Here is a 55,787-nt window from a genome sequence, read left to right on the forward strand (position 1 = left end):
CTTTGGCCCCCGTTACCACCGCCGTCCCGGTATACCCGGGGGAAAACCATTCCAACCCCCCATTTTTATTGGCGGGGGTGGCGTACAACGCCACGCCCGCACCTCTGGGGGAGGAACCTCACTTTGTCCGGAGCACGTACGTCCCGGCACCGGCTCGCCGCCGCCGTCACCGTCGCACTCGCCGTCACCGTCGGCACGCTCTCGGCCGTCCCGGCGGCCATGGCCACGACCGCGGCCACCACCGGCACCGGCGTCGGCACCACCGCCGAGGCGGCGCCCGGTACGACGACGGAGCAGAACGCCCTCACCATGCCGGCCGGCACCACGGTCAACGGCACCGGCCCCACCGGGTTCCTGACGTCCCACATGGAAGGCACGACGCGCGTCTTCACCTGGACGCGGCACGAGGACGGCGTCCAGACCCGGCTGCCCGGGGTGCGGTACGGGGTGAATCCCGGCACGGACATCGTCGTGCGCATCGACGGCACCACGTACACGTACGTCGACATGTCCACGGGCACCGAGCTGGTGGCGTTCGACACCAGCACGTTCGGCGGGACCTACTCGCCGCTCGCTTTCACGGGCACCACGCTGATCACGTCCACCTACGTGAACTCCCGTCGTGAACTGCACATGTTCAGCAAGGGCGAACAGGGGCAGCTCGTCGATCGCAAGCTGACCGGGGTGCCCGAGGGCGCCGCATACGCGCAGTTCGAGACCGGGACGCCGGGCACATTCCTCGTCCAGTACGTCATCCGCGTGGACCGCGTGGACCGTTACCGGGTGGCACTCGTGGACGTGGCGACGGCGACGGTCGTCGAGACGTACGACACCATCGAGAGAGACGCCTCGGCTGTGTCACCGACCCATATGGCCTGGATCGAGTGGCCCAGTTATGCGAAGGCGACCCTCGCCGTCGCCCGGCGGGGCAGCACGGAGATCGAGCGGGTGCCGCTGGGCGAGGCGTACAACACGACCGTGAAGCTGATGGGCGACTGGGTCGTGTACGGCGCGCTCGGCGGCGGAGCGTCCCCCCTCTCCACCCCCTTCTACAAGCTGACCGCGCGCTCGCTGAAGACCGGCGAGACGGTCGACCTGCTTGACCACTCGTCCTACGTCACGCAGTCCGCCGACGGCTCCCTGATGGTCACGGGCGGTACGGTCGCGCAGGGCGAGGGCATCTACCGGATCACCCCGGACGAGACGGGCAAGCCCGCCGCGTCCCTCCGGGTGACCACCGGCGTTCCCACGGTCCTCACCCTCAAGACAGAGACCGCGCCGCCGAGCGGCGTGGTCGACTTCGACCGCAACGGCGGCTCGCTGAAGGCGTCGTGGACGTTCAGCCGCCACAACGCGAAGGTGCGCCTGATCATTCGGCACACCGAGACCGGCAAGCAGTGGGACTCCCTGCCGCAGGCGCCGCGCACGGCGGACAAGCCGTTCGACTTCACGTGGGACGGCACGTTCAACGGCGACGGGGCCGGTCTCCCCGCGCACAACGGCGACTACACCTGGACGATGACGGCGAAGCCCGCCAACGGCATCGGCCCGGACGTCGTCCGGACGGGCGGCTTCACGGTGACCCGCGCGGTGCGGCCGCACGACTTCAACGACAACGGCACCCCGGACCTGCTCATCCGCAGCCGCCAGGGTCTCCTGAACTCGTTCGACGGCAAGCACGTCCTGAACACCGTCGAAACCAACGTCTTCCAGCCCTCCGCCCTCGGCTCCGGCTGGACCGCGTACGACCAAATCCTCACCCCGGGCAACGCCTCCGGCACCCCGTACCCCGACCTCCTCTCCCGCGACAAGACGGGCGTCCTCTGGCTCCACGAGGGCACCGGCAAGGGCTTCTCGCCCCGCAAGCGGATCGGCGGCGGCTGGCAGATCTACGACAAGCTGACCGCGGGCAGCGACGTCAACGGCGACAACCGCCCCGACCTCCTCGCCACCGACAAGACCGGCGTCATGTGGCTCTACAAGGGCACGGGGTCGACCGGCACCCCGTACGCCACCCGCGTGAAGCTCGGCGCGGGCTGGAACATCTACGACCAGATCACCGCCACCGGCAACATCGCGGGGGCCGCCGCAGGCGACTTCGTCGCCCGCGACAAGGCCGGCGTCCTCTGGATGTACCTCGGCAAGGGCAACGGCACGTTCGACACCCGCATCCGCGTCGGCGGCGGCTGGAGCAGGTACGAGGCCCTCGTCGCCGCCGGCGACACCGACAACGACGGCAGGAACGACCTCGTCGCCTACGACAGCGACGGCAACACGGCCACGTCCCTCATCCTGTACCGGGGCACGGGCAACTGGAAGACCCCCTTCAAGGCGGGCTACTCGCTGTACAACTACTCCCTGTACAACATGGACCCGTCGGGCATCGGCCTCGGCTCGTACGGCCAGACCGTCCACTGACGGACCGGCCCCACGGCGACGACTCCCCGGATGCGACGGCGACGTAGCATCCGGGGCGTGACCTCCGAGAACCGTGCCACCGTCCCCGCACCCGCGCCCACTCACACCCACGTTCTCTTCGACGTGGACGGCACCCTCATGGACGCCGTCGCCAACCAGCGCCGCATGTGGCACGAGTGGGCCGCGCGGTACGGCCTCGACGGCGACGACGTGTACGCCGTCGCGCTCAGGACCCGCCCCGTCGAGACCTTCGCGGCCGTCGCCCCGGACCAGGACCCGGCCGCCTGCCTCGCCCTCCTCCACGAACTGGAGGACGAGGACGTCCGCACGGGCACGTACGCGGCCTACGAGGGAGCAGCCGAGCTCCTCGCCGCCCTCCCGCCCGACCGATGGGCCCTGGTCACCTCGAACTACGAGCACCGCGTGCGCGGCCGCTTCGAACGAACCGGCCTCCCCCTCCCCCCACTGATCGTGGACGCCGCCTCGGTGACCGAGGGCAAGCCGTCCCCCGTCCCGTACCTCCTCGCGGCGGAGAAGCTGGGCGTGGACCCCGCCGACTGCCTCGTCATCGAGGACGCGCCGTCCGGGGTCCGCTCCGGTCTGGCCGCCGGCATGACGGTCTGGTCGGTCAACAGCCCGGCCCCCGTCGCGGGCGCCCACCGTCACTTCGGGACGCTGAAGGAGGCGGCGGGGGAGATCCTGGCGGAGGCCGCCGGGGAGGCCGCCGGGGAGGCCGCCGGGGAGGCCGCCGGGGAGGCCGCCGGGGAGGCCGCTGGGGAGGCACTGGCGGTAGGGGACCGGGTCTAGGTCCTTGGGGTGGGCGTTTCTCACGGGCCTCTGGTGGGACCGCCCTCTTTCCGAGAGTCGCGCCTTCCACCACCGCGTCAAGGGCGCCTTCGGCGTCGCTGCGCGATGGGCTGCGCCCACCCTTGACCCGGCGGCTCCAGACGCGAAAGACCTCTCGGAGGGCGGTCCGGGGGCCGGGGTCGCGGGGGCCCCGGGCAGTGTCCGGGGCCGGCGTGCGCCCGCCTGCCGGTGGGTGGGGGCTCGGTTTGTGGTCGGGGCGGGTGGGCCCCTCTTGCGGTCCGCCCGGGGTACGCGGTCGTTGAACGGGGCAGCGGGGCCGGGCCAAGCGGCGACCCGCCGCGCCGGCCCACCTTCAGGCCCCGCTGGTCATTCAACGTCGTCCACAGCGACTCGACAGCGCAACTAACCCCGCACAACTCCCGCCAATGGACATCAAGCACGCCCGAGATAACCCTAAAGAGGGCATATCACCCCCCTCCCGCCAGACTTACTGCGGGAAACCCCCGCCCCCGGCCCTGCCTCTACCCCTGCCCTGCCCTCACCGCCGCCTCCACCCCCACTCCCCTCCCACTCCCACTCCCACCCACCGGAAGTGACCAGCGGAAGTGACCAGCAGGAGTGACCGCCGGGAGTGACCAGCGGAAGCGACCACCGGGAATGACCAGCGGGGCCTGAAGGTGGGCTGGGGCGGCGGGTCGCCGCTTGGCGCCGCCGGACCACCCCATCCAACAACCGCGCACCACCAACAAACGGGAACGACCCCACCCGCCCCGACCGCAAACCAAGCCCCCACCCACCCCGCCACACCCACAAACTCACGCCCCACCGATGCCCGGCCTCGCTTCACCCCACCCACCGGGGCGACGGCCGCCGAGCCGACCCGGGCCACCCCCGGGCCGGGAAGCGTGGCCACGCCCCCCGGCCGCCCTCCGAGTGTGAAAAGGCGGCCTCCGCCGCCGGGTCAAGGGTGGGCGCAGCCCATCGGCGAAGCCGACTCGCCCTTGACGCGGTGGTGGAGGCCGCCACACTCGGAAAGAGGGCGGCCGAGCCAGAAGCCCTCAGGAAACCCCCACCCCCGAAACCTCACCACCCGACGGCCGAACGCCGAACGCCAAGCACCGAACCCCGGCCACCGGCCACCGGCCACCGGCCCCCGACCCCCGACCCCCGACCGACAACTACCGGCCACCAGCCACCCCCTACCAGCCACCCCCCACTCCCACCCCCAACCCTTCAACCACAGTCAGGCAACAAGGACTTGGCGTCCGTTCAGATTGCAATCACCCTCGGCTAGGGTGTGGCCCATGCAGGGGGAACTTGAGAACGGCTCTAGTTTTGACCGTCTGAAGGGCAGCGGGGCCATGCCGTTGGAGCCGGGGGATCCCCGGCGCATCGGGGCGTTCAGGCTGCTCGGCGTGCTGGGCTCCGGGGGGATGGGGCGGGTCTATCTGGGCGCCGTGCCCGGGAAGTTCGCGGCTGTGAAGCGAGTACTTCCCGTGCTCGCCGAGGACGTCGACTTCCTGAGTCACTTCGGGCACGAGCTCGACAACCTCGCCCGGCTGCCCGCGGGGGCGAACACCAAGCTCCTCGCCAGCGACCGCACGGCCAAACCGCCGTGGTTCGCGACCGAGTTCATTCCCGGCATCACGCTCAACGAGGCGATCCGCCTCCACGGCGGCCCGCTGACCGGCGACGCCCTGTGGCGTCTCCTCAGGGACGCGGCGGCCGGGCTGCGGGTGGTGCACGGCGCCGACATGGTGCACCGCGACCTCAAGCCGTCCAACGTCATGCTGACCGGCGGCGGCCTTTCCCTCATCGACTTCGGCGTGGCCCGCGCCGCCGACCAGAGCCGGCTGACGAAGACCGGCATGGTGATCGGGACGCCCGCCTACATGGCACCCGAGCAGGCCGTCGCGGACCGCCAACTGAGCGGCGCGGCGGACGTCTTCGCGCTCGGCAGCCTCCTCCTGTACGCGGCCAACGGCCGCCCTCCGTTCGGCGACGGTTCCGGCCCCGACCTCCTCTACCGGGTCGTCCACGCCGAGCCCGACTTCGGGTGCCTCACCGAGACCGAGCCCGAGCTGGCGGAGCTCGTACAGAAGTGTCTGGCCAAGGACCCCGCGGACCGGCCGACCGCCGACGACCTGGTCCGTCTCACCGAGGAGCGGGCGGCCGGCGCCGCTTGGCCCGCCGCCGTCGCCGAACGGATCGGCGAGCGCGCGGCCTTCGCGTCCGAGGCGCCCACCGCCGAGCACCTCGCGGAGCTGGAGCGGGCCGAGCCCGCCGAGGACGTCGCGACCGCCTCGCTCACCCCGCAGGGCGGCAAGGAGCCCGCGACGGCCTCCCCCGACCCGCTGGCCGTGACGGGCGGACAGGCCGCCCGCGGCGACCAGCGGAAGCGCCGCAACCGCTTCGTCATGCTCGCCGTGCCCGTCGTCGTCGCGACCGGCACCACCCTCACCGTCGCCCTCGGCCCGTACGAGATCGGCCGCCTGGGCGCCGGCCCCAGCACCTCCCCGTCCCCCTCCGTAACCGTCTCCCAGCCGGCGGCCGTACCGCCGTCGAGCGCGCCCGGTTCACCGTCCTCGAAGGCCCCGGTCTCGAAGCCGCCGACGTCCACCCCGCCCGGCGCTCCCGTCCCGCCACCGGCCGACGGCGGCGCGGCGGGCGGCGCGGCGGGCGGGGGCGCGGTCGGCGGCGGCGCGGGCGGCACGGGGACGTTGCCCGGCGGCTCGGGTTCCGGGTCCGGCTCTGGTTCGGGTTCCGGCTCGGGGTCCGGATCGGGCTCCGGCTCCGGTTCCGGTTCCGGCGGTGCGACGACCAACCAGCCCGTTCCCCCGCCGACGCAGACGACCACGAAGCCCGCGCCGCCGCCCCCGCCGTCCACCGGCAGCCCGGCGCCCTCGGGGACGTACTCGCTGGAGAACGCGAACACCGGCAACTGCCTGGCGGAGTACAACGCGGGCTTCGGCGACGTCATCACCACGGCCGAATGCGGCTCCAAGGGCAACGGCGGCACGACCTTCTATTACGCCTGGACCTACTCCTCCGGCGCGAACGGCACCTTCCGGCTCGTCAACAGGCACTCCGGCCGCTGCCTCCAGCCCGGCGGCGGCCCCGCCCTCACCACCGCCGCCTGCAACGGCGCGAGCGCCCAGTCCTGGAAGGTCGCCTCCAGCACCTCGTCCGGACGGACCTTCAAGAACATGAGCAGCGGGCAGTGCCTGACGGCGGGCAACTTCGCCATGACCTACGTCTGCGGCTTCGGCAGCACCCAGCAGCTCTGGCGGAACATCTCAGCCCTCTGAGTCCGGCGGGCCGAAGACGGGGACGACGATCTCCCCGTCCGGCCCCTCCGGGCGGAAGGCGACCTCCAGGTCCATGCCGATCCGGAGGTCGCCGTGGGGGACGTCGACGACCTGGGTCATCATGCGGGGGCCTTCGGGGAGGTCGACGACGGCGGCGACGTAGGGGACGCGGTCGCCGAACGGCGGGAGGTCGTTGCGGTGGACGACGGACCAGGTGTAGAGGGTGGCGCGGCCGCTCGCCCGCTCCCAGTGGACGTCGTCGCTCCAGCAGTGGGGGCAGAACTCGCGCGGGTAGTGGTGGGCGCGGGTGCAGGCCGTGCAGCGGCGGAGGAGGAGCCGGCCTTCGGCGGCGGCGTCCCAGTAGGGGCGGGTGAAGGCGTCGATGTCGGGGGTGGCCGTCATCAGAAGAGTCCGATCGCGGAGTCGAGTGACCAGGTCTGCCAGGACATGGCGAAGAGCGCGACGAGGGAGATGAGCGCCATCATCGCGTTCTGCCCCTGCTCGGCCCAGTCGTGGATCATCAGGACGAGATAGAGAAGGTTGAGGAGAAGGCCGCCGACGAGGGCGACCGGCGTGAGGAACCCGGCGACCAGGCCGAGCCCGAGGGCCAGTTCGGCGTAGACCACGACGTACGCCATGAGCTTGGGGCGGGGGGCGACGACGGTGTCGAAGCCCTTCTTGACCTGCGGCCACCGGTGTTTGCCGGCGACGTCGGCCGCCCAGGCGATGCCGGTTCCGCGTTCGAACCAGCCCTTCCTGTCCTTGTGGCGCCAGCTCTCCAGCCACCACAGGCCGAGGCCGATGCGGAGGACGGCGAGCCACTCGGCGCCGGTGAGCCAGACGGTCTGCATACGCGTCCCCTCGACAGGCTGTATCTGACGGTACGTCAGTTCAGCGCAGGGCGGGCACGGAGCGCAAGAGGCGCGAACGCCGCGGCGAGGCTTGCGGGAACCGTTTGTCAGCAGGTACCTTGCGACACATGGTACTGCCGAGCGGGTCGCGTTCAGGGGTGAGTCAACTCCGCAGGGGAATCCTGCAGTTCTGTGTCCTGGCGCTGCTCCGCGACGGCGAGAGATACGCCTTCGACCTCGTGCGCGAACTGTGCGACGCCCACGGACTCGTGACCAGCGAAGGCACCATCTACCCGCTGCTCTCACGGCTCCGGAAAGAGGGCTGGGTCGACACGGCCTGGAGGGAGTCCGACTCGGGCCCCCCGCGCCGCTACTACACGCTGACCGCGACAGGCCGGGCAGCACTGGACGAGTTCTCCGGCGAGTGGGGCACCTTCAAGACCACCGTCGACAACCTCCTGAACAGTGAAGGGAGCCACGGGTGACCTCGAGGCGAGACCAGCCCATAGACGAGTACCTGCGCCGCTTCGACAACGCGGCCGTGTTCCTCCCCGCCGACCGGCGCGAGGAGCTCCGCCAGGAGCTCGTCGAACACATCGACGCCGGCCTGGAGGAAGCCGACGCCCTGCACGCCGAAGCCGTCCGGACCGTCCTGGAACGGCTCGGACCCCCCGCCGACATCGTGGCGGCGGAGGTCGGCGGACCGAGATCCACCGGGTCCACCCCCGTGATCACCGCCCCGCCCGCGACTCCGGCCGCGCCGCCGACCGCGCCCGCCCCCGCCGCTCCCCCCGCCCTGCACAAGTCCGAGGCCGACGGCCTGGAACAGCCCGGGCAGGACGGCGCCACGGCGCCTCACGCCGCCTCCTCGCCCTGGTCGTCCTCGTCGCCCCCTTCCCCCTCGTCGCCTCCCTCCCCCTCGTCGCCCCCTCCGCCCTGGTCGCGCTCGTCGCGCTCGCGCCCCAGGCCGGCACTCCTGATCGGGGCGGCGACGGCGGTGGTGGTCGCGTTCGGCGCGCTGATGCTCGGCGTCACCACCTCCTCCGGCGACTCGGGGCCACTGCCCGCGAGCGAGGCGCCCGTCGCCCCCTCCCCCGGAGACGACGGCACCGGCAACCCGACGCCGACCACGGAGCCGAGCGCGGAGCCCACGACCGGCGGCGACTCGCCCACCGCGCCATCGCCCTCCGACACCCCCACCGGGCCCACGGCGTCACCTTCCTCCGAGGCCCCCACCGAGCCCACGGCCTCGCCGTCCTGACCCTCACGCTCCGGCGGCGGACCCTCACCCGCCGCCGGGTCGCTCGGCAGGGATTCCCGGTCCGTACGTGACCGATTCGCAACCGAAATCCCTCTTGACCGAGACCCACTGTGTGTACACGTCATTACGCTCAGCATTCATGGCCTCCACCCCCCGCTCACCGCACGGCGAACCGCCCGCCCACCCCGTCTACGTCATCGGGGGCGGCCCCGGCGGGCTCGCCGTCGCCGCCGCCCTCGGCGCGCGGGGCGTCCGCGCCGTCGTCCTGGAGAAGTCCGACGCAGTCGGCGCCTCCTGGCGCACCCACTACGACCGGCTCCGCCTCCACACCACCCGGCGCCTCTCCGCCCTCCCCGGTCTCAAGATGCCCCGCTCGTTCGGCCGCTGGGTGGCCCGCGCCGACGTCGTCCGCTACCTCGAGAAGTACACCGAGCACCACGAACTCGAAGTCGTCACCGGCGTCGAGGTCTTCCGCGTCGAACGCTCCGGCCCCGACTGGCTCCTCCACGCGACCGGCGGCCGCCTCCTCACCGGCCGCGCCGTCGTCGTGGCCACGGGCTACAACCACACGCCCCTGATACCCGAATGGGCGGGACTCGGCGAGTACGCGGGCGGGGCCGGGCTGGACGAGTCGGGGGCGGGTGACGGTGAAGCGCGGCTCGTCCACGCGCGCGCGTACCGCAACCCCGGGCCCTACAAGGGCAAGGACGTCCTCGTCGTCGGGGCCGGGAACACCGGGGCCGAGATCGCCGCCGACCTCGCCGGCGGCGGCGCCGCGCGCGTCCGGCTCGCGATCCGGACCGTGCCGCACATCGTCCGCCGCACGACCGCCGGCTGGCCCGCCCAGCGCACCGGCATCCTGGCCCGGCGGCTGCCGACGGCCCTCGTCGACCGGATGGGCGACCTGGTGGGCCGCGTCTCCGTACCGGACCTCTCCGCGCACGGCCTGCCCCGGCCGACCACGGGCGTCGCCACCCGCCAGCGCGAGGGCGCGGTGCCGGTGCAGGACGTCGGCCTCATCGACGCCGTACGCGCCGGAACCGTCGAAATCGTCGCCGCCGTCGACGGCTTCGACGCCGGCGAGGTCCTCCTCGCGGACGGCACCCGCATCGCCCCCGACGCCGTCATCGCCGCGACGGGCTACCGCCGCGCCCTCGAACCCCTCCTCGGCCACCTCGACGTCCTCGACGCGGCGGGTCGGCCGGTCGTCCACGGGCCGCGCTGCGCCCGCTCCGCCCCCGGCCTCTACTTCACCGGCTTCACCAACCCCATCAGCGGCATGTTCCGCGAGCTGGCCCTCGACGCCGAACGCATCGCCCGCCGCATCGCGAAGACGAAGCCCCGCCCGACCACCACCTGACCGGCCGGCCCACCCCGCCCTGCCCTGCCCTGCCCCGGCCTGCCCCGCCCGCCCCGGCGAGGGGCGCCGTTCGTTGTGCCCACCCGTTCCGCCCTGGGGGCAGCTCCCGGACGGACTCCGGGGGGTGAACGGTTGCCCACAGCAGGGCGACTCGGCCTCCGTCGCGAAGAGAGGTGCGCAAGGGCTTTCCTGACTAGGCGTCAGTTCTGTAATCTGATGGAGCGTCAGGTCAGTTGTCATGGGCGGAAGGGTGGAGCGGAACGATGCTCGGATCGACTCACGGCACCTTCACCACCGATCTCCGCGCGCGAGTGGTCGCCTGCGGGGAGGAACCCGGGACGGCCGTGCACGGCATGGCGGCGGCGCCCGGCGACAAGGACGTCAGCGGGCGGGCGTTGTACGCGCAGGTGCCGGATCTGGATCGGTTCTTCCGGCCGGAGTCGGTGGCGGTGGTGGGGGCGTCGGACGCGGAGGGCCGGCCGAACACGGGGATCACCCGGCAGTTGATGGCGTGGGCGGAGCGGGTGGGGGCGCGGATCGTGCCGGTGCACCCGACGCGTACGAGCGTGTTCGGGGTCGCCTGTGTGCCGTCGGTGGGCGCGCTGACGGAGCCGGTCGACCTGGCCGTCCTACTGGTGGCCGATCCGCTGCCCGTGATCGAGGAGCTGGCGGAGACGAAGGTGAAGTTCGCGGTGGCGTTCGCCTCCGGTTTCGCGGAGACGGGGGAGGCGGGGGCCGCGGCGCAGGAACGTCTCGCCGCCGCCGTACGCCGCTCGGGGCTCAGGCTGCTGGGTCCCAACACGAACCTGAACGCGTTCGAGCGGTTCCGCGAGGACCTCGACGGGCCCGCCGTGGCGCTGATCACCCAGTCCGGCCACCAGGGGCGGCCGGTGTTCACGCTCCAGGAGCTGGGCGTGCGGCTGTCGCACTGGGCGCCGACGGGGAACGAGGCCGACCTGGAGACCGCCGACTTCCTCTCGTACTTCGCCGGGCGGCCCGAGGTGGGGGCGATCGCCTGTTACGTGGAGGGGCTGAAGGACGGCAGGTCGTTCCTGCTGGCCGCCGACCGGGCGGCGCGTCACGGCGTGCCCGTCGTGGCCGTGAAGGTGGGCCGGACGGAGACGGGGGCGCGTACCGCCGCGTCGCACACCGGCAAGCTGACCGGCGCCGACCGGGTCGTCGACGCGGCCATGCGCCAGTTCGGGGTGATCCGGGTCGACGGGCTCGACCAGCTCCAGGACACGGCGACGCTGCTCGCCCGCGCGCGCCGGCCGGTCGCGGACGGGGTCGTGGTCTATTCGATCTCCGGCGGTACGGGCGCCCATTTCGCGGACCTCGCTACGGCGGCCGGGCTCACGCTGCCCATGCTGGCGCAGGGCAAGCAGGACGAGCTGCACCAGTGGATCCCGGAGTACCTGAACGTCGCCAACCCGGTCGACAACGGCGGCCATCCGGTGGGCGACTGGCGCGGCCGGAAGATCATCGACGCGATCCTCGCGGATCCTTCGGTCGGCGTCCTCATCTGTCCGATCACGGGCCCCTTCCCGCCCATGAGCGACAAGCTCGCCCAGGACCTGGTCGACGCGGCCGAGGCGACGGACAAGCTGGTGTGCGTGGTGTGGGGATCGCCGGTCGGGACGGAGGAGGCGTACCGCACGACGCTGCTGGGCTCCTCGCGCGTGGCGACCTTCCGTACCTTCGGCAACTGCATCGGGGCCGTGAAGGCGTATCTCGACCACCACGCCTTCACCACCGGTTACCGCTCCCCCTTCGACGAGGCCCCGCGCACCCCGTCCCCGTCCTTCCGCAAGGCCCAGGCCCTCATGCGGCCCGGCCGGCGGCTGAGCGAGCACGCGGCGAAGCAGCTGCTGCGGGCGTACGGGATACGGGTGCCGCGCGAGCAGCTCGTGACGAGCGCGGCGGCGGCCGTGCGGGCCGCCGGGCTCGTCGGCTATCCGGTGGTGATGAAGGCGTCGGGGGCCCAGCTGGCGCACAAGACGGAGCTGGGTCTCGTGAAGGTCGGTCTGACCTCCGCGAGCCAGGTGCGGGACGCGTACCGCGAGCTGACCGACATCGCCCGCTTCGAGTCGATCGACCTCGACGGCATCCTGGTCTGCCAGATGGTGGGCCGCGGGGTCGAGATGGTGGTGGGGGTGACCCGCGACGACCTGTTCGGGCCGACCGTCACCGTCGGTCTCGGCGGTGTCCTCGTCGAGGTCCTCGACGACACGGCCGTCCGCGTTCCGCCGTTCGGCGAGCCCGAGGCGCGCTCCATGCTCGACGAGCTGCGCGGGCGTGCGCTCCTCGACGGCGTCCGCGGCGCCCCGCCGGCCGATGTCGACGCGCTCGTCGAGGTCGTCCTGCGGGTGCAGCGCATGGCCCTCGAACTCGACGGCGACCTCGCCGAACTCGACATCAACCCGCTGATGGTGCTGCCGCGCGGCCAGGGCGCGGTCGCCCTGGACGCGCTGGCGGTCTGCCGCTAGGAGGCTTTCCGATGGCCGATGTCCTGCACAGCGTCGAGAACGGCGTCTCCTGGATCACGCTCAACCGTCCCGAGGCGATGAACGCCGTCACCTGGGACCAGCGCGAGGAGATCATCTCGCTGCTCGCCGAAGCCTCGGCCGACCCCGGCATCCGGGCGGTGGTCGTCACCGCCACCGGCCGCGGCTTCTGCGCGGGCGCGGACCTGCGCGGCGCGCCGGCCGGCGGCGAGCGGGTGGCGGGGGACGTGGCCCGGATGATCCGCCTCGGCGCGCAGCGCTTCATCGGGGCGGTGATGGACTGCGAGAAGCCGGTCGTCGCCGCCGTCAACGGGACCGCGGCGGGCATCGGCGCGCACCTCGCCTTCGCCTGCGACCTGGTGATCGCGGCGGACTCGGCGCGCTTCATCGAGGTGTTCGTACGGCGCGGCCTCGTCCCGGACGGCGGCGGCGCGTACCTCCTGCCCCGGCTCGTCGGCCCGCAGCGCGCCAAGGAGCTGATGTTCTTCGGCGACGCGGTGGGGGCGGCCGACGCGAAGGACCTGGGCCTGGTGAACCGGGTCGTCCCGGCGGCCGATCTGGAGAAGACCGCCCGCGAGTGGGCCGAACGCCTCGCCCAGGGGCCCACCCGCGCCCTCGCCCTCACCAAGCAGCTCGTGAACGCCTCCCTGGACTCCGACCGCGTCACCGCGTTCGCGGCGGAGGCGACGGCGCAGGAGATCAACATGGCGACGAGAGACGCGCAGGAGGGCGTGGCGAGCTTCGTGGAGCGGCGGGAGGCGCGGTACGAGGGTCGCTGACGCGCGGTACGAGGGGCGCGGCGGAAGCTGTCCTACCGGGGCCTTGGGGCGTGGCGTGCATATGCCGCACCCTGCCGCTCCGGTCGCCGGCGCCCGAGGCGTACGCGTACCGGTGGAAGGCGGACGGCGTCGACATCGCGGGGGCGACGGGTGCGTCGTACACGCTGCCGTCGGAGCTGTTCGGCAAGCAGCTGTCGGTGGCGGTGACGGCGCGCAGGACGGGGCACCCCGTCGTGACGGCGACGAGCGCGGCGGTCGTGGTGAGCTCGGGAAGCCCCCGGGGCGGCGGTCCGTCCGTCGTGCCGGGGGCTTCCAATCTGACGAGTCGTCAGTTTCAATGGGTGGTGTGATGGGACACGCGGGGATGGCGGCCACCGCCGTCCGACACCTGAGAGCGGCCGGTTCGCCGACGGCCGTGGAACCACTGCCCCGGCCGGTACTGCGCGCGGTACGGGAGGACGAACGACCACCCGTCGACCCGGCGGAGTTCCGCCGCGTCCTCGGCCACTTCGCGAGCGGGGTGACGATCGTGACGGCACGGGGCGCGGACGGGCCGGCCGGGTTCGCCTGCCAGTCGTTCGCGTCGCTGTCCCTCGATCCGCCGCTCGTCGCCTTCATGGTCGCCCGCACGTCGACCACCTGGCCCCGGATCGCGGACGCGGGCTCCTTCTGCGTCAACGTCCTGGGGGCCGACCAGGGCGGCCTGTGCCGGTCGTTCGCGGTGAGCGGCGCCGACAAGTTCGCGGGGGTGGAGTGGGCACCGGCCCCGGCCACCGGCTCCCCGCGGCTGTCCGGCGCGCCCGCGTGGATCGACTGCACCATCAGCGCCGTCCACACCGGCGGCGACCACCTGATCGTCGTGGGCCGGGTCGACGCGCTGGGCGCGGCGGAGGACGGGGATCCCCTGCTGTTCCACCGGGGGCGGTTCGGGCGGTTCAGCGCGTAAGTGGGGACGGGTACGGCGCGTAGGGAGGACGGGTCAAGCGCGTCAGTTGCCCGGCGCCGGCGCCTTGCCGCGGAGGCGCGGGAGGCGGCCCGCTCGCCGCGTGGCCGCCGCGGCCACCGTCAGGACCACGAGGCCGGTCAGCCAGGCGCCGACCGCGCCCATGGGTCCCGTGAGCTCCGAGAGGGCGCGGGGAAGGACGGGGACGGTCGCGGCGAGGGCGGCGACGGCGGGGATCCAGGCGTCGGCGCGGCCGCCGAGGCGGCGCTCCAGTTCCTCGCTGAGCCAGACCGTGGGGAGGACGAGGAAGACGGCCGCGAGGAGCAGGCCGAGAACGCCGACCGTCGCCAGAACCGGGTGCGTGAAGACGGGCAGGAAGCGGACCGGGCCCGCGTCGGAACCGGCGAGGACGGCCTGGGCCGCCATGGTGACGGCCGCCTCCAGGACCAGTACGAGTACCGCGACGCGCAGCATCCGGCCGGTGCTGCGCCCGCTGTCAGGACCGCTCATCTGCGATCACCCCCTGAGGTCCATCATGCTCCTGCCAGGGACGGCAGCTCCGTCCGGGGTCGCCTGATGACCAGGGCCATCAGGGCGGCCGCGGCGCACAGGGCGCCGGAGGCGTACCAGACGACGTCGTAGCTGCCGAAGAGGTCGCGGGCGAGGCCGCCGGCGAAGGCGACGACGGCGGCGCCGACCTGGTGGGAGGCGAGGACCCAGCCGAAGACGATCGCCGAGTCGTCGCCGTAGTGCTCGCGGCAGAGGGCGATCGTCGGCGGGACGGTGGCGACCCAGTCCAGGCCGTAGAAGACGATGAAGAAGAGCATCGGCGGGTGGACGGAGGGTGCGAGCAGCATCGGCAGGAAGAGCAGCGAGATGCCGCGCAGGGCGTAGTAGACGGCGAGGAGGCGGCGGGCCGAGAAGCGGTCGGTGAACCAGCCGGAGGCGATCGTGCCGACGACGTCGAAGACGCCGATGACGGCGAGCAGTCCGGCCGCCGCCGTGACGGGCATGCCGTGGTCGTGGGCGGCGGGCACGAAGTGGGTCTTGATCAGGCCGTTGGTGGAGGCGCCGCAGATCGCGAAGGTGCCGGCGAGGAGCCAGAAGGGGCCGGTGCGGGCCGCCTTGAGGAGGACGGTGACGGCGCGGCGGGCGGCGCCGGCGACGGGGGCGGGCTTCTCGGCGTACTCCCCGCCGTACGGGGCGAGGCCGACGTCCGCCGGGTGGTCGCGGAGCAGCAGCCACACGAACGGGACGACGGCGAGGGCGGCGAGGGAGACGGTCACGGCGGCGGGGCGCCAGCCGTGGTGTTCGACCAGCCAGGACAGCAGCGGCAGGAAGACCAGCTGGCCGGAGGCGCCGGCGGCGGTGAGGATGCCGGTCACCAGGCCGCGGCGGCCGACGAACCAGCGGTTGGTGACGGTCGCGGCGAAGGCGAGGGCCATGGAGCCGCTGCCGAGGCCGACGAGGAGGCCCCAGTAGAGGACGAGCTGCCAGGCCGCCGTCATCCAGACCGTCAGGAGCGAACCGGCGGAGATGATCGTCAGGGCGATGGCGACGACCCGGCGGATGCCGAACCGGTCCATGAGGGCGGCCGCGAAGGGGGCGGTGATCCCGTAGAGGGCGAGGTTCACCGAGACGGCGAAGCCGATCGTGCCGCGCGACCAGTCGAACTCGGTGTGCAGCGGCTCGATCAGCAGGCCCGGCAGGGAGGCGAAGGCCGCGGCGCCGATGATCGTGACGAAGGTGACCGCCGCGACGAACCAGGCGCGGTGGACGCGGGGGGTGCGGACGGGGGGACGGTCGGGGGCGTGACCGGCGGGGCGCTGGGTTGTCTGGGCCATGCCACTGAGCATCCCGTCCGGGCCCTGCCCCGACCATTGGCCCGAACGACAGCTTTCCAAAGGATCGGGACACGGCCCCAGCGCCCCCACCCCCGGGGCCGGGGCGCCTCACACCCGCGTCAGGGTCCTGATCGGCCGTACGACGAGGAGCGCCGCCACCACGAGCACGGCGATCCCCGCGCCGGTGAGCAGGACCTGCTCGGTGCCGACCGCGGCCGCGACGGGCCCCGAGAGGGTGCGGCCGACGCCCATCATGAGGAGGGAGCCGGCGACGTCGTAGGCGTGCATGCGGTTGAGGTCCTCCTGCGGGACGTGGGTCTGGACGGTGGTGGACCACATGACGAGCCAGAAGGCGAAGGCCGCGCCGCCGATGAACTGGCCGGCGCCGAGGAGGGCGAGCGGTGCGCCGAGGCCGAGCAGCAGGAGGTTCACGGGGAGGCCGAGGAGGGCGACCGCGCCGGAGGCGAGGGGGCGGCGGGGGCGGAGCCGGAGGGCGAGCAGGCCGCCGGCGGCGCTGCCGGCGCCGTTGACGGCCATGATCACGCCGTACGCGGCCGAGCCGTGGTCCGCGGTGACCAGGCTCGCGGTGAGCGGGACCATGGGTCCGGCGACGGTCAGCCCGTACACGGTCCAGATGGATATGACGCCCCACAGCCAGCTGCGGGAGCGGAACTCGCGCCAGCCGCCGGCGAGTTCGGCGCCGAGGGAGTCGCGGCGGGCGGAGTCGGAGGGGAGCGGGGCGATGCGCAGGAGGGCGAGGCAGAGGGCGCTGACCGCGAACGTGGCGCCGTTGACGGCGAAGACCGCCCCCGCGTTCCACAGGGCGACGAGCAGGCCCGCGGCGGCGGGTCCGGCCATGGTCATGAGGGCTTCGACGACCCGCAGGACGGCGTTGGCCCGCTGCACGTCGGGGGCGATGCGCGGGATCGTGGAGGCGACGCCGGGCTGGAAGAGGGCGGCTCCCATGCCGGCGGCGACGGAGAGGGCGTACACCGCCCAGAGCGGCGGGCTGCCGAGGGTGAAGGAGACGGCGAGGACGGCGGCTCCGGGCAGCCTCAGGAGGTCGGCGAGGATCATCATGCGGCGGGCGGTGAAGCGGTCGGCGAGGACGCCGCCGAAGAGCACGAAGAGCGCGAAGGCGGCGGTCCAGCCGCCGAGCGCGTACCCGACGGTGGAGCCGGGGTGCCCGGCGCCGAGGAGTCCGGCGGCGAAGGCGACCGGGACCATGCCCTCGCCGAAGACGGCGACCGCGCGGGCGACGAAGAAGAGCCGGAAGTTACGGTTCCACAGTGCGGGCGGCTCGGCCGGGGCGGGAATCCGCTCGGCGGCCTCAGACTTGTACGTGTTGTCCGTCACGGACAAGTAGAGCTACCAGCAAGTGGTCTGGACCACCACTGATTTTTCCACACGGACCCGCACCGCCGATTCCACCGCTGCCGTTTCCACCGGTCTCCGTCGAAGGGAGCACGGCCCGTGCCGTCGCCGTCCGGCCCCACCCCGCACCGCGTCGCGGTCCTCGCCCTGCCCGGGCTCCTGCCCTTCGAACTCGGCATCCCGCACCGCATCTTCGGGCGCGCCAAGGACGCCGAGGGGCGGCATCTGTACGAGATCGTCACCTGCGCCCCGGTCGCCGGCCCGGTCCCCACCGACGCCGACTTCGCGGTGTACGTGGAGCACGGCCCGGAGATCCTCGCGACCGCCGACACGGTCGTGGTGCCCGCCTCGTACGAGCTCGGGCCGATCTACGACGAGGGCAGGCTCACCGAGGAGCTGGCCGCCACGCTCGCGCACATCCGGCCCGGCACCCGGCTGGTCTCCATCTGCACCGGCGGGTACGTGCTCGCCGCCGCCGGGTACCTCGACGGCCGCCCGGCCACCACCCACTGGTCCTCCGCCGAGCACTTCCAGCGGCTCTTCCCGACCGTACGGGTCGACGCCGACGTCCTCTTCGTCGACGACGGCGACGTCCTCACCTCGGCGGGCGTGGCCGCCGGCATCGACCTGTGCCTGCACATCGTGCGCCGCGACCACGGCACGGCCGTCGCCAACGACGTCGCCCGCAGGACCGTCGTGCCGCCGCACCGGGACGGCGGGCAGGCCCAGTACATCGAGCGGCCCCTCCCCGAGGCCGGCACCCACACCACGACCACGGCGCGGGCGTGGGCGCTCGCCCATCTGCACGAGCCGATCCAGCTGAGGGACCTCGCCGGGAAGGAGTCGATGAGCGTCCGGACGTTCACCCGCCGCTTCCGCGACGAGGTCGGCGTCAGCCCCGGCCAGTGGCTCACCCAGCAGCGCGTCGAACGCGCCCGGCACCTCCTGGAGTCCACCGGCCTGCCCGTCGACCGTGTCGCCCGGGACGCCGGCTTCGGCACCGCCCAGTCGCTGCGGGTGCACCTGATGACCGCGATCGGGGTGACCCCGACCGCCTATCGCCGCACCTTCCGCGCGGGGGCGGACGCCGTCTGAACCTCCGGCCCGCCGCGGCGGGACAGCCGCCGCTCCCCCACCGCGCCGATCACGGTCAGGAGCACCGTCAGGCCCACCCCGCACAGGATCGCCGTGGACGGCGCCACCACCTTCAGGAGGCCGCCCGCGAGCGTGCCGCTGGCCGCGTAACCCGCGCCCACGGCCGCGTACATCACCGAGTATCCGGCGGCGAGCGCGGACGGCGGCAGCAGCTCACGCAGCGCGAGGTTGCGGGTCAGCATCGCGGGGGCCATGAGCAGCCCGGAGGACGCCAGGGCGACGCCCATGGCCGGCGCCCCGGGCAGGACGGCGATGAGCGCGACCCCGGCGGACACGCTCAGGATCAGGACGACGGACTGCACCGGCAGCGAGCCGGGCCATCCGCCGCCCCGCAGGCCGTACACGAACGCCCCGACCGCCGAACCGACGGAGAACCCGGCGAGCAGCGGGCCCGCCCAGCCGATGGCGATCCCGCGCTGTTCGAGGAGGGCCGGCAGGATCAGCTCGGCGAGCGCGAGCAGGGTCAGCGCGCCGGCGCCGAGGACGTAGATGGGCCACACCCGCAGCAGGGCCCGCCGCGCCTCGGCCCCCTTGCTCGGCGGCTCGGCCGCCCAGCCGGCCGGCAGCAGCCACAACCCGGCCACCGACAGCGCCATCAGGGCGCCCTGGAGCAGCAGCGGCACCGCCGGGTCGACGCCGAGCGCGAGCCCGGTGGCGAGCGCGGGCGCCGCCGCCCAGATCCCGAAGGTCAGCACCGACTCCATGCTCATCGCCTGTGTCACGGCCCGCTCCGGGACCATGCCGGTCAGCAGCGCCCGCAATCCGCCCGGCACGGCGGCGGGTCCGGCGCCCGCCACCACCGCGAGGGCGGCGAGGACCACCGGATGCGCGCCAGGGGCCAGTCCGAGCCCGGCGAACCCCACCGCCCCGACCGCCAGCCCGCCCACGAGCTGCGGCCGGGCCTTCTCCGCCCGCATCCGCATCCCGAGCACCGGCGCCGCCACGATCTCCCCGAGCACGTACGCCGCCGCGATCACCGCTCCGAGCGTGTACCCGCCGGGCCGCTCCCGTACGAGGAACACCAGCGCCAGCGGCGCCATGGCGACGGGCAGCCGGCCGGTGACCATCACGGCGGACCAGGCGAGGACGGGTCGGGTGGCCAGTTCGCGGTAGGACATGGTCGGGACCGTAACGGCTGTTCGCCCCTGACGCCCAGCGCGTTTCCGGCGCACCCGTCAGAACGTGAGCACCCCCCGGGCCACCTTCCCCCGCTCGGCGTCCTCCACGGCCCGCGCGAACTCCTCCACGGGGTAGGTGGCGGTGACCAGCTCGTCGAGGAGGAGGGTGCCGGAGCGGTACAGCTCGGCGTAGAGGGCGATGTCCTTCTGGGGGCGGGAGGAGCCGTAGCGGCAGCCCAGGATCGACTTGTCCAGGAACATCGCGGCGGGCAGGAAGGTGGCCTCCGCCTTGGGCGCGGTCATGCCGAGGAGGATCGCCTGGCCGTGGCGGTCGAGGAGGTCGACGGCGGTGCGGACGAGTCCGGTGTGGCCGACGCACTCGAAGACGTGGTCGGCGCCGGTGGGCAGGATCTCCCGTACGCCGTCGGTGGAGGCGAGGAAGTGCGTGGCGCCGAACCGGCGGGCCACGGCCTCCTTCTCCGGGTTGGTGTCGACGGCCACGATCGTCGGGGCGCCGGCGATCCGGGCGCCCTGGATGACGTTGAGCCCGATGCCGCCGGTGCCGATGACGACGACCGTCTCGCCGCGGCCGACCTTCGCGCGGTTGAGCACCGCGCCGACGCCGGTGAGGACGCCGCAGCCCATGAGGGCGGCGGAGGTGAGCGGGATGTCCTTCGGGATCTTCACGGCCTGGACGGCCTTGACCACGGTCCGTTCCGCGAAGGAGGAGTTCGAGGCGAACTGGTAGAGCGGCTGCCCGTCGCGCGAGAACGGCTGCCCCGGCATCCCGATCGCCTTGCGGCACATGGTGGGCCGGCCCCGGTCGCAGTCCGCGCACGCCCCGCAGTTCGCCAGCGTGGACAGGGCCACGTGGTCGCCGGGGACGACGTGCCTCACCCCGGGGCCGACGGCCTCGACGACACCGGCGCCCTCGTGGCCGAGGACGACGGGCGGCGGGAACGGGATCGTCCCGTCGACGACGGACAGGTCGCTGTGGCAGAGCCCGGCGGCGGCGATGCCGACGAGCACCTCACCGGGCCCGGGGTCGCGCACCTCCAGGTCGTCGACGACCTGGACCTGCTTCCCGTCGAACACGACACCTCTCATGACCCCTCCTCCTTGGCGGCGTTGGGCCGGTCGCCCGCCGCGGCGGCCCGCGCCATCTCCTCCAGGCGGGCGAGCATGGGCATCGGGTCGGTCCCCACCGTCCCGGGGAGGAAGTCCGCGATCCGCTCCGGGGTCCACGCGCCGCCCTCCGCGTAACCGGCGCGCAGCTCCCTGGGCTGGGCCCAGACGGCGATCTTGGGGCCGGCGATCGTGTAGACCTGGCCGGTGATCTTCTCGGCGCGGGCCCGCTCGGAGAGGAGGTAGACGACGAGTGCGGCGACGTCCTCCGGCTCGCCGATCTCCTTGAGTTCCATGGGGACGTTGGCGGACATGCGGGTCCGGGCGACCGGTGCGACGGCGTTCGCGGTGACGCCGTACTTGTGGAGTCCGAGCGCGGCCGAGCGGACCAGGGAGATGATCCCGCCCTTGGCGGCGGAGTAGTTGGCCTGGGCGACGGACCCCTGGTGGTTGCCGCTGGTGAAGCCGACGAGGGTGCCGGTGCCCTGCTTGCGCATGACCGCCGACGCGGCCCGGAAGACGGTGAAGGTGCCCTTGAGGTGGGTGGCGACGACGGGGTCCCACTCCTCCTCGGACATGTTGAAGAGCATCCGTTCGCGGAGGATGCCGGCGACGCAGACGACCCCGTCGACGCGCCCGTACTCGGCGAGGGCGACGTCGACGATCCGCTGCCCGCCCGCCATGGTCGAGATGTCGTCGGCGACGGCGACGGCGGAGCCGCCCGCCGCCTCGATCTCCTTCACCACGGCGAGGGCGATCTCGGAGGTCGGTTCGCCGCCCTCGATCGACACCCCGTAGTCGTTGACGACGACCTTCGCGCCCTCCGCCGCGCACGCGAGGGCGACCGCGCGGCCGATGCCCCGCCCCGCGCCCGTCACGGCGACGACCTTGCCAGCCAAGAAGTTCCCCACGCCCGGCCCCTTCCCGCAATTTCTGACGGTCCGTTAGATTCATGCGTCGTCAGGATTCTACGGTCCGTCAGATACCGGAAAACAAGACCCCGGAGGCCCCGATGTCTCTCCCCGCCGCATTTCACGAGATCGCCAAGCGCGTCAACAACTGGGGCCGTTGGGGCCGTGACGACGAGATCGGCACACTGAACCTCGTCACCGACGAGGTCGTGCGCGAGGCCGTCGCCACCGTCCGCACCGGCCTCCGCGTCCCGCTCGCCGTCGACCTCAAGCAGGACGGCGTGCAGACCGGAATGATCCCCGGCCGGGTGAACCCGCTCCACGTCATGGTCCAGGTCAACCAGGAGCTCTTCGGCCCCGGCACGGTCGCCACCAGCGACGACGCCGTGACCCTGGGCCTCCAGGCCGGCACCCACTGGGACGCCCTGACCCACGCCTCGCACTCGGGCCGCATCTACAACGGCCGCCCCGCCACCACCATCACCGCGCACGGCCGCTCCGAGTTCAGCGGCATCCACACCGCCCGCCACCTGGTGAGCCGCGGCGTCCTCCTGGACGTCGCCGCCGCGAAGGGCGTGGACCGGCTGCCCGGCGACCACGCCGTCACCCCGGAGGACCTCGACGAGGCGGCCGAGTTCGGCGGGGTCACGGTCCGGGCCGGCGACATCGTGCTCGTACGGACGGGTCAGATGCAGGTGTACCTGGCAGGGGACAAGCACGGGTACGCCTTCCCGTCACCGGGGCTCTCGGTGCGCACACCGGAGTGGTTCCACGCCCACGACGTCGCGGCCGTCGCCAACGACACGCTCACCTTCGAGATCTTCCCGCCGGAGATCGACGACCTGTGGCTGCCGGTGCACGCCCTCCACCTGGTCGAGATGGGGATGCTCCAGGGGCAGAACTGGAATCTCGAATCTCTGTCCACAGCCTGTGCACAAGAGCGGCGCTACGCGTTCCTGCTCTCCGCCATGCCGGAGCCCTTCGTCGGCGGCACGGGCACACCGGTGGCCCCGGTCGCGATCCTCTGACGCGCCTGTTGGCGGGCGGCGGCGCGCTCGCGCGCGCCCCGAGCACGGCACGGCCGCCGCCACCCGGCCACGACCCGCACACGCCGAGGGCCCACGGCCCTCGGCTCCCCTCGCCACGAATCGCTCACACCAGAGTGGGCAAAACGCCACGAACCGTCAACAGTGCACCCGACCGGGCGACACCGCGCCCTGCGCGTGCGCGGGAGCCACCGGGGCCCGGTCCACCTCGCACCAGATGCTCTTCCCGGCCCCTTCGGGCTGCCAGCCCCACCGGTCGGCGAGACCGTCCACCAGCTCCAGGCCGCGCCCGTTGGTGTCGTCGCCCTGCGCGCGCCGGGGCCGCGGCGGGCGGTCGCTCGTGTCGGCGACCTCGACCCGCACTCCGCCCTCCGCCACGAAGAGCATCCGCAGCACGGCGGGGCAGCCGGTGTGCACCACGGCGTTGGTCACGAGCTCCGAGATGATCAGCACCAGCGTGTCGGCCAGCGGCTCGTCGTCCCCTATGCCGGAACCGGCGAGCCTCGACCGCGCCCACCTTCGGGCCCGCCCCACTTCGGCCGGGTCGGGCCCGACCTCCAACTGCACCTGAAGCACCTGCACCGCTCACACCATCCGAACCGGCGGACACACCTTCACGGAACGTGATTCCCTTGTGGGACAGCATGGTTGACGTACAGTCACCGCAACAAGCGCTTCGGGCATATTCCAGCGCGAAGGAGTACGCATGGTCCATACTGTGCGACGCACGCTGCGGGCAGTCGAACGCCGAGCGCGAGCGGCGGGCATTCCCGGACACGGGGCCGCCCCAGGGGCGACACCGGGACGAACCGGGCCAACAAGCACGCGCATCCCACGGAGAGTACCGGAGCCGGAGGCCGACTCCGGGCCGTGACGGCCCCGCCGAAGGACACAACCCGGTATCGACATTCCGTGACACCGCGAACGCGCAGCGCTACGACTCCGGTCACAGAGCGGCGGCGACCGCCTCCTCCGCCCGCGCGGCGGGCAGCCGCAGCCGGGCCCGCACCCAGGCCCGTTTGAGGTGGAGATGGACGTCCGCCTCCCAGGTGAAACCCATGCCGCCGTGCACCTGGAGGCAGTCACGGGCGTTGTCCGTCGCGGCCTCGTCGGCGAGGAGCTTGGCCCCGGCGATCTCGACCGGGTCGCCGGTGACGGACGCCGCCCACACGGCCGCCCGCGCGAGCTCCGTCCGCACGAGCATCCCCGCGCAGAGGTGCTTCACCGCCTGGAACCCCCCGATCACCTGACCGAACTGCTCGCGCTCCCGGGCGTACGCCACCGCCGCCGCGGTGGTCCTGTCGGCGCTCCCGACCTGCTCGGCGGCGGTGAGGAGGACGGCGACGGGATCGTCCGCGCCCGCGCCGTCCGCGCCCCCTCCACCCGCGCCCCCGCCGTCCGGCACCCGGTGCAGCGGCGTCAGCGGATCCACCGACCGCACCGGCACGGCGCCCGCCACGTCCCCCAGCACCACGTCCGCCTCGTCCAGCCAGGGGACGAGCCCCTCCGAGGCGTCGGTGACCACGACGGCCCCCTCCGCCGCCCCCGGCACCGAACCCGCCGCCAGATGCGTCGCCACCAGCGGCCCCGGCAGCAGCACCCTTCCCGCCTCCTCGAAGACGAGCACCGCCTCGGGGAGTCCGAGCCCCACCCCGCCGTCCGCCTCGGGGAGCCGCAGCGCGAAGAACCCGGCGTCGCCGAGCTCCCGCCACAGGCCGCGGTCGAGACGGCCGGAGTCGACGGCCGCCCGCAGCGCCTCCCGGCCGAAGCGGCCTTCGAGCAGTTCCCGTACGCCCCTGCGCAGCGCCCGCTGGTCGTCGGTGAGTCGGAAGTCCATGGCGGGGGTCACCGGCCCTTCGGCAGGCCGAGGATGCGCTCGGCGACGATGTTGCGCTGGATCTGGGAGGTGCCGGCGGCGATGGTGTACGAGAGCGAGGACAGCCGGTCGAGGGTCCAGTCGCGGCCGAGGTCGAGCGCGTCCGGGCCGAGGACGGTGGCGGCGGCCTCGTACAGCTCCTGGCGGGCGTGGGAGTAGTGGAGCTTGAAGACCGAGCCGCCCGCGCCGGGGACGCCGCCCGTGGCCTGGGCCTCGCTGACGTTGGCCTGGGTGAGCCGCCACAGGGCCTGGAACTGGGCGGACAGCCGGCCGAGGCGGCGGCGCAGGGCCGGGTCGTCCCAGGTGCCGTTCTTCCGCGCGGCGCGGGCGAGTTCGCCGAGGAGGCGGCGGCAGGCGACGACCTCGCCGACGAAGGCGGTGCCGCGTTCGAAGGAGAGGGTCACCATGGTCACCCGCCAGCCGTCGTTCTCGGCGCCGACCCGGTTCCCGACGGGGACGCGCACCTCGTCGAGGAAGACCTCGGCGAACTCGGTGGAGCCCGCGAGGGTGCGCAGCGGCCGTACGGTGATGCCCGGCGCGTCCATGGGCATCGCCAGCCAGGTGATGCCCCGGTGCTTGGAGGGGGCGTCCGGGTCGGTGCGGACGAGGAGTTCGCACCAGTCGGCGACCTCGGCGTGGGAGGTCCAGATCTTCTGTCCGGTGACGACGTAGGCGTCCCCGTCCCGTACCGCCCGGGTGCGGAGGGAGGCGAGGTCGGAGCCGGCGTCGGGTTCGGAGAAGCCCTGGCACCAGACCTGGTCGCCGCGGAGGATCGACGGCAGCCAGCGCTCGCGCTGCGCGGCGGTGCCCTCGGCGGCGATGGTCGGTCCGGCGTGGAGGAGGCCGACGAAGTTGGCGCCGACGTAGGGCGCCCCGGCGCGTTCGGTCTCCTCCAGGAAGATGAGCCGCTGGGTGGGGGACGCGTCCCAGTGGACGTCGGCGTATCCGGCGTCGTACAGCCTGCGCTGCCAGCCGCAGTCGTAGGCCCGCCGGGCCGGCCAGTCCAGCGGGTCGGGTTTCGGCGGGAGTCCCGGCAGTTCCCGGGTGAGCCACTCCCGCAGCCGGGCGCGGAACTCCTCCTCCTCGTCGGTGCAGGAGAGGTCCATCAGACGATGCCCAGGTCCAGCATGCGGATGGCGTTGCCGCGCATGAGCTTGTAGACGGTCTCGTCGTCGAGGCCCCGGACGTGGTCGAGGGCGACGTCCTTGGTGTGCGGGAAGGTCGAGTCGACGTGCGGGTAGTCGGTCTCGAAGGTGGCGTTGTCGCGGCCGACGACGTCGAGCGAGGCGATGCCGTGCTTGTCGCGGAAGAAGCAGCAGAAGATCTGCCGGTAGTAGTACGTGGACGGGGGCTCGGGGATCAGGTCGCGGACGCCGCCCCAGGCGCGGTGCTCCTGCCACACGTCGTCGGCGCGCTCCAGGGCGTACGGGATCCAGCCCATCTGGCCCTCGCTGTAGGCGAGCTTGAGCCGGGGGAACTTCACCAGGACGCCGCTGAAGAGGAAGTCCATCATCGAGGCCATGGCGTTGTTGAAGCTGAGGGACGCCTGGACGGCGGGCGGGGCGTCGGGGGAGGCGGCGGGCATCTGGCTGCTGGAGCCGATGTGCATGTTGACGACCGTGCCCGTCTCCTGGCAGACGGCGAAGAAGGGGTCCCAGTAGCCGGAGTGGATCGAGGGGAGTCCGAGGTGGGTGGGGATCTCGGAGAAGGTGACGGCCTTGACGCCGCGGGCGGCGTTGCGCCGGATCTCCGCGACCGCGAGGTCGATGTCCCACAGGGGGATGATGCAGAGCGGGATGAGGCGGCCGCCGCTGTCCCCGCACCATTCCTCGACCATCCAGTCGTTGTAGGCGCGGACGCAGGCGAGGGCGACCTCCTTGTCGTGCGCCTCGGCGAAGGTCTGGCCGCAGAAGCGGGGGAAGGTGGGGAAGCAGAGGGACGCCTCGACGTGGTTGAGGTCCATGTCCTTCAGGCGGGCGGCCGGGTCCCAGCAGCCGCGGCGCATCTCCTCCCTGGTGATGCCCTCCAGGGTCATGTCGTCGCGGTCGAAGCCGACGGCGGCGATGTTGCGCTTGTACGGGAACTTGAGGTCCTCGTAGATCCACCAGTCGGTGGGCGGCCCGTCGGGGTCCATCGTGATCTGGTACTTGCCGGCGACGTAGGCGAGCTCGCCGATGCCGGCGGTGAGGGGCCGGGGGCCGCGGTCGCGGTACTTCTTCGGGAGCCAGGTCTCGAAGAGGTGGGCCGGCTCGATCACGTGGTCGTCGACGCTGATGATGCGGGGCAGTTCCGTCATGGAGCCTCTCCCATTTCTGATGACCCGTCAGATCTGATGGGGCCAGGCTAGCCCCGCACCCCTGGACCGACAAGCGCCGGACCTCTACGCTCACCGCACTATCTGACGGAACGTCAGCCAAGAGGAGTACCGGATGAACGAGACCGCACACGCCCTGGGCGAGTCCCGCACGCTCTGGGAACTCGTCGAACGCCGCGCCGACCTCACCCCCGAACGGCCCGTCCTGCTCCAGGGCGACCGCGTCCTCACCTTCGGGGGCCTGCGCGAGCGCGCCGAACGGTGCGCGGCCGGGCTGTACGCCAAGGGCGTCCGCGCCGGCACCGTCGTCTGCTGGCAGCTGCCCACCCGCATCGAGACCGCCGTGCTCTCCTTCGCGCTCGCCCGCCTCGGGGCCGTACAGACGCCGGTGATCCCCTTCTACCGGGACAAGGAGGTGGGCTTCGCGCTGCGCGAGTCACGGGCCGAGTTCTTCGCCGTCCCCGGAGTCTGGCGCGGATTCGACCACACGGAGATGGCCGCGAGGCTCGGCGCGCGCGGGATCTTCGAGGCGTACGAGGACCTGCCCGACGGCGACCCCGCCGTCCTGCCCCCGCCGCCCGCCTCCGGCACCGACGTCCGCTGGATCTACTGGACCTCCGGCACCACCTCCGACCCCAAGGGCGTCCTGCACACCGACCGCTCCCTCCTCGCCGGCGGCTCCTGCCTCGCCCACGCGCTGAAGCTCACCGAGGCGGACGTCGGCTCGATGGCCTTCCCGTACGCGCACATCGCCGGACCCGACTACACGGTGATGCTCCTGCTGTACGGGTTCCCCGCCGTGATGTTCGAACAGTTCGCGCTGCCCGACGCCCTCGACGAGTACAACCGGCACGGCGTGACCGTGGCCGGCGGCTCCACCGCCTTCTACTCCATGTTCCTCACCGAACAGCGCAAACAGCCCGACAAGCCCGTCATCCCCACCCTGCGGCTGCTCGCGGGCGGCGGCGCGCCCAAACCCCCGGAGATCTACCACGCCGTACGCAGGGAGCTGGGCTGCCAGCTCACCCACGGCTACGGCATGACCGAGGTCCCCATGATCACCATGGGCGCGCCCGACGACACCACCGACCACCTCGCCACCACCGAGGGCCGCCCGCCCGCCGGCATGGAGATCCGGATCACCGACGGCGGCGAGGTCCGCCTCCGCGGCGAAGCCGTCTGCCGGGGCTATCTCGACCCGGCGCAGACCGCGGCCGCCTTCGACGACGACGGATTCCTGATCACCGGCGACGTCGGCCACCTGACCCCGACCGGCCACCTCGTCCTCACCGGCCGGATCAAGGACATCATCATCCGAAAGGGAGAGAACATCTCGGCCAAGGAGGTCGAGGACCTCCTCCACCGCCATCCGGACGTCGGCGACGCGGCCGTCATAGGGCTCCCGGACACCGAACGCGGCGAACGCGTCTGCGCCGTCGTCGAGCAGCCGCCCGGCGCCGCCCCGCTGACCCTCCCCGCGGTCACGGCCTTCCTGCGGGAGGCGGGCCTCTCCGTCCACAAACTGCCGGAACAGCTGGAACTGGTGGAGGCCCTCCCCCGCAACGAGACCCTGCGCAAGGTCCTCAAGTACCAGCTCAGGGAGCGGTTCGGGCCCGCTCCCCGGTGAGCGCCTCGTCCACGTCCCCGTACACCTCGAAGAGGCGCCGGACGCCGAGGGCGGACAGCACCCGGTCGACGTGCGCGTCCCCGGCGCCGACGACCACGCCGCCGTCGGCCCCGGCGCCGGCTCCGGCCGCCTCGCCGGGGAGGATCAGGCGCAGACTGCCGCCGCAGGAACGCAGCAGCCGGCGGGCCGCGATCAGGACGCCGACACCGCTGGAGTCGCAGAACCGCACACCCGACAGGTCGACCACCAGGTCGTGGCGGCCGACCGCGACGGCGTCGTGGACGCCGCGGCGTATCCGGGGGGAGGTGACCAGGTCCAGTTCACCCCGGACCCGCAGAACCGTCCAGGAGCCGTACTCGTCCTCGTCGACCTCGATCGCTGTCACGGACGCCGCCTGCCCCACCGGGCCGGGCCGAAACCCGCGAGGCGAGGGATGACGCGTTCCTTACCATCCAGGCCCGCGTCAAGGGCGCACTTGCGGCAAACAGGCGTGCGTCGTCGGCTCCGCGCACTACGTTGGAGAAGAAACAGGGAGGGACCGGGAACCGGGAGGGGCGGAACGTCGGATGGCGATGGACACACCACCGCGCTGGGACCGCAAGATGCAGCAGCGGCTCGCCCGCGGCGAAGCCGCCGCGCTCGGCGAGCTCTACGACCGGTTCGCCGCCCTGGTGCACAGCCTCGCCCACCGCGTCCTCGACGACGACGCGGCGGCCGACCAGGTCACCCGCGAGGTCTTCGGCTACATCTGGGAGAACCCCGACGCCTACGACCCCAAGCAGGGCAACATGCGCTCCTGGGTAGCCCGGCTGACCCAGCGGCAGGCCGTCCACCGGCTGCGGCAGGCCGAGGCCACGGCCTACGCGGAGACCGGCGTCGGCTCCGCCGAAGAGCTGGAACAGAAAGTGCGCCGGGCCAACGTCGCCGCCCGCGCCGACTACATCGTGACCTCCATGCCCGCCCCGCTGCGGGCCGCCCTCGAACTCGCCTACTTCCAGCGGCGCGACTACCGGCAGACCGCCGCCGACCTCGGCGTCACCGACGACGAGGCCCGCCGGCGCCTCCGGCTCGGCCTCCAGCTCCTCTCCACCGCGAACACCCGGCCCCACGGCGGCTCCTCTCCGCCCGGATACGGACCGGCGCTGTGACCGAGGCGAACGACGACGCGGACGACGTCGCACGCGCCCCCTGGATACCGGGGCCGCGTCAGGCCGCCGACGACCACGCCGACCTGACGGGGACGCCGTCCGGGCCGGGCGACGAGCCCGACGAACCCGACGTGCCCGTCCTCAGCCACGCCGTGCTCAAGTCCCTCCTCGGGGCGTGGGCACTCTCCGCGTGCTCCGGCGGCGAGACGCAGGCCGTCGAGGACCACCTCACCGCCTGCGCGCCCTGTGCCGACGAGGCACTGCGGCTCCGCGACGCCGTCGCGCTCCTCCACAAGGACCGCGACCTCGACCTCGACCCGCTGCTCCGCTCCCGGGTCCTGGAGAACTGCCTCGGCCGCCGGCCCGCCCGCATCCCCGTCCCCGGCTGGGTCACGCCGTACGACGCCGAGACCGCCCGGCTCGACGCACTCCTGCGGGACATCGGCGAATCCGAATGGCACGCGCCGGTACGGCTCAAGTGGTACGAGGAGGACCGGGTCGTCCGGCGCAAGGCCACCGTCGCCGGGGTCATCGGCCACCTCCTCGCCGTCGACGGCCTGGTCTCGGCCGCGCTCGGCCTGGAGGACCCGCTGGGCACCGGAGTACCCGAACTGTCCCCGGCCGAACGGACCGAGGCGTTCTGGTCGGGGCTCGACCGGCCGCCCAACCGGGCCCTGCGCGGGCCCTGGCGCGAGCAGAGCCACACCCTCATCCGCACGGTCTCCTTCGCCGGGCGCGGAGTCGCCGACCTCACCGTCACCTACAAGGACTTCGCCCTGCCGCTGCGCGACTCGCTCCTGGAACGGGCCTTCGAGTGCTGGGTGCACGCGGACGACATCGCCAACGCGGTCGCCTACCCGTACCCCCCGCCCAGCGGCGCCCATCTCCACGACATGATCGACCTCGCGGCCCGGCTGCTGCCCGCCGCCCTCGCCGGCCGCCGCCGCACCGGTCTCGCCGCCCCCGCCCGCGGGCTCGTCACCGCGGGCGCGCCCGGCCGCTCCCTCCACCTCGAAGTCGAAGGCGCGGGCGGCGGCCACTGGTACATCGCGCTCGACTCGCCCGCCGCCGTCGGCTCCCCCGACCACGCCGTCGCCCAGGTCGCCATGGACGGCGTCGAGTTCTGCCAGCTCGTCGCCGGTCACATCTCCCCCGAGGAAGCCGCCGCCGGCCAGGACGGCGACCGCGAAGCCATCCGCGACGTCCTCTCCGCCGCCGCCTCCCTCAGCCGCCTCTGACCCCTCCCCGGGGCCGCCGCCCCCTCGTCGTGGCCCACGCCCACCGTCTTCCGCCCAGGCGAACCGGCTCCCTATGATGATCGCCGCCGAGGAACGCGGGAGGTCCTGTGGACCGTCTGCGGCGACACGCACGGGGGGAAGCAGACATGACCGCGCAGGTGAACGACGTGCCGTCCGGCAGAGGGACCAGGCGCACCCGGTCCGCGACGGTGGCGGTCCTGGTCGCCCTTTGCGCACTCACCGCCGGATGCTCCTCCGAGGCCGAGGACTTGGGCGTCGTCTGGGACACCCCTGCGGAGCGCAAGGCCGAACAGCAGGGCAACGGGGCCTGGCTGTCCGGGGACACCCTGGTCCGCAGCCGCTTCGACGCGGTGCGCGGGTACGACGCCCGTACCGGCAAACGGAGCTGGGAGTACGTGCCGCCTGGCCGCTCGGCGGTCTGCCACGTCGCCGCCGACACTGGCAGCTCGGTCCTGGTCCTCACCCGCGACGGGGACGGCACTTCCGCCCCGGCCAAGGGCAATGCCTGCGCCGACGTCGTCGCGATCGACATGAACAACGGCCGCGAGATCTGGCACACCCCTCTTCCCGCCCTCGATCCCTGGGCGACCCGCCTGCAGTCCTCCACGGTGTCCGCCGGCAGCGGCATCGCCGTGCTCCTCCGGGGAGACGACCTGCAGGCCGTGGACGTGCGCACGGGGAAGGCCCGCTGGAAGGCGGCCCTCCCCAAGGGCTGCGTGCCGGGTACGACCGCGGTGGCCGAGCGCCAGGTCACCGCCCTCCTCGCGTGCGGCGGCACCGAGTACCTCCTGGGCGACAGGCTCCCGAGCGACGCCGAACTCTTCGTCGCCACCTTCGCCCCGGCCACCGGCGCGCTCCTGTGGTCCGCCCCCCTCGGGAACCGGAGCACCGTCCGCTGGGACGCTCGTGCGGACTTCGTCTCGGCCGACCCGGTGGTCGTGGCCGCCTCGGCAACGGGCGACTCCGACTCCGGGGCCTACTTCTCCTTCGGCAGGAACGGCCGCCCGAACCCGCCGATCGATTTCAGCGGCCCCTACGGCGAGATCAAGCCCTCCGAACGACTCACGGCGGCGGCGGACGACAGCAGGCTCTACGCCTTGCCCCTCCACCGGGTGAGGAACAGCCGTGTCGACCCCCTCCGCCTCACCGCGTTCGACCTGGCCACCGGAGAGCCGGTCTGGGGCGGCACCGTGGACGACGACCGCCTCGACGGCGACACCGGCTACCACATCATTCCCCGGGACGGGAAGATCACCGTCCTCACCTCACGCCGCGAAACGCCCCTCTTCGGTGACCCTGGTTACACGTACAGCCTGCGGGTCCTCGACGGCGCCACGGGCGAGCAGCGCGAAGTCCGCGGTTTCCCCGAGGGAGACGATCCGGTGGACACGGTCTTCGTGTACGAGGACCGGCTCATCGGCACCCGCTACGAGTCGTACCGGTCACCGAGCAAGCCCTTCACGTCCTACGAACGCCGCTGATCGTCGACCGCATACAAGGGGCGGAGGCGCCGCCGAGGGCGCCGTCCCGTGTGCCCACCCGTCCCGCCCCAGGGGACGATTGCCCACACGGCGGGGGGGGTCAGGCGAAGACGACGGTGCGGCGGCCGTTGAGGAGGATGCGGCGTTCGGCGTGCCATTTGACGGCACGGGCGAGCGCCTGGCACTCGACGTCGCGGCCGATCGCGACGAGCTGGTCGGGGGTCACCTCGTGGCCGACCCGCTCGACCTCCTGCTCGATGATCGGTCCTTCGTCGAGGTCGGCGGTGACGTAGTGCGCGGTGGCGCCGATGAGCTTGACGCCTCGGGTGTGGGCCTGGTGGTACGGCTTGGCGCCCTTGAAGCTGGGGAGGAAGGAGTGGTGGATGTTGATGATCCGACCGGACAGCTGCTTGCAGAGGTCGTCGGAGAGGACCTGCATGTAGCGGGCGAGGACGACGAGCTCGACGTTCTGTTCGCGGACGAGTTCGAGGAGCTCGGCCTCGGCGTCGGCCTTGGTGTCCTTGGTGACGGGGATGTGCCGGAAGGGCAGCCCGTAGGAACCGACGAGTTCGGCGAAGTCGGTGTGGTTGGAGACGACGGCGACGATCTCGACGGGCAGCGCGCCGATCCGGGAGCGGAACAGCAGGTCGTTGAGGCAGTGCCCGAACTTGGAGACCATGAGCACGACGCGCATGCGCTGGTCGGCGCGGTTGATCTGCCAGTCCATGGCGTAGGAGTCGCCGACCGCCGCGAAGCTCGCCCGCAGCTTGTCCACGTTCACGAGCGCTTCGGCGGAGAAGTGGACCCGCATGAAGAACAGGCCCGTGTCCCGGTCTCCGAACTGCTGGCTGTCCTCGATGTTGCACCCGGTGATGAAGAGATAGCTCGACACGGCGTGCACGATGCCCTGCTTGTCGGGGCAGGAGAGGGTGAGGACGTACTGGTCGGTCATGTCGGTCAGCCTGCCACACCCGGGTGTGCCGGGTGAGTCCCTGTCCGTCAGGCGGAACGGTTCGGGGACGGTTCGCGAGCGGCGCGCGTGCGGGGTGCGAGCGGGCCGCGAGCGGGGTGGCGGCGGTTCAGGACCGGGTCATGATGCGGAGGACGTCGAGTGGGCGCGGGGGCGCGTCGGGGTCGTCCCCGTCGGCGTGCGCCATCCGTACGTGTGCCTCGCGGGCGGCGCGTACGGCTTCGGGCCAGCCGTGGTGTTCGAGGTAGGCGGAGACGGGGGCGTCGGGTCCCACCTGGTGCATGATGCGCAGCACCCGGAGGACGGCGACGTCGACGAGGGCGGCCTCGCCGGTGTCCCGGAAGATGGCGCCGACGTATTTCTCGGCGGACCAGTTGTCGAGCCAGGTGTCCTCGACCAGGCGGTAGACGGCGTCGGTGACGTCGCCGTACCCGTCCAGGCCGGCCAGCCAGGTCGTCTCGTGGAACCCGGGGTCGGAGAGCATGTGCAGCGCCGAGCGCACGTTGATGCGCCAGCGCCACCACGGCAAGTCGTTGAGCGGCATGCCGCCCATGGTGGAGGAGCGACGGCCGCGACGGGAAGAGTTAACCGAACCGGAGACTGGACTGGACACGTTTCGATCGTACGTTCCCTTGCGGGATAAGCGGACTCGCCCCCTCCTCATTCGGCCTCGACCCCCGTAATTCACCTTGACGTCACCCATCGTTGAACCGTGCTCACTCCCGCGTTACCCGTGAGGCGGAAATGTGCATGCCCATGACCGGTAGGCGACTGACCTCACTCCTCGCGTACGTCACGACCGCGGCGACCGGAGCGTCGCTGCTCACCGGGTGCGGCGTGCTCCCTGGGGCCACGGGGGGCTCCAGGGAGCCCGTCACGGTGATGACCTGGGCTCCCGACCAGACCCGAGCGACCAATATGCCCGGAATGCCCGCCATGGCGCAGACCTACGCGCGGTGGATCAACTCCCAGGGCGGCATCGACGGCCACGAACTGCGCGTCCTCACCTGCAACGAACAGAACACCTCGGCGGGCGCCGCCGACTGCGCCCGGCGGGCCGTCCGCGAGAACGCGGTCGCGGTCGTCGGCTCGTACAGCCAGAACGGGCGCGCCTTCATGGCCCCGCTGGAGGCCGCCGGCATCCCGTACATCGGCGGCTACGGCATCTCGGAGGACGAGTTCACCAGCCCGCTCTCCTATCCCGTCAACGGCGGGCAGGCGTCCCTCATCGCCGGGCACGGCATGCAGCTCGCCGCGTCCTGCCACAAGGTCTCGCTCGTCCGGCCCGACACCATCGCCGGGGACAAGCTCCCCGGACTCCTCAACTCGGGCCTGCGCAAGGCGAGTCACCGCAGCGCGACGGACATCCCGGCGGTGGAGGACGCCGCCGAGTACTCCCGGCAGGCCGACCGGGCCCGCGACCAGGCGGGCCGCGAGAACGGCTGCGTCACCGCCGTGCTCGGCGAGCGCACCCAGACCTTCTTCGACTCCTTCCGCCGCCTCCCGGAGAGCGAGGGCTCGAAGGGCGGCGACGGAGGGAAGGGCGACGGCTCGAAGGGCGACGACGGCGGGAACGGCAAGGACAGCGCCGTCCGCATCTCCTCGGTCCTCGGCAGCGTGGGCCAGCCCGTGATCGACCGCACCGGCGGCGCCCACAGCCCCTTCGAGGGCGCGTACGTCACCGGCTGGTACCCGGAGGCCGACGACAAGAGCTGGGCGCCGATGCGCAAGGTCATCCAGGAGCACGCGTTCGCCGACAACCGGGTCGACCCGGCCGACGCGGGCGTCCAGACCACCTGGATCGCCTACACCGTGCTCCGCGAGGTCGTCGAGTCCCTCGACAAGGACCGGGTCACGGCCGCGCAGATCTCCCACGCCCTCGACCGGGGCACGCGCATCGACACCGGCGGCCTGACGCCGACCCTGCGCTGGAAGTACGAGGACCTGCTCGGCGCGCCGGGCTTCCCCCGGATCGTCAACCACGAGGTGACGTTCCAGGTGGTCCGCCAGGGCCGCCTCGTCGCGCAGAAGCCCGGCTTCGTCGACGTCGGCGAGACCGTCCTCAGCGCCCCCTGAGAAGCGTCCGGACGGCCGCGCCGGGCGGGTTCCGGACGGCCGTGCCGGGCGGGTCCGTGAGGCCCGCCGGGCTTTCGGCCGCTCCGGTGCCGCTCAGAGCTGGGTGTAGGTCCGCTTCTCCAGTCCGTACTTCGCGGCGGTCGGGTTCCACAGCCCGGCCGCCTTCTTCTTGGCCGCGGTGGCCTCGCCGCTCTTCGCGCTCGCCGCGGACAGCTGGTTGGTCGAGCGGGCCTTGCCGCCCTTGCACGCCTTCTTCGCCTTCATCTGGTCGGCCCAGGCCGCGTAGTGGTCGTCGGCGGAGGCCGACGCCTGCCAGGCGGTGGTGAGCGCCGCGGTCAGCGCCGCCTGGTCCGGGATCTTGTCGACGGACAGCGACTGGAGCCTGGTCACCAGGCCGCGGCGCTGCTCGGCGGCGCCCCGCAGGTCGGTGGCCGCCTTGTCGAGGTTCTTGCACTGCTTGATCGACTCGACCGAGCTGATCACCGTGTCGCGGCTGCTGCTGCTGGTCGCGAGCAGCTTGCTCAGCTCCTGCGCCTGGGCCTCGGCCGGGTCTGCCGGCTTCTCCGTGGGCGCCGCGTCGGTCGAGGGCGCGGCGGAGCTCGCCGCGACGTTCTGGCCGCCCGCCTTGGGGTCCTTCTCCTCGTCCCCGCCGCTGAGCAGCGCCCCGGCGCCGAGGCCGACGACCGCGCAGCCGACGACGACGGCGGCGATCAGCGCGACCGGCGACTTGCGGCGCGGCGCGGGCTCGTCGCCGTCGTCGTAGTAGGCGTCCTGGTAGGCGTACTGGCCCCCTGGACCCTGCGGCCCGGGAGGTGCTCCCAGCGGCTGGGACTGCGGCGGCTGGTAGCCCTGCTGCGGGTGCTGCTGATGCTGCTGCTGATACGCGGGCGGGGCGGGCTGCTGGTAGCTCTGGGTCGGCTGCGGGCGCTGCGGGGCTCGGGGCGCCTGGGCGGCCTGCGGCGTCTCGGTGCGGAAGAGGCTGTCGAACTCCGCGGGCGGCTGCCGCTCACCGGGCACCTGTCCCGGTACGGGGCCGGTGGGGGCGACGGGCGCGATGTACTGGGTCGCGTCCGACGCGCCGGCCATGCCGGGCCCCTGCTGCGGGAGCGAGCCCGTGCCGAGGAACCGGGTCGCCGGGCCGCCGCCCTGCTGCGGCGGTACCGGGGCGATGAACTGCGTGGCCTGCATGTCCCCGGCGGCCTGGGCGGCCGGCGGCGGGTAGCCGTACCCGGGCTGCTGCGCCTGCACCGGCGGCATCCCGCCCGGGACCGGCGCGATGTACTGGGTCGCCTGCATGTCGGCGGCCGCGGCGGGGACGCCCGGCTGCGGGTAGCCGTACCCGGGCTGCGGCGGCATCTGCTGGGGGAAGTGCTGAGGAGCCTGCGGGACCTGCTGCGACGGTATCGGCGGAAGGTACTGCGTCGACTGCATGTCGGCGCCGCCCGGCGGTGCCTCCGGGGGCAGCGGCTGCGCGGGCGGCAGCGGCTGCCCGCCCGGCTGACCACCGGCGGGACCCCAGGCACCGCCGTCCCACGGCTGCGCTCCCCCATGGGCACCGTCGTGCGCGGGGGGCACCGCCGGGTACTGCGGTTCCGGACCCTGTCCGTTCTGCGTCACCGGGACTCCTACTGATAAACCTACGGAATCGTCGGCTCACGCTACCGGGTGCGCCCAGGGCTCCGCACACACGTGTGAGCCCGGTTACACAACCTTCCTTCACCCGGCGGACCCCGCCGCCGGCCCCGCCGCTACGCCGCCGCGAGATCCATCCGCGCCCCGAACTCCCGCACCACCGCCTCTCCCGCGTACGGCTCAAGGCGCTCCCTCAGGTCCTCCAGGTACTCGGCGCCCCGCGACGACCGCAGGGTGCCCAGGAGTTCGAGTGCCCGGGTCCCCGTCCGGCACGCCTGCTCCACCTCGCGCTGCTGGACCCGCGCGGATGCCAGCAGGGCCAGGCCGATCGCGCGCCGCCGCACCCGCGTCTCCGGATGCCCGGCGACCGACTCCTCCGCCGCCCGGGCCGCGGCGTCCGCCTGCCCCAGATCGCGGTGGCAGTGCGCCAGTTCGTCCGCCAGGTACGCCCGGTCGAAGTGGGCGATCCACGCCGGGTCGTCGCCCGCCTCCGGGTCGGCCTGCTCCAGGGCCCGTACGGCACGGCCCGCCGCCGCCTCGAAGGCGGTGACGTCCCCGAGCAGGGCGTGCCCGCGCGCCTCCGCCGCGAGGAACATCGCCTCCGCCCGCGGCGGCACCTTGCCGCGCGCGCCCTCCTGCGCCGCCCGCGCCAACTGGGCGATCTCCCGCGGGTTTCCGAGCTGCGCGGCGAGGTGGCTCATGGAGGCGGCGAGCACGTACCCGCCGTAGCCGCGGTCGCCGGCCGCCTGCGCGAGCCGCAGGGCCTGGATGTAATACCGCTGCGCCAGACCCGGTTCGCCCGTGTCCACCGCCATGTACCCGGCGAGTTCGGTCAGTCGCGCGACCGCCGCGAACAGCTGCCGGCCCACCGCCTCCCGGTACGAGCCGGACAGCATCCCCGACACCACGCTGTTGAGGTAGTGGACCACCACCGGCCGCACGTGCCCGCTGCCGAACCTCCGGTCGAGGTCGACGAGCGCGCTCGTCATCTCCCGGACCGCCGCCACGTCCGCGACCCCCACCCGGGCGCCCGCCAGCCGGGCCACGTGCGGGTCCGGGACCGTGATCAGCCAGTCCCTGCTCGGCTCGACGAGCGCCGAGGCCGCGACCGCGGACCCCGCCAGGAAGTCCCGGCGCCCCACGTCGCTGCGCCACAGCTCGCAGACCTGCTCGATGGCCCCCGGCACGGTCGGCGCGAACTGCAGGCCCACCCCGGCGGCGAGGTTCCGGCCGTTGGCCATGCCGACCTCGTCGATCGTGACCGTACGCCCCAGCTTGCGGCCCAGCGCCTCCGCGATGATCCCCGGCGCCCGGCCGCGCGGCTGCTGCCCACGCAGCCAGCGGGCCACCGACGTCTTGTCGTACCGCAGGTCGAGGCCGCGCTCCGCGCCGACCATGTTGACCCTGCGGGCGAGGCCGGCGTTGGAGCAGGCCGCCTCCTGAATGAGCGCCTGGAGCCGTTCGTTGAGCTGGCGCGGAACGAGTGGCCTGGCTGCCATGAGTACCCCCTGAGGCCGTGCGGTGATCACCGGAGGAGTGATCACTGCCCGGTGGATATCCGGTCAATGCCGATGTGAACACGCGAAACCGGACACGCCTGCCGCGACCGCCGCCGGCGCCCCCACCTGTGCGTACCCACCCCCGCTCCCCACCCCTCCGCGCGCCCCCGCCCGTGCACCCATGCGCCCCGCGTGCAGGATCGATGCGTCAACACGCTCGCCGCCGCGCCCGTAACCCCAGGTGACGGGGGAAGTTGTGCTCACCGTGGAAGAGACCATCGGAGTCACGGAAGCCGCACAGATCCCCCAGCAGCGAGGCGAGCAGCTGCTGGACAGCGCCGTGCGGTACGCGGAAGAGCGGCACTGGGACGTGTTCCCCGGGACCTGGCTTGAGGCCGTCGAGGGCAGGGAGCGCTGCTCCTGCGGCGCGGAGTGCGCCGTCCCCGGCGCGCACGCGGTCAAGCCCGACTGGTCGACCCAGGCCACCGGAAGCGGCGTCGGGGCGCGGCGCATGTGGTCGAAGACGCCGAAGGCGTCGATCCTGCTGCCGACCGGCCGCACCTTCGACGCGATCGAGGTGCCCGAGTCCGCCGGCTTCCTCGCGCTCGCCCGCATGGAGCGCATGGAGCTGACGCTCGGCCCCGTGACCTGCACCCCGGACCGCCGGATGTACTTCTTCGTCCTGCCGGGTGCCGCCACCAAGGTGCCGGACCTCGTCCGCAAGCTCGGCTGGACGCCCGCCGCGATCGACCTCGTGACGCGCGGCGAGGGCCATTACGTCGCGGCCCCGCCGACCCGGATCGGCGGCTTCGGCGCCGTCCAGTGGGCGCGCCGCCCGACCCCGGCGAACCGCTGGCTCCCGGACGCCGAGGAGCTGATCAGCGCCCTCGCGTACGCGTGTGGCCGGGAAGCGGCGGAGGCGCGCAGCCGCCAGAAATGACTCCGGGGGCCGCACGGCCTCACCCGTATGGTGGTGCCCGTAAGTACGGGGACGACCGAGGGGTTGAAGGACCATGCCTGACCAGGCATTTGACGGAGCGTTCGACAAGGTGGGCGCCGCACCGGGCGACGGTGCGGCGCCCGCTGTGCGTGTCGAGGGACTGTGGAAGCGATTCGGCCGGCAGATCGCCGTGAGCGGGATCGACCTGGTGCTGCCGGCGGGCCGGTTCATCGGGCTCGTGGGGCCCAACGGCGCCGGCAAGACCACCACGCTCTCCATGATCACCGGTCTGCTGCGCCCCGACCAGGGGCGGGTGCTCGTCGCCGGGCACGACGTGTGGGCCGACCCGGAGTCGGTCGCCCAGGTCAAGGCGCGCATCGGCATCCTCCCGGAGGGCCTGCGGCTCTTCGAGCGCCTCTCCGGCCGCGAACTCCTCGCCTACAGCGGCCGACTGCGAGGGCTCCCGGGCGCCGAGGTCGACAAGCGCGCCGCCCAGCTCCTCGACGTGCTCGACCTCGCCGGTTCGCAGAACAAGCTGGTCGTCGACTACTCGACCGGCATGCGGAAGAAGATCGGCCTCGCCGCCGCCCTCCTCCACAACCCCGAGGTCCTCTTCCTCGACGAGCCCTTCGAGGGCGTCGACCCGGTCTCCGCCCAGACCATCCGCGGCGTCCTGGAGCGGTACACCTCCTCCGGCGCGACCGTCGTCTTCTCCAGCCACGTCATGGAGCTCGTCGAGTCGCTCTGCGACTGGGTCGCCGTGATGGCCGCCGGCCAGATCCGCGCCCAGGGCACGCTCGCCGAGGTCCGCGGCTCGGCGCCCTCCCTCCAGGCCGCGTTCCTGGAACTCGTCGGCGCGAACGGCCGCGAGGCGGCCGGCGACTCCCTCGACTGGCTGGGCGGCGGCGCGGGTTCGGGCTCCCCGGCGGCGGGCGCGGCCGGTTCGGGCGCCGGTGCCACGGGCGGTACGCAGCGATGAGTACCGCCACTGCGCCGCTCACCGGCTCTCCCGCCTCCCCGGTGCCGTCGCTGACGTCCGTCTTCGTACGGCTCAAGCTGTCGCTGCTGCGGAACGGGCTGCGGCAGTCCGGCGGGCGGACCGCCGCGTACATCCTCTCGATCGTCTTCGGGTTCCTCTTCGCGGCGGCGATAGTCCTCGCCTTCGTCCTCATGCGGGGCAACGCGGACGCCGACTCCGTCGCGGTGCTCCTCACGGGGGTCATCGCGCTGTCCTGGACGGTGATGCCGCTGTTCATCCCGAGCGGCGACGAGACCCTCGACCCCTCGCGGCTCGTGATGCTGCCGCTGCGGCCCCGGCCGCTGGTCAGGGCGCTGCTGGTGGCCTCCCTCGTCGGCGTGGGGCCCGCCCTCACCCTCTTCCTGGCGCTGGGCGCGGCCCTGTCCCTCGCGCACGGCGCCGCCGGAGTCGCCGCCGCCGTCCTCGCCGTACCGCTCACGGCCGTGACGTGCGTGGCGCTGTCCCGGGCCGTCGCCGCCGCCAACGTACGGCTGCTGACCTCCCGCAAGGGCCGTGACCTGGCCCTGCTCAGCGGCCTGGTCATCGCCGTCGGCATGCAGCTCGTGAACTTCGGCGCCCAGCGCCTGGGCAGGACCGGCGGCCTGGAGTCCCTCGAACCGGCCACGGCCGTCGTCGGCTGGCTCCCGCCCGCCGCCGCGATCGGCGCGGTCGACTCCGCGAGCCAGGGCGACTACGCGGTCGCCGCGGTCCGCCTGCTGCTCACGGCGGCCACCCTGGTGGCGCTGCTCTACTGGTGGCAGCGGAGCCTGGTGCGGCTGATGGTCGAACCGGACGGCTCCACGATCGGCGCGGCCTCCGGCGCGGGCGCCCGCGAGAAGTCCGGCACGGGACGGCTCGCCCGTCTGCTGCCGGGCGGGCGCACCGGCGCCGTCATGGAGCGCAGCCTGCGGTACGTGTGGCGCGACCCGAAGACGAAGGCGTCGTGGGTGACCTCGCTGGCCATCGGTCTGATCGTCCCGCTGTTCAACGCCTTCCAGGGCTCGGGCTCGATCTACTTCGCCTGCTTCGCCTCCGGCATGCTCGGCATGCTCATGTACAACCAGTTCGGTCAGGACAGCTCGGCGTTCTGGATGGTCGCCCAGACCATCTCGACCTCCGCCGACGCCTATGCCGAACTCCGCTCCCGGGCCCTCGCGCTCCTCTCGATCACCCTGCCGTACACGGTGCTCGTCACCGCGATCACCGCGGGCGTACTCGACGACTGGTCACGCCTCCCCGAAGCCCTCGGCCTCGCCCTCGGCCTCCTCGGCGCGATGGTCGCCACCGGCGCCGTGACCTCGGCGAGCTTCCCGTACTCGATTCCCCAGGACAGCGGCTACAAGAACGTGGCCCCCGGCCAGGGCGGCCTGGCCTGGATCTCGATCATGGGCGGCATGATCGTGGCCTCGCTCCTCTGCTCCCCGCTCATCGGCGCCACGATCTACCTCCACGTCTCCGACCAGAGCTCCCTGCTCTGGCTGGTGCTCCCCGCCGGCACGCTCTACGGCGCGCTGCTCCTGCTCGCGGGCCTCAAGCTGGCGGCCCCGCGCACGGCGAGGCGCCTGCCGGAGATCCTGACGGCGGTGAGCAAGGGCTAGTCGCCGCCCGCCCGTCCGGGGCGGTGCCGGGTGGAGACACCTGGTGCCGCCCCGTGTTCGTTCCGACGGTTCGTCGCGGCCGGTTGTCGCGGTGGTTCGTCGCGGCTGCTCGTCGCGGCTGTTCGTTCCGGGTGCCGCGGGTGCCGGCCGGGTCAGTGGCCGCCGAGGCCCGGCAGGCAGGTCCCGTCCATCGTGCGGCCCGAGACCTCGGCCGTCACGGTTCCCTGTTCGTCGATGTTGCCCTTGACGCAGACCTTGGTGCGGCCGCCGCCGACGTCGACGCTCGTCAGGGCCGCGCCCCGGGCGCCCTCCCGGTACTCGATCCGGTCCGGCTCCAGGCCGAGCGCGGCACCGGCCGCCGCCTGGACCTCCGCCTGCCCCACCGGCTTCCCCGCCAGACCCCGCAGGGCCTTCGCGAGAGCCTCCGCCTTGCCCTGTGCCGCGGCGCGTTCCTCCTCGCCGATCTCCATCTCCTTCTGGAAGGCGTGGTTCTCGGCGTACTTCTGCGCGGGGTCCTGCGAGATGCACGGCGTCCCCGGTGCGAGCGGCGGCTCTTCCGGCGACGGGCAGAACCGCATGCCCTCGCGGGACGCGGTCGCGCGCGGGTCGTCGGCGGGGTCGGCGCAGCCCCCGGTGAGGGCGGCGAGGGCGAGGAGCAGGAGGGCGCCGGCGGCCGGGCGGGAGGGGAAGGGAGGCATGTGTCCCATCCTCGGCGATGGACGCGAACTCGCGGTCGTGTCAGGGGAGATGTGACCGAGCCGTGGCCACGAGGGCCCCTGCCGCCCCGGAACCGTCGGCTCCTCACGGGGGGTGACCCTCGCCAGGGAGAATTCCCTTGCCCGGCGTGATCGCCCCGTACGATCCTCGCCTCATGACCCTCACGCAGCCACGCCCCCTGCTCGACGTCGACGCCGAGCTCACCCTGCGCGCGTTCGACGCCGAGGCGGACCTCGCCGAGTTCTTCCAGGTCATCGAGGAGTCGCTCGACCACCTGCGGCCCTGGATGCCGTGGGTCCAAGAACACAGCCTGGCCAGGGCGACCGCCTTCCTCGACAGCCGGGTCGAACGCTGGGCGAGCGGGTGGGAGTTCACGTACGCGGTCGTCCTCGACGGCGCGATCGTCGGCTCCTGCGGGCTGCACCGGTACGAGGACACCGAGGCCGGCACCCTCGAGATCGGCTACTGGCTCCACCCGTCCGCCACGGGCCGCGGGGTCGCCACCCGGGCCGCCCGCGCCCTCACCGACGAGGCGTTCCTCCTCCCCGATGTCGACTGCGTCGAGATCGTCCACGACGCCGCCAACCACGCGAGCGGCGCCGTCCCCGCCCGCCTCGGCTTCACCGACACGCTCCGGCCGAGCGACCCCACCGCCCCCAGGGCCCCGGCCGAGACGGGCGAGGACCGGGTCTGGCGCCTCTCCCGCTAGCGGGCGCGCGCCTCAGGCGTTCGGGGCCGGCTTCCAGTCCTCGGCCAGGAGGCCGAGCAGCACCTCGTCGAGGAACTCCCCCAGCACCCAGGCCGAGGAACGGAGCACACCCTCACGGACGAACCCGTTCCGCTCGGCGGAGCGCAGCATGGCCGCGTTGTCCGCCAGCGTCTCGATCTGCAGCCGGTGCAGCCCGCGCACGACGAAGCCGTAGTGGCACAGCACCGCGACGACGTCCGTGCCGTAGCCCTTGCCCCGGGCGGCGGGCAGCAGCCCGAGGCCGATGTGCGCGGCCCGGCTGTGGGTGTCGATGCCCCAGAGCGTCGCCATGCCGATCAGCGTGCCGCCCTCCGACTCCACGACGGAGAAAGGGACATGCCCCTGCTCCGTGTCGTCCACCACCAGCCTCGGGTCGTTCGACCCCGGCGTGATCGGACGCCACGGCCTTCCCTCCGCCCGCGAGCCGTTCACCACGTCGTCGTAGAGCTCGGTCCGCAGAACCGGGATGTCGTCCTCGTGCCGGGCCCTGAGCCCGACCTTGCCGCCCCTCAACATGCGAGCTTCCTATCCGACCGCGCCGGCCGGCGGCAACCGAATTCGCCTAGCGGACGACGTCGAAGACGTTCTTCTGGATGCCGTTGGCGTAGGTCTCGTGCTCGACGAGCCTGAGCTTCTGGGTGGCCTTGTCGGTGGTGCTGAAGAGGCGCTTGCCGGCGCCGAGGAGGAGGGGGAAGACGAGGAGGTGGTAGCGGTCGACGAGGCCGGCGTCGGCGAGGGCGCGGGTGAGGGTGGCGCTGCCGTGGATGATGATCGGGCCGCCGTCGGTCTCCTTGAGCGCGGCGACGTCGTCGAGGCTGCGCAGGATCGTGGTGTCGCCCCAGTTCGTCACCAGGTCGTCCTCGGTGAGGGTGGTGGAGACGACGTACTTCGGCATCACCTTGTAGTCGCCGAACTCCTCCATGTCCGGCCACACGGGGCTGAACGCCTCGTAGCTGGTCCGGCCCAGCAGCATCGCGGCGGATTCCTTCTGCTCCCGCCCCTTGATCTCGTACGCCTCCGGGAGGAACTCGACGTCCTTGAACGTCCACCCCGAGTTGCGGTAGCCGGGCTCGCCGCCCGGGCCCTCCACGACGCCGTCGAGGGAGATGAAGGCGGTGCTGATGAGAGTGCGCATCCGGGGTTCCTCTGTGTCTCGTGTCCGGTCTCGGTGGTTCGGCCGGTGCGCACCCCCCGCTCGTGAGCGGCCGCTGCGCGCCAACCATGAACTATGACCGGCGGTCGTCCGGAAACTCATCGGTCTCCGGAGCGTTTCTCCACGAGAGTGCCCGGGTGGCTCAGAAGGCGACGCTTTCCGGAATGGCCGCTTCACCTGGGTCTTCCGGTCCGCCGGGAGGGCGGGGGCCGTAGTCTCGGCCTCTTGTCGATCTTGAGAGGTTGCCGCATGATCACGCTTGCTTCCGCCGTCGCGCCCCCCGTCCTGCTGAACGCGGTGCAGCTGGCGTCCCAGAACAGCGTCGGCCAGTCGTTCTTCTGGGAGGTCGTCGGCCGGCACTGGTACGTGTGCCAGCGGGACGTCACCACCGCCGACCAGGAGCGGATCCTCGTCACGCGGCTCAGCGAGGACGGCGACGTCGTGGACTCGATGCACGTCGAGCGCGCGGGGCACGGGGCGAACATAGGCGTCGAGCGGACCGGGAACGCGGTGTTCCTGTGGACCGACGCGATGCCGAAGGGGCACTGGGCCTCGGCCCTGGCCCGTATCCCGTACGTGCCGGGCGGCACCGTCAACGCGTCGGACGCCTCCGCCCCGGCCTCCGTCGTCACCTTCCACCGGCCCCGGCCGAGCGAGTCCGTGTACCGGGTGTCGGCGACGATCGACCCGACGCGGCGGGAGCTGGTCTACCGCTGGCAGTCGAACGACAAGTCGTCCGACGCGGGGGTCGGCGGCATCGACCGCTACGACCTGGACGCGGTCGCGGCCGGGACGTACACCCCGCTGGCCACGCTGCCCTTCACCGCCTCGGGCCGGACCCTCCAGGGCTACACGAGCCTCGGGGACCACGTGTACACCCTGTACGGCGTGCCGGAGGGCGAGTCCAGGGTGACCTGCACCCGGTGGGACACCGGGGCGGTCGTGCAGGACGTGCCGCTCACCGCGTTCCCGACGGTCTCCGACCGCGAGCCCGAGGGACTGTGCGTGTACGAGAGCGCCGGCGCCCCGGCGAACCTGGCGTTCGGCATCGCGGGCGGGGCCTCCGGCGCGCGTCGTTTCCACGCGGGCCGCTTCCCGTACCCGGAGACCAACCCGTGGGTGCCGGTCTCCTTCGACACCGCCCAGTTCGCCCCGAACAGCCCGGCGTACATCCCGCAGTACCGGCTCCTCGGCGACCAGGTGCACCTGCACTTCTCGCTGGACCGGGTCGACAAGACGACCGGCTGGCCCACCACGGCGAGGCTGTTCCGGCTGCCGGTGCCCGCGCGGCCGAACCGGACGCAGCGGCTGGTCGGCGTGGTCTCCGGCGCGTACGTGACGGGCCAGCCCCTGACCGTACGGCTGGAGGTGACGACCGACGGCTGGGTGACGCTCTACGACGACCGCGGATTCAAGGGCTGGATCGGCGCGGACGTCAGCTTCTGGACCTGCTGACGGCCGCGGGGGCGGACGGCGCCGCCGCCTCGACGGCCGCGGCGGCGGCCTGCCGGGCCGCCTCCTCGGTCCGGCCCGGCTCGCTGAGCGCGAAGGGGCGGGGCAGCGCGACCACGCGGGCGCCGCGGGCGGCGGCGGGGCGGGTGCCGATGTGGACGAGGACGCCGTAGCGAGCCGGGCTCACGCGGCCCTCGCGGACGTCCCGGCCGGTGGCGTACGTGACGTCGTAGCCCTCCTCCTCCAGCCAGCGGACGACGCTCGCCTCCGCGCCGACGTCACCGGAGACGACATGCAGGACGCCCGAGGGGCGGGCGGGCTCCCGGACGACGAAGTGGACGTGGGCGCGGTGGCCGCCGGGCGTGGTGAGCACGGCGAGGTGGAGGCCCGAGACCCACGTGTCGGGGACCTCCAGGGTCCAGACCGTGCCGACCCCGGTCTCCGTGAGGAGGTGCCGGGCGCGCGCGCCGCCGTAGTGGCCGATCCGGTAGACCGACACGGTCGCGCCGGCCGTGGAGAGGCGGAGGCGCAGGGTCTCGCCGGGGGCGACGGAGTCCCGGTCGGCGCGGCCCTCGATCTCGGGGTGGACCGGGTCCACGCCGCTGGTCTCGTCGCAGCCGACGGCCCAACGGCCGGAGCCGGGCGCCCTGTTCTCCCGGACGACCGGGTTGTCGCCGGTCCGGAGGCCCGGGACGGCCGGGGCCGCCACCGCCGTGCCCGCGAGCAGCGCGGGGGCCGCGACGGCGGCGCCCGCTCCTGCTCCGAGGCCGCGCAGGACCGTACGGCGGGACAGCTGCGGCATGGGTCGACCTCCGGGTCGGTTGTCAGGGGACGATCATGGTACGGCCGCCCGTCCGCCCGCCGCCGCCGATCCCGGGAGGAGGTCCGCCCCCTCTCCGTCAGGGGGTGAGCGCCCCGTTCAGGAAGGGCTCCACCGCCTCGCCCCATGCCTCCGGGTGGGTGTAGTGGAGGAGGTGGCCCGCGTCGGGGATCTCCGCGTACGCCCCGTGGGGCAGGACCCGGACCATCTCCTGGGCCTCGGCGCGGCCCAGTTCGCCGTCGAGGCCGCGGACGACGAGGGTCGGGCAGCGGACCTGGGCGAGCGAGTCCCAGTGGGCGTCGTGCACCCAGGTCTCGCGGGAGGTCAGCATCTGTTCCGGGTCGAACACCGGCCGCCAGCCGTCGGGGTGGCGGGTCATCACCTCGGCGAAGAAGGCGCCCCTCGCCGGGTTCGGGGTCTCCACCCAGGGGTCGTCGGCGCCGAACCAGCGGTGGACCGCCTCCAGGGACGGGAACGGCGCGGGCCAGCCGCGGAACCAGTTCTGCCAGGCGCGCTGCGAGGCCGCCCCGAGCGCCGAGGCCCGCATGTCGCAGATGACCAGGGCCCGCACGAGGTCCGGGCGTTCGGCGGCCAGCTGCCAGGCCGTCAGGGCGCCCATGGAGTGGCCGACGAGGGTGACCGGGCCGAGGCCGAGCTGCTCGACGACGGCGGCGGCGTCCGCCACGTACGCCTCACGGGTGAACGGGCCGCCGGCGGGCTTCTCGCTCGCGCCGTGGCCGCGCTGGTCGAGGGCCACGATCCGGTGACCGCCCGTCAGGCGGCGGACGGCGGGCTCCCAGTGGCCCGCGTGGCCCATCAGGCCGTGGAGCAGTAACACCCCGGGCCCCGCGGCCTGCCGGGCGGCCGGGGCCGCGGCCCGCGCGGGGCGGGGAACGGTGCCGCCGGGTGCGGGGCCGCCGGTGCCGCCGGGGCCGGGCACGGAGCCGCCCGGTCCGGGTGTGTGGCCGCCGGGTCCGGGTGTGTGATCCCAGGCCGTCAGCCGGACGCCGTCGGCCCCGGTGACGTCGAGTCGTCGCGCCATGGTTCCGGCACCCCCTCTTTTCCGTCGAACCTCGCCAGACTATCGAACTCGCATTCGAAAATGCGCTCCTGCCACGCAACACCCCTCGTTCGAGTGACAGGGCTCAAGGATTGACGCGCGCTGCCGAGGGGAGATCTTGAGCGGGAGGCGGACCGCTCGGGGAAAAACGGTCCGAGGGGAATGACCTTGAGAGCTCGGGGCTCCAGGTCAGCACAGGGGAGGACAGGCCCCGGCGCCGGAAGGCGCCGGGGCCCTCTGTCGTCCGCAGCCCTCATGGCCCCACCCCCTCCACGCCCGGCTCTCACCAGCGTGGCACGACGAGGGCGCGGGCGTGAGCATTCCGGCGTAAAACGGGGCGCGCAAGGGCCGTTGGGCCTTGCGGCGGAGCCGACGCGGCCGAGTCGATACGCCTTCGTGACCCGGATCCGTACAACCTGATCGCGCCCTCCCCGGTCCACGAAGCGTGCTGTCACCCCAGATACTCACCAAGGGCGCCGAATCGGCCGTCCTCGAAGGCGAGCGGCTCGTCGTCACGACGGCCGACACGCGCAAGGAAATCCCCCTCGCCGCCATCAGGGAAGTCCGGCGGGACACCGAGACGTCCCTCAAGGTCGTCCTGACCGACGGCGCCCCTCACTGGGTCATGGGAGGCAACCCGACGGCGACCGCGCTGTTCCACACGGCCCTGGACGCCGCCCTCCCCGAGGAGCGGGACCCGGCCGGCAGCTCCCTGGTCACCGTCACGGACGACCCGGGGGCGATTCCCTGGTGGAAGGTGCTCGGCTGGAGCGTGGCCTTCCTGGCCGCCTACACCGGCTACGTGTGGTGGACCACCGTCGCCCACGGCGGCGAGATGGGCTTCATCGCCTTCGTCGCCGGGTTCGGGACGCTCATCGGCCTGCTCAGCGTCCTCGCCGTCGTGAGCAACCTCTGGGACCGATGGGTGCTCAACCGGCGCGGCGTCACCGTCCTGGCCACTGCCGACCATTACCCGAACGGAAAGCGGTCGGAGTTCTACAAGTACACCGACACCCACGGCAACGAGTACCTCCAGCGCGGCTCGAGCAACTCGACGCCGCACATCCAGGTCGTCTACGACCCGCAGAAACCCAGCCGCCACCTCCAGCGGAAGTGGCTGCCCTTCGTGGTGGTGCAGTACTTCTTCGGCACGCTCGCCGCCCTCGGCGTCCTCGCGCTCGGCCTGTGGGGCGTGCTCGCTCCGTACCTCTGACGGACGGGTGGCGGACACGGCCGAGGGGCGCCCGGCAGACCGGGCGCCCCTCGCTCGCGTACCGGAGAAGCGTCAGCGCTTCGCGACGAAGACGTGCGCCGCGACCTCCGCGTCCAGCTCGGCGGCCTCGCCGCTGCTGCCCACCAGGACACCGCCCGGCGACTCCGTCACCGACACCACGGAACCGGGCTGCACGCCCGCCCTCCGCAGCGTGTACATCAGCTGGGCGTCCGTCTGGATCGGCTCCCCGATCCGGCGCACGACGACCGTCTTGCCGCCGCTCGCGTCCAGGTCGGCGAGGGAGACCATCGAGTCGTCGAGGAACGCCTCCGCCTCCGCCTTCTCGCCCAGCTCCTCAAGACCCGGGATCGGGTTGCCGTACGGCGACTCCGTCGGGTGACGCAGCAGCTCCAGGACCCTCCGCTCCACGGCCTCGCTCATCACGTGCTCCCAGCGACACGCCTCCGCGTGCACCTGCTCCCACTCCAGGCCGATCACGTCGACGAGCAGGCACTCGGCGAGCCGGTGCTTGCGCATGACGCGGGTGGCGAGGCGACGGCCCTCGTCCGTCAGCTCCAGATGGCGGTCACTCGCCACGGCCACCAGGCCGTCGCGCTCCATCCGGGCCACCGTCTGGCTCACCGTGGGGCCGCTCTGGTCGAGCCGCTCGGCGATCCGGGCACGCATGGGGACCACACCTTCCTCCTCAAGCTCGAGGATGGTGCGGAGATACATCTCCGTTGTGTCGATCAGTCCGGACATACGTGCCCCTCGATGAGTCGTGCGCTGGCCCTGCCCCAATTCTGACGCATCGCGCCGACAACCGGGCCTCACCGGGTGAGGCGGTATTGACAGAGCAATGGTCCAGACCGCACCGTGAGCCGCGACCACGACGAGAAGGAGCCGCCGCCATGGGCGAGAGCAAACTGGCCGGACAGTTCTTCGACGCCGCGATCGGCCTGCTCCAGCAGGTCCGCGACGAGGACTCCGCCGAGATCGCCGCTGCCGGGGCCGCGATCGCCGAGGCCGTCGCCAACGGCAACCGCCTCTTCGCCTTCGGCGCGGGCCACTCCTCCCTCGCCGCCCAGGACGTCGTCTACCGCGCCGGCGGCCTCGCCCTCATGAACCTGCTCGCCGTCCCCGGCGTCGTCGGCGTCGACGTCATGCCCGCCACCCTCGGCTCCGCCCTGGAGCGGGTCGACGGCCTCGCGGGCGCCGTCCTCGACTCCTCCCCCGCCAAGGCCGGGGACGTCCTGATCATCATCTCGCTCTCCGGGCGCAACGCCCTGCCCGTCGAGATGGCGATGAACGCCCGCGCCCTCGGCCTCACCGTCATCGGCGTCACCTCGGTGGCGTACGCGACCGAGACGAAGTCACGCCACGTGTCCGGTTCGTATCTCAAGGACCACTGCGACATCGTCCTCGACTCCAAGATCGCCATCGGCGACGCGGAACTCACCCACGAGGGCATCGAAGCCCCCTTCGCCCCCGCCTCCACCGTCGTCACCAGCGCCCTCATGCAGGCCACCATGGCCGCCGCCGCCGAGGACCTGGTCCGCCGGGGCATCGAGCCTCCCCTCCTCCGCTCCGGCAACGTGGACGGCGGACACGAGTGGAACGGCCGCGTGATGAACGAGTACGGGGACCGGATCTTCTTCCGCCACTAGAGCGCGTCCGGGGCCGCGGCGGGCACGGACCCGGCGACCAGGTCCCGGGCCAGGAGTCCCGCGCCCCGGTAGGCGGCGTCGTCGAGGGCGGCCGCGACGACGGCGGGACGCTTCTGGAACGTGAGGCGGTCCGTCACCGCCCGCCGCAGGGGGGTCAGGAGGGTCTCCCCCGTCCTGGCGAGGGCTCCGCCGACGATCACGGTGCCGGGGTCCAGGATCGTGAGTGCCGTGGCGAGGGCGTCGGCCAGGGCGTCGACGGCCGTCCGCCAGACCTCGGCCGCGGCCTTGTCCCCGGCGTCGGCGGCCCGGGCGCAGGCGAGGGCGTCGGCGGTGGCTGTTCCGGTCGCCCGCCGCCAGGCGCGGGTGATCGCGGCGGTCGAGGCCAGGGTGTCCAGGCAGCCCCTGCGGCCGCAGGGGCAGGGTCGGCCGTCCGGTCGTACGGTGAGGTGGCCGATCGCTCCGGCGTGGCCGGCGCCGGCCTCGATCCGGCCGTCGAGGACGATCGCTCCCGTGACGGTCCGGTCCGGTGACACGAACAGGAAGCGGTCCCTCTCGCGGCCCGCCCCGATGCGGGCCTCGGCCAGTGCGGCCGCGCGGACGCCGTGTTCCAGCACGACCGGGACGTCTCCCAGCGCGCGGCTGAGCAGCTCCCTCGTCCGGGGGTCCGTGCGGCCGGGCCCGGTCGCCAGGGCCGCGGCCTCCGCCTGTGCGCCGAAGTGCTTCCGGCCGTGGCCGCGAAGGTCCTCGGCCAGGCCGAGGGGTGGTGTCGTCGTGGTGGGGCGCCTCGTCTCGTACAGCGGTGTCCCGTCCAGTGCGACCAGTGCGGCCCTCGTCTCGGTGCCGCTCGCGTCGAGTGCGATGACGTGTCTCACGGGGGGGCTCCTCCTGGGCGGCGCCCCGCCCTTCGGGGCGTGACGGGCGGGGCGCCGGCTGTTCGGGGGCCGTCGGGTCGGGTCAGAAACCGGGGCGGTCGTCGACGCGGACGAGGTGGTGGCCCCGCATCGTGTAGAGGCGGCCCCGGCTGTCGGCGTTGACGTGCGGGCCGCTGTACCAGGCGCCGTCGGCGGCCGGGAGGACCGTGCTGACGGCGAAGGTCTCGGGGTGGAAGCGGAAGAGGTCGGTGTCGGAGACGCCGTAGACCACTCCGCGGCTGGTGACCATCGCGGCGAAGCCGGGGCACAGGGCTCGGTGGTCGGCGGTGTGGATCAGCGTGCGGCGCCTCAGGTCGACGACGAAGAAGCCGCCCCGCCTGGTGAGTCCGTACAGGTGGCGGCGGCGGACGGCCAGGGCCGCGACGCCGGTGGCGAAGGGGAGGTCGACGCGCCACAGTTCCCGGCCCGCCACCGGGTCGAAGGCGACGAGCGTCCCCCTCGTCCCCTGCGCGGTGGGGTTGTCCCCGCCGAGGTAGGCGACGCCGTCCCGCGTGGCGACGGCCCGTACGAGCTGGAGGTCGTCGACCGGGTTGACGTGGACCGACTTCTCGCCCGTGGCGGGCGAGAAGGTCCACAGGGAGCCGCCGCCCTCGGTGTCGGACTGTACGCCGACCAGGAGGAGGTCGTTGACGGGGTCGTGGCAGACGTCGAGCGGGCGGTTCTGCTCGCTGGGGAACTCGGCGATCCGGTACGGCTGCGGGCGGGTGCGGGGATCGTAGGCCCAGATGCCCTGCGCGCTGTACTGGCCCGTGTAGAGGACGCCGTCGAGCACTTCGGCGTCCTTCGCCTCGCCAGGCGCCCGCAGGTTGACGACCGTGCCGGTCCGCAGGTCGTGGCGGGCGATGACGTTGTTCCCGCCGACGTAGACGTGCCGCCGGTCGGCGGCGATGCCCATCACCGTCTGGGGCATGACGGGGGCGCCCGCCGCGCCGAGGTCGGTGACGACCGACGCCCCGGTGGCGGGGTCGATCTCCGCGACGAACCCGTAGCCGGAGACGAGGACCAGGCCGCCGCCGGAGTGGTCGAGACCCCAGACCTCGCCGAGGTCCGGTCCGTCGAACACGACCCGCTCCGAGACGCCCGTGCTCATCGCGTGGGAGTACAGCCCGGACTCGGTGACGAAGCGGACCAGGTCGCCGGAGACCGTCAGGTTCTTGACCACGTGGTCCCCCGAACGCGCGAGCGTGTACGAGGAGAGGTCGGCCAGGTCCATCACGGCGAGCTTGGCGGGTTCCGTCGAGCCCGCGCTGCTGACGAGGAGCCGGTCGCCGGCGACGGCGATCTCGCGGACGCTGGGATCCTTCTCCATCTCGGGCGGCGTGACGTCGGTGAAGGTGCCGGCCGCCCGGTCATAGGCGTACAGCGATGCCCTGCTCGCCCCGCCGCCGCCTCCCAGGGTGCTTCCGGCCCCGAAGAAGACGGTCGTGTCCGTGGCGGCGACCGCCCTGGCCAGGGTGGCCCTGGGGTCCGGGACGCCCAGGTTCGCCGTGACGCCGGAGCGCGGGTCGTACCGCCACAGCGCGGGCGCCTTGCCCGGCACGCCGCCCACGGCGTACACGGTGCCGTCCGGGGCGACGGCGAGTTCGCGGATGTCGCGGTCCTCGGTGCGGCCGACGCCCACCGCCGGGACGTCCGGGGTGGTCAGATCCCAGCGGAAGAGGTTCGGCCCGCCCTCGTCGGCCTTCGTCAGGATCCCGGCGTACAGGTACCTGCCGGCGGGGTCGGCGGCGAGCGCCTGGACCGAGTGGCCGGTGCCGAGGACGGTACGGGTCCGCACCCGGCGGCTCGGCAGGTGGAAGCCGATGACCTGCGTCGGCGTGAGGTTGCGGGAGCCGATGTAGACGGTGTCGCCGACGAGGAGCCCGCTCATCAGCGCGAACTGCTCGATGGCGGGGCCCAGATCGGTGACCGTCGTGCCGGCCGGCGCGGCCTGTGCCGGTGCCGCGAGCAGCGGGCTCGCGGCCGCGGCGAGCCCGAGGGCACCGCCCGCGCGGAGGAGCTGACGCCTGTCGATGGACGGGATGGATGCCATGGGGACTCCTGTTTCGTCGGGCGGGGGTGTGCGGGGTGCGGGGGTGCGGCGTACGCGGGGGTGCGGCGTCCGCGGGCGGGGGCGTGTCAGGCCGAGTGGGCCAGCGCCGCCTCGTGGACGGCATGGGCGAACGGCGCGCCGGAGCAGTAGCGCTCGACCTCGTCGAGGACGTCCGCGGAGATGCGCAGGAGTTCGCCGCCGAGCGAGCCGGCGATGTGCGGGGTCAGCAGGACGTTGGGCAGGGAGTAGAGCGGCGAGTCGGCGGGCAGCGCCTCGGGTTCGGTGACGTCGATGACGGCGTGGATACGCCCGCGCACGGCCTCGGTGGTGAGGGCGTCGGTGTCGACGAGGGAGCCCCGTGCCGTGTTGACGAGCGTGGCGCCGTCCCGCATGAGCGAGAGCCTGCGCGCGTCCATGAGGTGGCGGGTCTCGGGCAGGGCCGGGGCGTGCAGCGTGACGACGTCCGAGCGGCCGATCAGTTCGTCCAGTTCCACGTGGCGGGCGCCCAGCGCGGCGGCGCGCTCCGTGTCGACGTGGGGGTCCGCGAGGAGGAGGTCGAGGTCGTGCGGCCGCAGCAGTTCGAGCACCTTCCGCCCGACGAGCGACGCGCCGACCACGCCCACCGTGCGGCGGTAGTTGCCGAACCCGGGGTACAGGCGCGCCCAGTCCAGCGGGGCCCGGTGCTCGCGGTAGAGGCCCCCGATGTCGAGGACGCGCTTGTTGGCGAAGAGGATCGCGGCGACGGTGTACTCGGCGACGGGGACGGCGTTGGCGGCCGCGGCCGAGGAGACCTTCAGGCCCCGGTCCCAGCACTCCCGGGTGACGTGGTGCTTCACGCTGCCCGCGGCGTGGACCACGGCCTTCAGGGCCGGCATGCGCGCCAGCGCCCGCTCGTCGAGGACGGGGCACCCCCAGGAGGTGATCAGGAGTTCCACGTCGTCCAGCGCGGGTTCCCGGGCGAAGTCGTCCACCACGCGCTCCGGGTCGATCTCGACGTACGTGGTCAGGCGGCGGGTCACGGCCGGCGGGAAGAGCGCGTCCCGGTGGCGGCGGGCCATGGCGAACAGGGCGCGGGGGCGGGTGGCCGGGGCCTCGGTCGGGGCCTCGGTCGGGGTCGGGTCCGCGGTCGGGGACGGGGTCTGCATGGGGTGATTCCTCACGGTGAAGGGCTACTTGACAGCGCCGGCGGTCATCCCGGACTTCCAGAACCGCTGGAGCATCAGGAAGACGGCGATGAGCGGGGCCACGGCGACCAGTGAGCCGACGACGGCCAGCAGATAGTCCTCGGGGTGGCCCTGGGAGAGCGCGGACGAGTACCAGACGTAGAGGCCGAGGTTGACCGGGTACAGGTCCTGGTCCGAGAGCATCACCAGGGGCAGGAAGAAGCTGTTCCAGATCTGGGTGAACTGGAAGAGGAAGATGGTGACGAAGCCGGGCACGAGCATGGGGAGCGCGATGCGGCAGAAGGCCCGGAACTCGCCGGCGCCGTCCATCCGCGCCGCTTCCAGGACCTCGCCGGGCACGTAGGCGGCGCTGAAGACGCGGGCCAGGTACACGCCGAACGGGAAGACCAGCCCGGGCAGGAAGACGCCCCAGAAGGTGTTGACCAGGCCGGCCTTGGCGGCGAGCAGGTAGAGCGGGACGGCCAGTGCCGTGCCCGGGACCATCACGCCCAGGAGGACGAGGGAGAACAGCCGTTCCTTGCCCGGGAACGCGAGCTTGTCGAAGGCGTAGCCGGCCGCGACGCTGAA

At 73.0% G+C, this 55,787-nt stretch carries 51 protein-coding genes (1 of these 51 cut by a window edge); 24 read left to right on the forward strand and 27 right to left on the reverse strand.

Annotated elements, in window-relative coordinates:
* Nucleotides 1-123 precede the first annotated feature (123 nt).
* The 3 genes from ACFVZH_RS11880 (at nucleotide 124) to ACFVZH_RS11890 (ending at nucleotide 6,533) form a co-directional block, all read left to right on the forward strand.
* A complete protein-coding gene (locus tag ACFVZH_RS11880; RefSeq protein ID WP_384895804.1) occupies nucleotides 124-2,418 on the forward strand; it encodes an FG-GAP repeat domain-containing protein in 2,295 nt (764 codons plus the stop codon).
* Between the two features lie 138 nt (nucleotides 2,419-2,556).
* Nucleotides 2,557-3,225: an HAD family hydrolase gene (locus ACFVZH_RS11885; RefSeq protein WP_384895956.1), complete on the forward strand. Its 669-nt coding sequence runs from the start codon at nucleotides 2,557-2,559 to the stop codon at nucleotides 3,223-3,225.
* Nucleotides 3,226-4,529: 1,304 nt separating this feature from the next.
* Nucleotides 4,530-6,533: a protein kinase gene (locus ACFVZH_RS11890; RefSeq protein ID WP_384895806.1), complete on the forward strand. Its 2,004-nt coding sequence runs from the start codon at nucleotides 4,530-4,532 to the stop codon at nucleotides 6,531-6,533.
* On the opposite strand, the gene ACFVZH_RS11895 is transcribed toward ACFVZH_RS11890, so the two are convergent.
* Nucleotides 6,522-6,935: a Zn-ribbon domain-containing OB-fold protein gene (locus ACFVZH_RS11895; protein ID WP_384895808.1), complete on the reverse strand. Its 414-nt coding sequence runs from the start codon at nucleotides 6,933-6,935 to the stop codon at nucleotides 6,522-6,524. The two genes, ACFVZH_RS11890 and ACFVZH_RS11895, sit on opposite strands and share 12 nt — an antisense overlap.
* Complete coding sequence (locus tag ACFVZH_RS11900) at nucleotides 6,935-7,384, reverse strand: DoxX family membrane protein (protein WP_384895810.1); 450 nt, start codon at nucleotides 7,382-7,384, stop codon at nucleotides 6,935-6,937. The genes ACFVZH_RS11895 and ACFVZH_RS11900 overlap by 1 nt, the downstream gene beginning before the upstream one ends.
* Nucleotides 7,385-7,512: 128 nt before the next feature.
* Between ACFVZH_RS11900 and ACFVZH_RS11905 the strand changes: the two genes are divergently transcribed.
* The 7 genes from ACFVZH_RS11905 to ACFVZH_RS11935 all read left to right on the forward strand — a co-directional run bounded on the left by ACFVZH_RS11905 (nucleotide 7,513) and on the right by ACFVZH_RS11935 (nucleotide 14,234).
* Nucleotides 7,513-7,869 (forward strand): PadR family transcriptional regulator, encoded by a 357-nt coding sequence (locus tag ACFVZH_RS11905; RefSeq protein ID WP_384895812.1) that lies wholly within the window; start codon nucleotides 7,513-7,515, stop codon nucleotides 7,867-7,869.
* A complete protein-coding gene (locus ACFVZH_RS11910; RefSeq protein WP_384895814.1) occupies nucleotides 7,866-8,645 on the forward strand; it encodes an HAAS signaling domain-containing protein in 780 nt (259 codons plus the stop codon). The genes ACFVZH_RS11905 and ACFVZH_RS11910 overlap by 4 nt, the downstream gene beginning before the upstream one ends.
* Nucleotides 8,646-8,784: 139 nt before the next feature.
* Complete coding sequence (locus ACFVZH_RS11915; protein ID WP_384895816.1) at nucleotides 8,785-10,005, forward strand: flavin-containing monooxygenase; 1,221 nt, start codon at nucleotides 8,785-8,787, stop codon at nucleotides 10,003-10,005.
* 263 nt (nucleotides 10,006-10,268) lie between these two features.
* A complete protein-coding gene (locus ACFVZH_RS11920) occupies nucleotides 10,269-12,491 on the forward strand; it encodes an acetate--CoA ligase family protein (RefSeq protein WP_384895818.1) in 2,223 nt (740 codons plus the stop codon).
* A gap of 11 nt (nucleotides 12,492-12,502) precedes the next feature.
* Nucleotides 12,503-13,288, forward strand: coding sequence for an enoyl-CoA hydratase/isomerase family protein (locus ACFVZH_RS11925; protein WP_384895820.1), 786 nt, complete (start codon nucleotides 12,503-12,505; stop codon nucleotides 13,286-13,288).
* A 50-nt stretch (nucleotides 13,289-13,338) separates the two neighbouring features.
* Nucleotides 13,339-13,638, forward strand: a complete 300-nt coding sequence (locus ACFVZH_RS11930) for a hypothetical protein (protein WP_384895822.1) — start codon at nucleotides 13,339-13,341, stop codon at nucleotides 13,636-13,638.
* Nucleotides 13,626-14,234 carry a flavin reductase family protein gene (locus tag ACFVZH_RS11935; protein ID WP_384895824.1) on the forward strand — a complete coding sequence of 203 codons (609 nt, stop codon included), beginning with the start codon at nucleotides 13,626-13,628 and terminating at the stop codon, nucleotides 14,232-14,234. The genes ACFVZH_RS11930 and ACFVZH_RS11935 overlap by 13 nt, the downstream gene beginning before the upstream one ends.
* A 42-nt stretch (nucleotides 14,235-14,276) precedes the next feature.
* Here ACFVZH_RS11935 and ACFVZH_RS11940 read toward each other — a convergent pair whose 3' ends face one another.
* The 3 genes from ACFVZH_RS11940 to ACFVZH_RS11950 form a co-directional block, all read right to left on the reverse strand.
* Entirely contained in the window at nucleotides 14,277-14,741 is a 465-nt protein-coding gene (locus ACFVZH_RS11940) for a hypothetical protein (RefSeq protein WP_384895826.1), read from the reverse strand.
* Nucleotides 14,742-14,764: 23 nt separating this feature from the next.
* On the reverse strand, nucleotides 14,765-16,075 hold the full coding sequence (locus ACFVZH_RS11945) for an MFS transporter (protein ID WP_384895828.1): 1,311 nt from the start codon (nucleotides 16,073-16,075) through the stop codon (nucleotides 14,765-14,767).
* Between the two features lie 108 nt (nucleotides 16,076-16,183).
* The gene (locus tag ACFVZH_RS11950; RefSeq protein ID WP_384895830.1) at nucleotides 16,184-17,437 is read right to left on the reverse strand and encodes an MFS transporter; all 1,254 of its coding nucleotides are present in this window, start codon (nucleotides 17,435-17,437) and stop codon (nucleotides 16,184-16,186) included.
* Between the two features lie 111 nt (nucleotides 17,438-17,548).
* On the opposite strand from ACFVZH_RS11950, the gene ACFVZH_RS11955 reads away from it, so the two are divergent.
* Nucleotides 17,549-18,544 carry a GlxA family transcriptional regulator gene (locus tag ACFVZH_RS11955; RefSeq protein ID WP_384895832.1) on the forward strand — a complete coding sequence of 332 codons (996 nt, stop codon included), beginning with the start codon at nucleotides 17,549-17,551 and terminating at the stop codon, nucleotides 18,542-18,544.
* Here the strand turns inward: ACFVZH_RS11955 and ACFVZH_RS11960 are convergent.
* From ACFVZH_RS11960 to ACFVZH_RS11970, 3 genes are read right to left on the reverse strand one after another with little or no spacing between them, the layout of a single operon-like run.
* A complete protein-coding gene (locus tag ACFVZH_RS11960; RefSeq protein WP_384895834.1) occupies nucleotides 18,505-19,722 on the reverse strand; it encodes an MFS transporter in 1,218 nt (405 codons plus the stop codon). The genes ACFVZH_RS11955 and ACFVZH_RS11960 overlap by 40 nt on opposite strands.
* 57 nt (nucleotides 19,723-19,779) lie before the next feature.
* A complete protein-coding gene (locus ACFVZH_RS11965; RefSeq protein ID WP_384895835.1) occupies nucleotides 19,780-20,829 on the reverse strand; it encodes a Zn-dependent alcohol dehydrogenase in 1,050 nt (349 codons plus the stop codon).
* On the reverse strand, nucleotides 20,826-21,758 hold the full coding sequence (locus ACFVZH_RS11970) for an SDR family NAD(P)-dependent oxidoreductase (RefSeq protein ID WP_384895837.1): 933 nt from the start codon (nucleotides 21,756-21,758) through the stop codon (nucleotides 20,826-20,828). The genes ACFVZH_RS11965 and ACFVZH_RS11970 overlap by 4 nt, the downstream gene beginning before the upstream one ends.
* Nucleotides 21,759-21,859: 101 nt before the next feature.
* Between ACFVZH_RS11970 and ACFVZH_RS11975 the strand changes: the two genes are divergently transcribed.
* Nucleotides 21,860-22,786: a cyclase family protein gene (locus tag ACFVZH_RS11975; RefSeq protein ID WP_384895839.1), complete on the forward strand. Its 927-nt coding sequence runs from the start codon at nucleotides 21,860-21,862 to the stop codon at nucleotides 22,784-22,786.
* 156 nt (nucleotides 22,787-22,942) lie between these two features.
* On the opposite strand, the gene ACFVZH_RS11980 is transcribed toward ACFVZH_RS11975, so the two are convergent.
* From ACFVZH_RS11980 to ACFVZH_RS11995, 4 genes are all read right to left on the reverse strand, one after another.
* The gene (locus ACFVZH_RS11980) at nucleotides 22,943-23,386 is read right to left on the reverse strand and encodes an ATP-binding protein (protein ID WP_384895841.1); all 444 of its coding nucleotides are present in this window, start codon (nucleotides 23,384-23,386) and stop codon (nucleotides 22,943-22,945) included.
* A 364-nt stretch (nucleotides 23,387-23,750) separates the two neighbouring features.
* The gene (locus tag ACFVZH_RS11985; RefSeq protein ID WP_384895843.1) at nucleotides 23,751-24,641 is read right to left on the reverse strand and encodes an acyl-CoA dehydrogenase family protein; all 891 of its coding nucleotides are present in this window, start codon (nucleotides 24,639-24,641) and stop codon (nucleotides 23,751-23,753) included.
* Between the two features lie 8 nt (nucleotides 24,642-24,649).
* The gene (locus ACFVZH_RS11990; protein WP_384895845.1) at nucleotides 24,650-25,786 is read right to left on the reverse strand and encodes an acyl-CoA dehydrogenase family protein; all 1,137 of its coding nucleotides are present in this window, start codon (nucleotides 25,784-25,786) and stop codon (nucleotides 24,650-24,652) included.
* Nucleotides 25,786-26,976, reverse strand: a complete 1,191-nt coding sequence (locus tag ACFVZH_RS11995; RefSeq protein ID WP_384895847.1) for an amidohydrolase family protein — start codon at nucleotides 26,974-26,976, stop codon at nucleotides 25,786-25,788. The genes ACFVZH_RS11990 and ACFVZH_RS11995 overlap by 1 nt, the downstream gene beginning before the upstream one ends.
* Before the next feature lie 133 nt (nucleotides 26,977-27,109).
* Between ACFVZH_RS11995 and ACFVZH_RS12000 the strand changes: the two genes are divergently transcribed.
* A complete protein-coding gene (locus ACFVZH_RS12000; RefSeq protein WP_384895849.1) occupies nucleotides 27,110-28,621 on the forward strand; it encodes a class I adenylate-forming enzyme family protein in 1,512 nt (503 codons plus the stop codon).
* On the opposite strand, the gene ACFVZH_RS12005 is transcribed toward ACFVZH_RS12000, so the two are convergent.
* Complete coding sequence (locus tag ACFVZH_RS12005) at nucleotides 28,590-29,006, reverse strand: STAS domain-containing protein (protein ID WP_384895850.1); 417 nt, start codon at nucleotides 29,004-29,006, stop codon at nucleotides 28,590-28,592. The two genes, ACFVZH_RS12000 and ACFVZH_RS12005, sit on opposite strands and share 32 nt — an antisense overlap.
* 181 nt (nucleotides 29,007-29,187) lie before the next feature.
* Here ACFVZH_RS12005 and ACFVZH_RS12010 point away from each other — a divergent pair, with 181 nt between their 5' ends.
* From ACFVZH_RS12010 to ACFVZH_RS12020, 3 genes are all read left to right on the forward strand, one after another.
* On the forward strand, nucleotides 29,188-29,769 hold the full coding sequence (locus ACFVZH_RS12010; protein WP_384895852.1) for a sigma-70 family RNA polymerase sigma factor: 582 nt from the start codon (nucleotides 29,188-29,190) through the stop codon (nucleotides 29,767-29,769).
* On the forward strand, nucleotides 29,766-31,007 hold the full coding sequence (locus tag ACFVZH_RS12015) for a maleylpyruvate isomerase N-terminal domain-containing protein (RefSeq protein ID WP_384895854.1): 1,242 nt from the start codon (nucleotides 29,766-29,768) through the stop codon (nucleotides 31,005-31,007). Before ACFVZH_RS12010 ends, ACFVZH_RS12015 begins: the two co-directional genes overlap by 4 nt.
* A gap of 146 nt (nucleotides 31,008-31,153) precedes the next feature.
* Nucleotides 31,154-32,509: a PQQ-binding-like beta-propeller repeat protein gene (locus ACFVZH_RS12020; protein ID WP_384895856.1), complete on the forward strand. Its 1,356-nt coding sequence runs from the start codon at nucleotides 31,154-31,156 to the stop codon at nucleotides 32,507-32,509.
* 100 nt (nucleotides 32,510-32,609) lie between these two features.
* Here ACFVZH_RS12020 and purU read toward each other — a convergent pair whose 3' ends face one another.
* The gene (gene purU, locus ACFVZH_RS12025; protein ID WP_384895858.1) at nucleotides 32,610-33,461 is read right to left on the reverse strand and encodes a formyltetrahydrofolate deformylase; all 852 of its coding nucleotides are present in this window, start codon (nucleotides 33,459-33,461) and stop codon (nucleotides 32,610-32,612) included.
* A gap of 127 nt (nucleotides 33,462-33,588) precedes the next feature.
* Nucleotides 33,589-34,032 (reverse strand): hypothetical protein, encoded by a 444-nt coding sequence (locus tag ACFVZH_RS12030; protein ID WP_384895860.1) that lies wholly within the window; start codon nucleotides 34,030-34,032, stop codon nucleotides 33,589-33,591.
* 203 nt (nucleotides 34,033-34,235) lie between these two features.
* Here ACFVZH_RS12030 and ACFVZH_RS12035 point away from each other — a divergent pair, with 203 nt between their 5' ends.
* On the forward strand, nucleotides 34,236-35,555 hold the full coding sequence (locus ACFVZH_RS12035; protein WP_384895862.1) for an ABC transporter substrate-binding protein: 1,320 nt from the start codon (nucleotides 34,236-34,238) through the stop codon (nucleotides 35,553-35,555).
* A 93-nt stretch (nucleotides 35,556-35,648) separates the two neighbouring features.
* Here ACFVZH_RS12035 and ACFVZH_RS12040 read toward each other — a convergent pair whose 3' ends face one another.
* Nucleotides 35,649-37,172 carry a hypothetical protein gene (locus ACFVZH_RS12040; protein WP_384895864.1) on the reverse strand — a complete coding sequence of 508 codons (1,524 nt, stop codon included), beginning with the start codon at nucleotides 37,170-37,172 and terminating at the stop codon, nucleotides 35,649-35,651.
* A 131-nt stretch (nucleotides 37,173-37,303) separates the two neighbouring features.
* On the reverse strand, nucleotides 37,304-38,686 hold the full coding sequence (locus ACFVZH_RS12045) for a transcriptional regulator (protein ID WP_384895865.1): 1,383 nt from the start codon (nucleotides 38,684-38,686) through the stop codon (nucleotides 37,304-37,306).
* Nucleotides 38,687-38,942: 256 nt separating this feature from the next.
* Between ACFVZH_RS12045 and ACFVZH_RS12050 the strand changes: the two genes are divergently transcribed.
* The 3 genes from ACFVZH_RS12050 to ACFVZH_RS12060 all read left to right on the forward strand — a co-directional run bounded on the left by ACFVZH_RS12050 (nucleotide 38,943) and on the right by ACFVZH_RS12060 (nucleotide 42,242).
* Entirely contained in the window at nucleotides 38,943-39,626 is a 684-nt protein-coding gene (locus ACFVZH_RS12050; RefSeq protein WP_384895867.1) for a bifunctional DNA primase/polymerase, read from the forward strand.
* Nucleotides 39,627-39,699: 73 nt separating this feature from the next.
* Nucleotides 39,700-40,605 (forward strand): ABC transporter ATP-binding protein, encoded by a 906-nt coding sequence (locus ACFVZH_RS12055; RefSeq protein WP_384895869.1) that lies wholly within the window; start codon nucleotides 39,700-39,702, stop codon nucleotides 40,603-40,605.
* The gene (locus ACFVZH_RS12060) at nucleotides 40,602-42,242 is read left to right on the forward strand and encodes a transporter (protein WP_384895871.1); all 1,641 of its coding nucleotides are present in this window, start codon (nucleotides 40,602-40,604) and stop codon (nucleotides 42,240-42,242) included. The genes ACFVZH_RS12055 and ACFVZH_RS12060 overlap by 4 nt, the downstream gene beginning before the upstream one ends.
* Before the next feature lie 152 nt (nucleotides 42,243-42,394).
* Here ACFVZH_RS12060 and ACFVZH_RS12065 read toward each other — a convergent pair whose 3' ends face one another.
* A complete protein-coding gene (locus ACFVZH_RS12065) occupies nucleotides 42,395-42,940 on the reverse strand; it encodes a precorrin-3B C(17)-methyltransferase (RefSeq protein ID WP_384895873.1) in 546 nt (181 codons plus the stop codon).
* Between the two features lie 173 nt (nucleotides 42,941-43,113).
* Between ACFVZH_RS12065 and ACFVZH_RS12070 the strand changes: the two genes are divergently transcribed.
* Nucleotides 43,114-43,668 (forward strand): GNAT family N-acetyltransferase, encoded by a 555-nt coding sequence (locus ACFVZH_RS12070; RefSeq protein WP_384895875.1) that lies wholly within the window; start codon nucleotides 43,114-43,116, stop codon nucleotides 43,666-43,668.
* A gap of 12 nt (nucleotides 43,669-43,680) precedes the next feature.
* Here ACFVZH_RS12070 and ACFVZH_RS12075 read toward each other — a convergent pair whose 3' ends face one another.
* A complete protein-coding gene (locus ACFVZH_RS12075; RefSeq protein ID WP_384895877.1) occupies nucleotides 43,681-44,223 on the reverse strand; it encodes a GNAT family N-acetyltransferase in 543 nt (180 codons plus the stop codon).
* 46 nt (nucleotides 44,224-44,269) lie between these two features.
* Entirely contained in the window at nucleotides 44,270-44,842 is a 573-nt protein-coding gene (locus tag ACFVZH_RS12080) for a dihydrofolate reductase family protein (RefSeq protein ID WP_384895879.1), read from the reverse strand.
* Between the two features lie 267 nt (nucleotides 44,843-45,109).
* Between ACFVZH_RS12080 and ACFVZH_RS12085 the strand changes: the two genes are divergently transcribed.
* Nucleotides 45,110-46,315, forward strand: a complete 1,206-nt coding sequence (locus ACFVZH_RS12085; protein WP_384895881.1) for a hypothetical protein — start codon at nucleotides 45,110-45,112, stop codon at nucleotides 46,313-46,315.
* On the opposite strand, the gene ACFVZH_RS12090 is transcribed toward ACFVZH_RS12085, so the two are convergent.
* Both ACFVZH_RS12090 and ACFVZH_RS12095 read right to left on the reverse strand, forming a co-directional pair.
* Nucleotides 46,296-47,114 carry a N,N-dimethylformamidase beta subunit family domain-containing protein gene (locus ACFVZH_RS12090; RefSeq protein ID WP_384895883.1) on the reverse strand — a complete coding sequence of 273 codons (819 nt, stop codon included), beginning with the start codon at nucleotides 47,112-47,114 and terminating at the stop codon, nucleotides 46,296-46,298. The two genes, ACFVZH_RS12085 and ACFVZH_RS12090, sit on opposite strands and share 20 nt — an antisense overlap.
* Before the next feature lie 97 nt (nucleotides 47,115-47,211).
* The gene (locus ACFVZH_RS12095; RefSeq protein WP_384895885.1) at nucleotides 47,212-48,174 is read right to left on the reverse strand and encodes an alpha/beta fold hydrolase; all 963 of its coding nucleotides are present in this window, start codon (nucleotides 48,172-48,174) and stop codon (nucleotides 47,212-47,214) included.
* Between the two features lie 463 nt (nucleotides 48,175-48,637).
* On the opposite strand from ACFVZH_RS12095, the gene ACFVZH_RS12100 reads away from it, so the two are divergent.
* Nucleotides 48,638-49,405 (forward strand): DUF3592 domain-containing protein, encoded by a 768-nt coding sequence (locus ACFVZH_RS12100; protein WP_384895887.1) that lies wholly within the window; start codon nucleotides 48,638-48,640, stop codon nucleotides 49,403-49,405.
* Nucleotides 49,406-49,477: 72 nt separating this feature from the next.
* On the opposite strand, the gene ACFVZH_RS12105 is transcribed toward ACFVZH_RS12100, so the two are convergent.
* Entirely contained in the window at nucleotides 49,478-50,167 is a 690-nt protein-coding gene (locus ACFVZH_RS12105; protein WP_055642001.1) for a metal-dependent transcriptional regulator, read from the reverse strand.
* Between the two features lie 149 nt (nucleotides 50,168-50,316).
* On the opposite strand from ACFVZH_RS12105, the gene ACFVZH_RS12110 reads away from it, so the two are divergent.
* Nucleotides 50,317-51,072, forward strand: coding sequence for an SIS domain-containing protein (locus tag ACFVZH_RS12110; RefSeq protein ID WP_384895889.1), 756 nt, complete (start codon nucleotides 50,317-50,319; stop codon nucleotides 51,070-51,072).
* On the opposite strand, the gene ACFVZH_RS12115 is transcribed toward ACFVZH_RS12110, so the two are convergent.
* The 4 genes from ACFVZH_RS12115 to ACFVZH_RS12130 form a co-directional block, all read right to left on the reverse strand.
* Nucleotides 51,069-51,944, reverse strand: a complete 876-nt coding sequence (locus tag ACFVZH_RS12115; RefSeq protein ID WP_384895891.1) for an ROK family protein — start codon at nucleotides 51,942-51,944, stop codon at nucleotides 51,069-51,071. The genes ACFVZH_RS12110 and ACFVZH_RS12115 overlap by 4 nt on opposite strands.
* Before the next feature lie 82 nt (nucleotides 51,945-52,026).
* Nucleotides 52,027-54,036: a PQQ-binding-like beta-propeller repeat protein gene (locus ACFVZH_RS12120; protein WP_384895893.1), complete on the reverse strand. Its 2,010-nt coding sequence runs from the start codon at nucleotides 54,034-54,036 to the stop codon at nucleotides 52,027-52,029.
* An 86-nt stretch (nucleotides 54,037-54,122) separates the two neighbouring features.
* Nucleotides 54,123-55,094: a hydroxyacid dehydrogenase gene (locus ACFVZH_RS12125; protein WP_384895958.1), complete on the reverse strand. Its 972-nt coding sequence runs from the start codon at nucleotides 55,092-55,094 to the stop codon at nucleotides 54,123-54,125.
* Between the two features lie 111 nt (nucleotides 55,095-55,205).
* A protein-coding gene (locus ACFVZH_RS12130; protein WP_384895895.1) for a carbohydrate ABC transporter permease crosses the window boundary here: on the reverse strand, nucleotides 55,206-55,787 show its 3' portion. It continues 381 nt past the right edge of the window; 582 of the gene's 963 nt are visible here — the last part of the coding sequence; its start codon lies beyond the right edge, outside the window; it ends in the stop codon at nucleotides 55,206-55,208.

The sequence above is a fragment of the Streptomyces sp. NPDC059534 genome (assembly GCF_042743475.1).
Lineage (GTDB): Bacteria > Actinomycetota > Actinomycetes > Streptomycetales > Streptomycetaceae > Streptomyces.

Coding starts and splice junctions, on each gene's coding strand:
- ACFVZH_RS11945 (WP_384895828.1), bottom strand. CDS start 16,075: ATGGCCCAGACAACCCAGCGCCCCGCCGGTCACGCCCCCGACCGTCCC.
- ACFVZH_RS11920 (WP_384895818.1), top strand. CDS start 10,269: ATGCTCGGATCGACTCACGGCACCTTCACCACCGATCTCCGCGCGCGA.
- ACFVZH_RS12110 (WP_384895889.1), top strand. CDS start 50,317: ATGGGCGAGAGCAAACTGGCCGGACAGTTCTTCGACGCCGCGATCGGC.
- ACFVZH_RS11965 (WP_384895835.1), bottom strand. CDS start 20,829: ATGAGAGGTGTCGTGTTCGACGGGAAGCAGGTCCAGGTCGTCGACGAC.
- ACFVZH_RS11995 (WP_384895847.1), bottom strand. CDS start 26,976: ATGACGGAACTGCCCCGCATCATCAGCGTCGACGACCACGTGATCGAG.
- ACFVZH_RS12055 (WP_384895869.1), top strand. CDS start 39,700: ATGCCTGACCAGGCATTTGACGGAGCGTTCGACAAGGTGGGCGCCGCA.
- ACFVZH_RS12095 (WP_384895885.1), bottom strand. CDS start 48,174: ATGGCGCGACGACTCGACGTCACCGGGGCCGACGGCGTCCGGCTGACG.
- ACFVZH_RS12000 (WP_384895849.1), top strand. CDS start 27,110: ATGAACGAGACCGCACACGCCCTGGGCGAGTCCCGCACGCTCTGGGAA.
- ACFVZH_RS12120 (WP_384895893.1), bottom strand. CDS start 54,036: ATGGCATCCATCCCGTCCATCGACAGGCGTCAGCTCCTCCGCGCGGGC.
- ACFVZH_RS12105 (WP_055642001.1), bottom strand. CDS start 50,167: ATGTCCGGACTGATCGACACAACGGAGATGTATCTCCGCACCATCCTC.
- ACFVZH_RS12020 (WP_384895856.1), top strand. CDS start 31,154: ATGACCGCGCAGGTGAACGACGTGCCGTCCGGCAGAGGGACCAGGCGC.
- ACFVZH_RS12080 (WP_384895879.1), bottom strand. CDS start 44,842: ATGCGCACTCTCATCAGCACCGCCTTCATCTCCCTCGACGGCGTCGTG.
- ACFVZH_RS12065 (WP_384895873.1), bottom strand. CDS start 42,940: ATGCCTCCCTTCCCCTCCCGCCCGGCCGCCGGCGCCCTCCTGCTCCTC.
- purU (WP_384895858.1), bottom strand. CDS start 33,461: ATGACCGACCAGTACGTCCTCACCCTCTCCTGCCCCGACAAGCAGGGC.
- ACFVZH_RS11895 (WP_384895808.1), bottom strand. CDS start 6,935: ATGACGGCCACCCCCGACATCGACGCCTTCACCCGCCCCTACTGGGAC.
- ACFVZH_RS12030 (WP_384895860.1), bottom strand. CDS start 34,032: ATGGGCGGCATGCCGCTCAACGACTTGCCGTGGTGGCGCTGGCGCATC.
- ACFVZH_RS11925 (WP_384895820.1), top strand. CDS start 12,503: ATGGCCGATGTCCTGCACAGCGTCGAGAACGGCGTCTCCTGGATCACG.
- ACFVZH_RS11900 (WP_384895810.1), bottom strand. CDS start 7,384: ATGCAGACCGTCTGGCTCACCGGCGCCGAGTGGCTCGCCGTCCTCCGC.
- ACFVZH_RS11990 (WP_384895845.1), bottom strand. CDS start 25,786: ATGGACCTCTCCTGCACCGACGAGGAGGAGGAGTTCCGCGCCCGGCTG.
- ACFVZH_RS11885 (WP_384895956.1), top strand. CDS start 2,557: ATGGACGCCGTCGCCAACCAGCGCCGCATGTGGCACGAGTGGGCCGCG.
- ACFVZH_RS11890 (WP_384895806.1), top strand. CDS start 4,530: ATGCAGGGGGAACTTGAGAACGGCTCTAGTTTTGACCGTCTGAAGGGC.
- ACFVZH_RS11975 (WP_384895839.1), top strand. CDS start 21,860: ATGTCTCTCCCCGCCGCATTTCACGAGATCGCCAAGCGCGTCAACAAC.
- ACFVZH_RS11940 (WP_384895826.1), bottom strand. CDS start 14,741: ATGAGCGGTCCTGACAGCGGGCGCAGCACCGGCCGGATGCTGCGCGTC.
- ACFVZH_RS11905 (WP_384895812.1), top strand. CDS start 7,513: ATGGTACTGCCGAGCGGGTCGCGTTCAGGGGTGAGTCAACTCCGCAGG.
- ACFVZH_RS12085 (WP_384895881.1), top strand. CDS start 45,110: ATGATCACGCTTGCTTCCGCCGTCGCGCCCCCCGTCCTGCTGAACGCG.
- ACFVZH_RS11915 (WP_384895816.1), top strand. CDS start 8,785: ATGGCCTCCACCCCCCGCTCACCGCACGGCGAACCGCCCGCCCACCCC.
- ACFVZH_RS11960 (WP_384895834.1), bottom strand. CDS start 19,722: ATGTCCTACCGCGAACTGGCCACCCGACCCGTCCTCGCCTGGTCCGCC.
- ACFVZH_RS12125 (WP_384895958.1), bottom strand. CDS start 55,094: ATGGCCCGCCGCCACCGGGACGCGCTCTTCCCGCCGGCCGTGACCCGC.
- ACFVZH_RS12045 (WP_384895865.1), bottom strand. CDS start 38,686: ATGGCAGCCAGGCCACTCGTTCCGCGCCAGCTCAACGAACGGCTCCAG.
- ACFVZH_RS12075 (WP_384895877.1), bottom strand. CDS start 44,223: ATGTTGAGGGGCGGCAAGGTCGGGCTCAGGGCCCGGCACGAGGACGAC.
- ACFVZH_RS11985 (WP_384895843.1), bottom strand. CDS start 24,641: ATGGACTTCCGACTCACCGACGACCAGCGGGCGCTGCGCAGGGGCGTA.
- ACFVZH_RS12090 (WP_384895883.1), bottom strand. CDS start 47,114: ATGCCGCAGCTGTCCCGCCGTACGGTCCTGCGCGGCCTCGGAGCAGGA.
- ACFVZH_RS12070 (WP_384895875.1), top strand. CDS start 43,114: ATGACCCTCACGCAGCCACGCCCCCTGCTCGACGTCGACGCCGAGCTC.
- ACFVZH_RS12060 (WP_384895871.1), top strand. CDS start 40,602: ATGAGTACCGCCACTGCGCCGCTCACCGGCTCTCCCGCCTCCCCGGTG.
- ACFVZH_RS12010 (WP_384895852.1), top strand. CDS start 29,188: ATGGCGATGGACACACCACCGCGCTGGGACCGCAAGATGCAGCAGCGG.
- ACFVZH_RS12035 (WP_384895862.1), top strand. CDS start 34,236: ATGACCGGTAGGCGACTGACCTCACTCCTCGCGTACGTCACGACCGCG.
- ACFVZH_RS11935 (WP_384895824.1), top strand. CDS start 13,626: ATGGGTGGTGTGATGGGACACGCGGGGATGGCGGCCACCGCCGTCCGA.